The following is a 44,346-nucleotide window of genomic DNA, read 5'->3' as shown; positions in this document are numbered from 1 at the left end:
GGCCCCGGGCAAGGTCACGGCGATCGACACCCACTGGATCTGGCAGGACGGGGAGGCCCTGACCCGGGAGCCGCTGGCGATCCGCGGCGGCCTCGTGCAGGTGCCGGAACGGCCGGGCCTCGGGATCGAGCTCGACTGGTCGGGTGTCGAGCGGGCGCACGCCCTCTACCGCGATCACGGCCTCGGCGCCCGGGACGACGCGGCGGCGATGCAGTTTCTGGTTCCCGGCTGGACCTTCGATCCGAAGAGGCCCTGCCTCGTCCGCTGATCGCGCCCCGATGCTGTCTCGCGCGAGGCACCGACCGCCGTCGCGCCGAAAGACCTGCGGACGCCGTGCGCTTCCGCAATAGCCTCTGAGCATGCGGGAGAAGACCGGAATGGAGGTCAAATCCCTCGGTCTCGGCATCATGGGCGCACCGATGGCCCGGTTCTTGATCGCGGGCAGGCGTTGCCTGTACGTCAAGCCCCGTCGCCCCGTGCCGGAGCGACCGCTGCATCGCCGACGCGAGCGTCAAAGAGATGGCGAAGCGCTCGGACGTGGTCGATCTGAGCCCGATTTCTCCGATCGCCACCCGCGACGACGTCCACCGCATCGAGGCGCTCGGCACGCCGGTCTCGGACGGCGTGGTCCTGCGAGACGGGCGCGTTCTTGATCCTGATCGGCAGCACGGACGACGCCTCGAACACCGGTCGTGGGCCACAAAACTAAAACTTCGACGATGCTTGGTTCTGCTCAAATCCTCGCTTCACGCCGTCTTACATCAGATAGGCAGAAGGTATCGATGTCTATACGGAGTGGATGACGATAGGCTCTTGTGAAGCGTAATGCAGCCATCGTATGTGATGATATGAAAATCACATTACGACTCATATACACTGGATTTTATGACGATTGTGCAGAATTTAATCTATATAAATCAGTAAAAATCTAATAACAAAATTAATTTCGAATGATCTAAGGCGACGCATATTGCGTCGCAAAACCGACATGCTTGACATGCTTTGATTGGAACGTTCTAATAGGCGTTGGGATACCATCACTGACTTGCCATGCTCGGACGCGATGGGCCGACGTTGGTTTCTTGAGCCTCAGAATTGACAAGCCATGGATCTCCAATGACAAAAATTAGAACGTTCCATATTCAGATTCTATTGAGTAGTGTTGCTCTGGCGGCTCTCCAAATTCCAGCGCTCGCACAGCAGATGAACGACCTCGGCACGGTTTCCGTGGAGGCGGCGGCGAATCAGGCCGGGGGAGCCGACCGTGGCACGCCGCTGCTGGCGGAGCAGAATGGGACATCGGCAGCCACGACCCTGCGGCAGGAGGACATCGCCCGCCAACCGGGCACCCAGAACGTCGCGCAGCAGATCGGCAAGGTCGTCGGCGTCAATTCCTACTCGCGCGACGCCTCAGGCTTGTTCGGCGGCGGCTACTCGATTCGCGGCTTCGACAGCACGCAGATCGGCCTCTCGCTCAACGGCGTGCCGCTCAACGATCCCGGCACCTTCGCGGTCACGCCACAGGTCTACACGGATTCCGAGAACCTGTGCTCGATCGACGTCAATCAGGGGACCAGCGCTGGTGCCGTCGCGCAGCACGGCGCTGTCGGCGGTCAGGTCTCGATGTCGCAATGCGTCCCGACCGACACGCCGAAGACCATGGTCTCGCAGTCGTTCGGATCGTACAACAACTTCAAGAGCTTTATTCGCGCGAATACCGGCCTCATGTACGACGATGCGCTGAAAGGCTATATCTCGTACTCGCACGCGCAATCCGACTATTTCGTCGGTCCTGGCGCCGCCGATCGGCACCATGTCGACGGACGGCTCGACCTGAAACTCGAAGGCGGGAGCAGCCTCACCGTCACATCTTTTTACAATCTTTCCGAGAACACTTATATCCGAAACATCACAAAATCGCAGTACGCCGCTTACGGCTACCGTAATGGCTGGCTGACGACACCACCGACGATCCTGAGCGGTTCGAAGGCCGCGTTCAGCGCGAACAACCCGGCGTTCCCCTACACGCCGGCCAATATTGGCTATGGCGACTATCAATGGGAGCCGAGCCGAGACGGCTTCGTGTCTATCGACGGCAAGTTCCCCCTGACCGATACGATCGATCTTCAAGTGACGCCCTATTTCCTCCACCACTTATCCGGCAGTTCGACCGAAGTCCTTCTCAAGGAGAACGGATACACCAACAAATTCCTTTCGAGCCCAGTCGGCGCGTTCACGGCCTACGGTACCGCCAACACCAACGCCCTGCTGGTTCAGATGAGCCAGAACGAATTCGACCGGGTCGGCAACACCGCGACCCTGACGGGGCGATTCGGCGAGCACACGATCAGCGGCGGCCTCTGGGCAGAATACACCCACCAGCATCAGTTGAACCCGTTCCAGCAGATTGATCCTCTGACCAACACGATCGCCGACATCTTTTTCCAGTCGCATCTGATCAGGGACAATAAGGGCCACATCCTTACGAGTCGGGACTGGGTTACGGATTACTATAATACCACTCTCTCGTTGTCCGACAGCATCGCCCTGTTCGATGACAGGCTGCATATCGACCTGTCTGGCCGGGAGCGGATCTACGACCGGACGTTCCACAATCTACCGTCCGGGAACAGCAATTTGACGGATGCTTATCTAGACTACAAAGTAAAAAGAAACTATTCGTTTTTCCTTCCATCATTCGGCGTCCGCTACGATCTCGACGAGGAGAATCAGGTTTTCTTCAACGCGTCGATGAGTGCGCGCGTCCCGCCGAACTTCGCCGACGGCCGCCTCGTGGACAACACCAAGAATACGGTCTCCATACGCGACCTGAAAGCTGAAAACTCGCTCAGCTTCGACACCGGTTATCGCTACAAGGGCGACCTATTGAACGTCAACGCAACCGCGTTCCTGATCAAATACAGCGACCGGATCGCGGTGACGATCAAGAACGATGCGACGCTGAGCAGCAAGTACACGAATATCGGCAGCACCACGGCGGTCGGAGGCGAGATCGAGCTCGGCACCAAGCCCTACGAGGGCTGGAGCGTGCTGGTCTCGCAGGCGATCAACGACGACACGCTGGACAGCGATATTAAGGTCGAGGATGGCAGCAAGGCTCTCCCGACCAAGGGCAAACAGTACTTCAACGCACCGAAATACATCACCAACGCGACCCTCATGTACGAAGACGGGCCGCTCTACGGGTTCGCCCGGGCGAAATGGACCAGCTCGGTCTTTGCTACGCTGACCAACGACATCCGCCTGCCGGGCTACACCACGGTCGATCTCGGCCTCGGCTACAAGCTCAAGGGCACGGCCTTCCTCGACGCGATCCCGGGGGCGCAGGATGGCGAGTTCAAGCTCAACCTGACCAATATCCTCAACAGTAAGTACCTGTACATCAACCCCGGCAACAGCACCGGCGTTCAGATCAGCTCGGCCGGGACTCCGTTTTTCTATCTCGGCGCGCCGTTCTCGGTCGTCGCCAGCCTCAGCCTGGATTTCTAGCCATGAGCCAACGCGATCTCTCTCAAACCGGTCGGAGCCTGACCATGACGCGCCGGCATGTCCTTCACCTCTCGGGTGCGGCGGCGGTCGGCAGCTTTGCCGGGCTTCGAAGCCTGGCAGCGTCGGCCGCAGACGGGTCGAAGCCGTTCCCCTGGATCGGCACCAAGTTCACCCCCGACGGTCAGGTTCTGCGCTGCCCCGGCAACACCATCATCTGCCATATCGAGCCGTCGAACCCGGCGACCGCCCCCCTGGCGGCGTTCCGCGCCGCCCTGGAGGCGGAGCCCTACGCGCACAAGTTCACCTTCACGCCGCCGTCGAGCTACCACATGACGGTGTTCGAAGGCGTGATCGACTTCAACCGGAAGCCGAGTCTCTGGCCGGCCGATCTCCCCCTCGATGCGTCCGTGGAGGCGTGCAACCAGCTCTTCATCGAGAAACTCGAAGCCTTCGACCTCGGCTGCGAACCGCGATTCCGGATGAAGGTGCTGGAGGGCGACGGCAACGTCGACGTGCGTCCGGGGGCCGGAATCTACCTGGTGCCGGCCGACGAGGCCGAGGCCACGAAGCTTCGCGGCGTGCGGGATCGGCTTTCCGACCTGCTGAAGCTGCACCAGCCCGGACACGACACTTACAAGTTTCACACCACCCAGACTTATGCAATCAAACCGCTCAGCGAAATCGAGACGAGTCGCTATCGGGCCGTGCGCCGCGACTCGATCAATGCCCTTGCCGCGGCAATGCCTGTCCTCGAGCTGGGCGCACCGGAACTATGCCTATTCGATGATATGTTCGCCTTCAATCCGCGTCTTTATCTTCGTCCGCGCCAGCTTTAGACTGGTCCACCGACAAGGCGGCGTTTCGCGGCCTCGAACGCAGCACGGCCTGGGTCTTGCTGCGCGCGTACCGCCTTGCCGGACGGGCCGGGGCTGAGGTGATAATGGGTCAAATGACGATCAAGGACGTCGCGCGGCGTGCCGGCGTGAGCTTCCAGACGGTATCCCTGGTCCTGAACCATCCCGAGAAGGTTGCCCGGACGACGCGGGAGACCATCGAGGCCGCGATGCGGGAGCTGGACTTCGTCCCCAGCCTCGCGGCCCGCTCGCTCCGGAAGAAGCCGAGCCGCAGCATCGCCTGCGTGTTCTCCGTGGGCGCCCAGCCCTACGACGACCTCTCGGGGATGATGCAGGAGACCTATCAGGGCATCGTTCTGCAGACCTTCGCGCATGTGGCGGATCAGTTCGGATACACGCTGATCCATCGCCGCTGGCGCAGCGACGACCCGGAGGGCCTGGGCAAGATCAGCAGCCTGGTGAGCGAAGCTCGCGTCGACGGGATCGTCGTCTTCGCCGACCGCCGGGACGATCCGCTCATCGCGATGCTGCAGGCCAAGCGTTTCCCGTTCTTCGTGTTCGGCCTCGACGTCGCCGACACCCACTACGCGATGCGGGCCGAGCGCGACGCGATGTACCAGATGGTCCGCTACCTCGCGCAGACCGGGAGCACGTCGATCTGCTTCTTCAAGGGTGAGCGCGACGGACGGCGGCTGCGCGCCGTCACCGAGCGGCTCAGAGGCTACCAGGAGGCCCTCGCCGAGGCGGGGCTGCCGCTGCGCGACGACCTCGTGATCCCATGCGATTGGAGTTCAGAGAGCGGACGCCGCGTGACGCTCGGCCTCCTGGAGCGCCAGTCCCGGCCGGACGCGATCGTGGCCGCCAACGACCGTGTGGCGTTCGGCGTCTTGAAGGCGCTGCACGATCACGGGGTCCGGGTGCCCGAGGACATCCGCGTCGTCGGCTTCGACAACTTCGTCCAGTGCGCCTACACGATCCCAAGCCTGACCTCGATCGAGGTTCCGACGCTGGAGATGGTCCGATTCGCCTTCTCGACGCTGGTGGAGATCGTCGAGGGCACACGTCCCGCGGACGACCTGGCGCAGAAGCTGTTTCCCACGCGCCTGGTGTTCCGCGACTCCACGGGCCCGGACCCGGAGACACAGCTGCAAGGCTAACGCTGGCGAGCGCGCACGAAGAAAACCCGACTCGCCAAGCAAACCCGTCGGCGGCTTTGCGTCCCACCGGAGCATGGGGGCTAGACGCAACACCACAGGGCCCAGCCCTTTCAAGGTGTTTGGATCAGGCTGTCCGCGGAGCGTTCCGCCAATTCCATCAATCGCTTCGATCTAGACGTATAGGGCCGCCAGATTGAGTCCTCCGCTCGCCGCGAGACAGCGGTTTGATGCAAGGAGGGGGGACAGAGGCATGGGGAAAGCCTGTCCTCCCATGAGTTTGAGACGAGCTCTGTCGTTTCAGCACCAATCCCGTCATTCCGGGTGCCGCAGGCGAGCCCGGAATCCAGAACCGCCGACAATGCAACACCTTGCTCCACCTGCGTTTCTGGATTCCGGGCTCCGCTTCGCGGCCCCGGAATGACAGGGAGGTTGATAGGTCTGCGGCTGCAAGGACCCAGCGTCTGCGGCAAGCAGGACGGTCTAGGTCAAACACCTTGAGAGGGCTGCCGCTGAGCCTTTTCATGGCTTGCTTGGGATTGAAGCCCGATCTGTGGCCGTTCTCAGAACCTGTTTGACCGGTCTTTTCCCTTTCTCGACCTTATCCTGAGGGAGAAATCGGGATCTCCATCAGTCAGAACCGTCACGCGACCGCAATTACGCATTCAGACAGGCTCTAAAAAGATCGGGCGCCCAGCCGGGGATTCGGCGGGGCGCCCTTGCAGATCTCGGTTCGTCACCGTTTCAGCGAAAAATCGACCGCGATGCGTCCGCCGAAATGGCCGCCCGGGGGCGGTGGCAGGCTGGAGCCCCGCACGGCCTGCAGGGCCGCCTGATCCAGCTCGGAATCCCCGGACGAGCGGGCGATCGACGCGGAGCCGACGTGTCCGGACGGACCCACCAGGAAGGTCACCAGGACGATTCCGGAGGCGTGCCGGTTGCGGGCGGCGGCCGGATAGGCCTTGTGCCGGTTGATCTCGGCTTTCAGCCGCGCTCCGTAATCGGCGAGCGCCTTGCTCGCATCGGCCTGCGCGCCGCGCTCGGCACCGGCATGGCCCCTGTGCTGCGCTGCGCTGGCGGCGCTCGGCGGCTCGGTCTTCGGGGGGGCCTTGGGCTGGGGCTTCGGCTTGGGCACCGGACGGGGCTCCGGCGGTTTGCGGGGCTCCGGCGGCTTCACCACCTTGGGCGGTTCCGGCTTGCTGACCGGGATCGCGATGGCCGTGGGATCCTCCTTGACCGGCGCCTCCTCGACCGCCGGGGGCGGCTCCGGCTCGGGCTGCTGCGGGACCGGTTCGGGCTCCGGTGGCGGCGCCATCTCGGCCGCGCTCTGCGTTTCCGAGGCGTTGTCGGTGGTCGCGTCGCCCTGGGCGACGACGCTGACCTCGAGCGTCTCGACTGCGGGCGGCGCGATGGGCTGCGGTTCGGGTCCCGACGAGACGAACAGCAACGCGTGGACTCCGAGCGCCACGACAAGGGCTGTGCCGCGGACCAAGCCCTTGGCATTGTCCTGTCTGGGCAGGGACAGGACGAGCGGATCGGCTCCGGCCAGCGCCATCGTGTTCATGGTTCACCGCTCCCCGCCGCGGCGGACGCGGACGCGCGGCTGGCATTGGCGGTGCCCTGGGCGCCGTTCTTGCTGGTGATGATCGCGATGTGGGTCATGCCGTTCTTGGCCAGGAGGTCCATCACCTTGATAACGTCGCCGTAGGCGGCGTCCTTGTCGCCCCGAAGATGGATGACGCGGGTCAAATCGTTCTCGATCGCGGCGACCACCGCCGGCACGAGGCGCTCCGCCTCGATCTCGTCCTTGCCGATGAACAGCTTGCCGTCCTTGGTGACGGCGACCACCGCCGGCTCCTTCGGGTCGACCGGCTTGGCAACCTGCGCCTGCGGCAGGTTCACCTTCATGCCCGTCGTGAGCAGCGGCGCCGTGACCATGAACACGATCAGCAGGACCAGCATCACGTCGATCAGCGGCGTGACGTTGATGTCGGCGGAAGGGCGGTAGGGGCCGCCGGAATTGGAGGCGAAGGCCATGGTCAGATCTCCTTGTATGCGAGGCGGTTCTTGGCGATCAGGTCGACCGAGAGCGCCTCGACCAGATGGGACAGGTTCTGGGACAGCTTGCCGAGGATCGAACCGAGGCGGCTGTAGGCGATCGCGGCCGGGATCGCGGCGATCAGCCCGATCGCCGTGGTCGCCAGCGCCTCGGCGATGCCGGGCGCCACGACCGCGAGGCTGGTGTCGTTCGAGGCGGCGATGCTGATGAAGCTGGTCATGATGCCCCAGACCGTCCCGAGGAGGCCGACGAACGGCGAGACGGAGGCGATCACGGCGAGGTTCGAGTAACCGCCCTCCGTGGCGATCATCGTGTGCGTGGCGGCGCGGTTCATCGCCTCCACGGTGCGCTGGCGGGCCTCGCCCGCCCCCTCGTTGGGGAGGGAGACGGAGGCGGCCTGTGTTCCGGCATCGACGACCGGCCGCAGGAACTTGGGAACGCCCCCGCGCTCCAGCGCCTTGAGCGACCGCCCGAGTCGCATGGTCGTGTAGATGCCCTCGGCGATCAGGGCCCAGCACCACACGGAGGCGATCGAGAGGGTGATGATCACCCCCTTACCGACCAGCCCGGCCTGAAAGAACATCGCCGACGGCGAGAGACTAGCTGGGTCCATCTTACAACCCCCGGTATGCAATTTCGAATGGCTTGGGTAATGCGATCTCCGTCGCCCATCTGTTAGAACGTTCTATTAAGGCCGCGAAGTGTCTTGATGATGGCAAAAATGTGGCGCACTCGATTTGCTGCGGTGCGGCAGCACATTGCCGCCATGCGTCAGACGTGCCTTGCCCGAGCAGGTCACAATCGACGTCGCAGGCAGTGCCGAATCGATGGCTGTACGGTGGAGTTCTGACCCCGGCAGGGCCCGCGCTTCCACAATGGCGACGGACGGACGGCCGAGGACGTCGCCGCCCGCTTTGGTCCCAAGTGGGGTTCGGTGCCGCCCGGCCAGCCACCGGCGCGACGCGCTGGGCACCCATTCCTGCGCCGTGGGAAGCTTCTCAGTCGACTCGACCGCCTTGCAGCAGGATTCGCGAGCCGTCTCGCTCGGCACTGGCAAGGCGCTGGCGAAAGCCGCCGAGGCCGGTTTCGTAGATCCGGGGCGCCTCGCTCTCGGCCGCGGGATCGAGAAGCGAGCGGCCGGTCATGGTCGCCGCAGGGGGCAGGCCGAGTGTTGCCAGGACCGTCGGAGCGATATCGATGATGCCGCTCGGGCGGCGATCGATAACCCCGGCCGGGAGACCGGCTCCGCGCAGGATCAGGGTGGTGTTCAGCTCGTACCGGTTGAGGCCGCCATGCATGCCGCCGCCGACCGGTACGTCGCCCTCGGTCATCAACCCGAGGCCCGGGTGGCCGAACGGATCGGGTCCGTCGTCGGAGCGCAGCACGAAGACGAGGTCCGGCGCCCGCGCGTGGTCGAGATCGACGAGCGACAGCGAGAACGTGCCGGGGACCTCGCCCGCGATGCCGTCGCCGCCGCGCGTGAACACCATGCCGGTGAAGCTCTGCGCCATCAGCCATCGCGCGATGGCGTCGCGCCGCGCCGCGCCGCCCTCCAGGATCCGGATCTCGCCCATATTGCCGCCGGTCATCACGAAGCGCGCACCGTCGAGCGTCCGCTCGACGCCGCGTCGCCCGACATGTCCGGCGCCCCTCAGAAGGTCGCAGAGCGGCAGCGCGTCGCGCATGGTGATCTGGCCGTGATCGGAGGCGGCGATCACGGTGTAGCGGTCGGCATCCGGCTGGGCATCGACCCAGCCGAGGATGCGGCCGAAGGCGTCGTCGACGGTGCGCACGACATCCAGGGTCTCGGGCGATCCGAGCGAGCGGTAATGGAAGGCGGTGTCCGGCTCGTTGAACCAGATCAGCGCGACATCGGGCTTCAGTGTTTCGAGCACGTGCTCGCGGAAGACGCGCTCGGCATAGTCGGTCTCCTCGAAGCGCGGCAGCCGGCGCGGCGGCAGCGGGCCGAAGCGGGCGATCACCGCATCCGCGGCCTCCGGCGTGCCGCCGTGCTCGCGGCCGAGGATCGGCAGGGTCCAGTGGCCGTTGTCGCGCGCATGGGGGTTGATCAGATAGGCGGCGCCGGCCGACCCGGTATGGACGACGGCCATGCGCCGGCCGGCCCGCGCCAGCACGTCGCCCATCGGTTCGGCGGTCACGAACCGGCCGCCGGTCGCCTGCACCGCGAGGGAGATGTCGTCCCATCGGCCGAGGTCGAGCACGTGGCTGCGCGTCGCCTGCGGGAAGTAGAAGGCGTTGCCGACGATGCCGTGGACGCGCGGATGCGCGCCGGTGGCGATGGCGGTGGTGGCGACCCGCGTCATCGACGGGAAGACGCTGCGCGCCTCCCGGAACCAAGTGCCCTGCCCGGCGAAGCGGGCGAGGTTCGGCATCCGCTCCGGCGTGACGAAATCCGGCCGCAGCCCGTCGAAGACGCAGAGGACGACGCGGTCGGCCGGGGGGCGCGGGCCGGTCATGCCGCGCTCGGGACCGCCCGCGTGTGAGCCCGGGCCGCGAGCGCCTTCGTGGCGGCGATGCACGCCTCGACCGCGTACCAGTAGCGCGGCCTGAGTTCGATGTTGAAGACGGTGCCTGCGGGGAAGGTGCAGGCGTCGATCAGCGCGTCCCAGGGAATCGCGCCCCAGCCGACCGGCAGATGCAGGTCGCCGTGGCCGAAGGCGAGCCGCTCGCTCTCGTGATACATCCAGATCGCGTCGGCGCGGCCGAAAGAATCGTGAACGTGGAGATGGTTCGCGAACGGGGCGAGCGCCGCGATGTCGGCGATGAAGTCGCCGCCGTGGAAGCCGTTCCGCAGGAAGGAATGGCTGACGTCGAGCGTCGCGCGCACATACGGATGGTCGATGGCGGCCAGTTCCGCCGCCAGGCGGGCCGGTGACGCGCAATGAACCTTGCCTTCGTGGCCGCCGAACATCGTCTCGACGCAGATCAGCGGGCCGAGACCGCGGGCGACCTCGCCGGCACGCCCCAGCCACTCCCGCTGGCGGGCATAGGCGCTTTCGAGGATGGCGACCTCCGCGACCGGCGCGAGACCGGAATGCAGGACGTAGTGGACCGCGCCGATCTCGGCCGCGATCTCGAGGGAGGCTTCCAGCACCTCGAAATGCCGCCCCAGCCGGGCGGGATCGTCGAAGAAGTTGATCGCGAGCGGGCCGTGCACCGTGAAGCGGACGCGGCGCCCGGCGCAGGCCTGCTTCAGCCTCTCCAGATGCGGGCGGCGGATCCGGCCGCCGACCACCAGATCCATCGCGAAGGTCGGCAGTTCGATCGTCTCGACGCCCAGCGCCTCGACGCGGTCGAGGATGGCGGGCAGATCCGAGAGATCGCCCGCGGGATAGGGGGCGGAAATGCCGGTGCCGAGGACGCCGTTGGGCAGCATGATGTCTCTCCCGTTTGATCAGCGCAGGGTGGGGTCGAGCCTGTCGCGCAGCCAGTCGCCGACCAGGCTGACCGCCAGGGTGGTCGTGACGATGCAGGCGGCCGGAGCGAGCAGGATCCAGGGCGCGCGCGTCAGGTATCCGCGGCCGTAGCTGACCATGTTGCCCAGCGAGGTCATCGGCGGCTGCAAGCCGAGGCCGAGGAAGGACAGGCCGCTTTCCAGCAGGATCACCTCGGGGAAGGTCAGCGTCATGGAGACGATCAGCGTCGAGGCGATGTTGGGCAGGATGTGGCGCAGGTAGACCCGGGCCGGCGAGGCCCCGATCTGGCGCACGGCCCCGGCATAACCCTGCGCGCCGGCCGAGATGGCGAGCCCGCGGGCGATGCGGGCGTAGCGCTCCCAGCCGTAGAGCCCCAACAGTGCGATGAAGAGCGGCAGCGCGTTGCCCAGGAAGGCGAGCACGGCCAGGGCCAGGATCAGGAACGGCATCGCCGCCTGGAAGTCCGCCAGCATCAGCACGAGCTGTTCGACGAGGCCGCGGGCATGCGCCGCCAGGAACCCCAAGGCGGTGCCGAGCAGCGCCGAGATCAGCGTCGCCCCGAAGGCGACCAGGATCGAGATGCGGATCGAGACGATCAGGCGCGAGAGCACGTCGCGGCCGAGTTCGTCCGTGCCGAGCCAATGCGTCGGATGGAACGGAACCGCCAGGCGGTTGCGCAGATCGAAGGTCGTGAAGCGGTACGGCGTGATCCAGTCGGCGGCCAGCGCGGCCACGAGCATCAGCGCGAGCCAGGCGAGCCCGATCCAGACGGGGGCCGGCATGCGGCGCCCGCGCCCGGGCGCGGCGACCCCGCGGACGAGGCTGGAGGCGCTCGTTCCCGCCATCTCAGTGCCCTCCGGCCGCGCCGCCGGCCCGCAGCCGCGGGTCCATGAGGCCGTAGAGCAGGTCGACCACGAGGTTCGACGACACCATGGTGATCGCCACCAGCAGCAGGATGCACTGCACGACGGCGAGGTCGCGGTTGGCGACGGCGACCACGAGCAGCCGCCCGACCCCCGGCCAGGAGAACACGCTCTCCACCACCACCGCGCCCGCGATCAGGCTGCCGACCATGAAACCCACGATGGTGACGGTGGGGATCGCGGCATTGGGCAGGGCGTGGCCGCGCACGACCGCCGCCCAGGGCACGCCCTTGGCGCTGGCGGTGCGGATGTAGGGCTGGCCCAGCACCTCCAGCATGGCCGAGCGGGTGAAGCGGGCGAGGGTCGCCGCCCCGCCGATGCCGAGGGTCAGCACCGGCAGGATGGCGTGGCGCCAGCTCTCCTGCCCGCCCGAGGGCAGCCAGCCGAGCTGCACCGCGAAGAGCAGCACCAGGACGAGGCCGAGGACGAAGCTCGGCACGGTGAAGCCCGCCACCGCCGCGACCATGACGAGGCGATCGATCGGGCTGTCGCGGTGGAGCGCGGCCTGGATGCCGGCCGGGATGCCGATGCCGAGCTTCAGCGCCAGAGCCGGCAGGGTCAGCGCCAGGGTCGCGGGGATGCGCTCCACGACGAGGTCGAGGGCCGGCCGGCCGCTGCGCATCGACAGGCCGAGCTCGCCCTGACCGATGGCGGCGAAGTAGTGCAGGTATTGCAGCCAGATCGGGTCGTCGAGGCCCCAGGCCTTGCGGAAGGCGGCGATCGCCTCCGGCGGGGCGTCGACGCTCATGATGATCAGCGCCGGGTCGCCCGAGAGCCGCAGCACCACGAACGCGAAGGTGACCACGAGCGCGATGGTGAGCAGCGCGCGGCCGAGGCGGATGAGGAGGAAGCGCAGCATCAGCTCGCGGCCCTGAGGAACGGCGCCCGGGCCTGCGCGACGTGGCAGGCGGCGAGCCGCCCGTCGCGCATCGGCAGAAGCGCCGGCCGCTCGACCCGGCACCGCGCCTGCACGGCGTGGCAGCGGGGATGGAAGGCGCAGCCGGGCGGCCGCGCGGCGGGATTGGGCGGGTCGCCCTGCAGCACGATGCGCGGCCGCGCGCCCCGGCCCGGCACCGGGGCTGCCGAGACCAGCGCCTCGGTATAGGGATGGGCCGGATCGTGCAGGAGCAGATCCGCCTCGCCCTCCTCGACGATGCGGCCGAGATACATCACCGCGACGCGGTGGCTGACCTGACGGACCACCCTGAGGTCGTGGCTGATGAACAGCATCCCCAGGCCCAGCTCCTGCTGGAGATCGACCAGCAGGTTGACGACCTGCGCCTGGATCGAGACATCGAGGGCGGAGACCGGCTCGTCGCAGACCAACAGGCTGGGGCCGGCGGCCAGCGCCCGGGCGATCACGGCGCGCTGGCGCTGGCCGCCGGACAGTTCGTGCGGGTAGCGGCGCCCCTGCTCGGGCCGCAGCCCCACGGAACGGAGCAAAGCGAGCGCCTTCTCGTCGCGCGCCTTCGGCTCGCCGATCCCGTGCACGTCGAGGGGCTCGCGGACCTGCTCCAGGATCGGCAGGCGCCGATCGAGCGCGCCGAGGGGATCCTGATAGATCATCTGCATGCGCGCCCGCAGGCGCCGCCAGTCCGACGTGGCCGCCCGCGGCAGCGGCACGCCTTCGAACAGCACCGTTCCGGAATCGGGCGGCTCCAGCCCGAGGGCGAGCCGGCCGGTGGTCGACTTGCCGGAACCGGATTCGCCCACGAGCCCGAGGGTGCGGCCCCGCGCCACCGTCAGCGAGACGCCGTCGACGGCGTGCACCTCGGTTCGGCGCCCGAGGAGGCCCCGGCGCGTGACGTAGCGGCGGCCGACACCGTGCAGCGCGAGCAGGGCCTCGCTCATGCGCGGGCGCGCTCCGGGACAGCCGGCTGCTCCTCCGGGCGGACCGCGATGCAGGCGGCGCGACGCTGCGGTCGCGCCTCGACGAGGTGCGGCACCGTCCGGTCGCAGGCCGCGACGGCGCCGGGGCAGCGCGGCGCGAAGGCGCAGCCCGGCGGCATGTCCCAGGGATCGGGGACGGTGCCTTCGATCGGGGACAGGCGGCGCCGGACACCGTCGAGGGGCGGCAGAGCCGCCAGGAGCCCCTGTGCGTAGGGATGCAGCGGATGCGCGAACAGGAGGTCGGCCGGCGCGGTCTCGATGATGCGCCCGGCATACATCACGCAGACGCGCTCGCAGGTCTGCGCGATCACCCCGAGATCGTGGCTGATCAGCACCAGCGCCATGCCGGTCTCGCGCCGGATACGGGTGAGCAGGTCGAGGATCTGAGCCTGGATGGTGGCGTCGAGCGCGGTGGTGGGCTCGTCGGCGACGAGCAGGTCCGGATCGCCGGCCAGTGCCATCGCGATCATCACGCGCTGGTTCTGGCCGCCGGAGAGCTCGTGCGGGTAGGCATCGAGGCGCCGTGCCGCATCGGGGATGCCCACGAGGTCGAAGAGGCGCTTCGCCTCGGCCCGGATCGCCGCCCCGGACAGGCCGCGATGCAGCGCCAGCGCCTCGCCGACCTGGCGGCCCAATCGGAGGACCGGATTGAGCGCGCTCGCCGGATCCTGGAAGATCATGGCGATGCGTCCACCCCGCACCCGGTCCAAGACCGCCGGCGGCGCGCCGACGAGTTCCTGCCCCTCCAGCTGCACGCTGCCGCCGACCTTCGCCCGCCCGGGGAGCAGGCCCAGCGCGGCAAGCCACGTGACCGACTTGCCGCAGCCGGACTCGCCGACGAGACCGAGGGCCTCGCCCCGCGCGACGCTCAGGTCGATGCCGTGGAGCGCGCGGACTCCGTCGAAGGTGACGGTCAGGCCGCGGATCGTGACAAGGTCGTCGGAATGCGGAGCAGCCATCGCGCCTAGACCCTATTGCCGGCGCGGAAATCCATGACTTCGACCGGATAGGCCTGCCAGGAGACGGCCTTAGCCTTGCCGTAGAACATGGTGAGGTCGTGCAGGGCCGTGCCCGGCGGGTCGATCACATCGTAGATCTCCAGCATCTGCCGGAAGACGCGCCGGCGCTCCTGCGGGTCGAGCGAACCCTGCAGCACCGGGCAGAGCGCGTTGAACGCGTCGTTCTTCCAGGTCTTCGCCACGGTCTGGACGTTGCCACATCGGGTGTTCGAGCGAGCCAAGGTCGGTCGTCCAGTCCTCACGAGCGTGTCAGCCCTCATCACACCGACCGGCAGCTGTAAAAGGCGTCGCGCCGGACGCTCGCGCTGGAGGTCGAACTCTCACGCCAGTCTCAGCTCCGTCCGCCCCAGTTCTCGGCGCGGAAATCCATCGCGAAGGCGGGCGAAGCCTTCCAGGCGAGCGCCCTGGGCTTGGCCGTGAACGTCGAATTCTGGTGGAGCACGGTGTAGGCGGGGTCCTCCCGCTCCGCGATTTCGAGCAGACGGCGGAAGACCTGCTTGCGGCGGGCACGGTCCGTCGACGTCTCGAGTTCGACCGACAGCGTGTTGAACTCCGGGTGGCTCCACTCGCCGACCTGCTGTTGCTGGCCGTTGGGGCCGTGCTGGTTCACGAGCGAGGAGACGGGATCGCTGAACAGCGCGGAGTTGGACCAGTCCCGCACGGCGCGGGTCGGCGTGCGCTCGAAGACCTGCTGCCAGTTCTCCTTGACCTCGATCTCGACGTTGAGCCCGGCCTCCCGCCACATCTCGACCAACACTTGTGCGGTCTGAACCTGGTTGGTGTAGTAGTTGTTGAGAAGCCGATAGGGGATCGGATCGCCCCTGTAGCCCGCCTGCTTGACGAGAGCCCGCGCCAGGCCGGGATCGTAGGCCGGGACCGACCAGTCCTCGATGAACATGTCGGCGTAAAAGGGCCATTGCAGGCCCTTCGGGATGACGGTGCGGCCGGCCCAGAGCGACTCGACGATCGCCTGCCGATCGATCGCATGGGTCATCGCCCGGCGGACAAGCGGGTCGGCGAGTTGGGCGTGGTTCCTGTCGAACACCGTCAGCCGATGATTCGGGATCGGGCCGCCCTGAACCTCGAAGGCCGGGTTCGTCTCGATCTGCGCGATCTGGTCCGGCGGGATGTCGCAGGCGAACTGGTACTCGCCGGAGAGCAGTCCCGCGATGCGCGCGGCCGTCTCGGGCACCTCGACGAAGCGGATCGATTTCAGCGGCGGGCGCCCGCCCCAGTAAGCGTCATGGGCCTCGAGCAGCAGCGAGACATCGGGACGGTATTCGGCGACGCGATAGGGCCCCGTGGTGACCGGCTTGTTCGCCCAGTCGGCGTAAGTCTTTGCCTCCTCGAAGGCGCGCCGGTTCATGATCTCGCTGCCATAGCGCGAGAGGCGGCCTTCCAGCGTCACGTCCGGCGTGGCGTTCACGAAGCGGACGGTGTCCCTGTCCACGATCTCGACGCCGAGCAAGGCCGGCCAGTTGCGCCGGGCCACCGCCGGCACCTCGAGGGGAAGCTCCTTCGAACCCCGGCCGCCACCGATCGAGAAATCGGCCGCGATGGTCTTGCCCGCGCTCGGCTGGGTGTCGCCGAACATCCGTTCTGGGCCGAACGAGAAGGCGACGTCCTCCGCTGTCATTGCGTCGCCGTTGTGGAACTTGACGCCCCGCCGCAGCGTGAGTTCGACGACGCGCTCATCGATCCGCCGCCATCCGGTGGCGAGACCGGGCACGGTCTCGAGCTGGCCGCGCCAGTTCCGCCCGATCAGGCCTTCCCAGAGGGAGGAGAAGAAGACGCGCTCGCCGACATTGGACTGTTCGCGCAGTACATCCAGAGTGTTGGTATTGGACACCTTCTGCACGGCCACCGTGATCGACGGTCGCGCGTCGGCCTGGGCGAGCGCGGCGTGCCGGATGACGAACGGGGCGGCGACGCCCGCCGCGAACGCCTGTCGACGCGTGATCGAGGAACCCGCCATCTGCCCCTCCGTCGCCCCTGACGGCAGCCTCCGTTACGGCCTGGCGATGAAGCTTGCATGACTGTTGTTGTGGGTTGGCGTGGCGCCCTTGACCCGAGGCTAGCCGTTCGACGCGACGGCGCTCCCTTTTTGTGTTCATCGAACCCGCAAGACGCGTCTCTCGCGGGATCCCGAGGCCAATGCACGGCTCGGCGGACGCGGTAAAACCATGCGGTCCGCCTCCAGCGGGGCCTGCTATCGCCCGGCAGTCGCCGACCGGTCGCGATCGTGTCGATCTCGCCCGGCGCGTCCCAGCCCGACGTTCCGCAACCGGACCGTCAGGTCGGCCCCCGATAGGTCCCCCAGGCTAGGCGTCGTTCGCGGCACGGATCGAGGTCTTCGCGATCGGTGCGATCGAAGATGCGGGTCGGACGCCGATCCGCGTCGTATCGGCTCCAGCCGGGCGCGAGACCGCGGGTGAAATCGAGAAAGACGTCCTGAAATCGCCGGCTCATGGCCTCCGATCGGCGCCGACAGAACAGGTCGAAGCGGCCCAACGGGCCTTCGCCGGGCGTGCCGAACAGCATCGGCAGGTCGAGTCCGTGCGAGGCCTCGCTCAGCAGAAGGCGGGTCAGCGGCGTCGCGTAGTCGAACCGGTAGACCCAGCAATCGGCCATGCGGCTATGCCCCTCGGCGATCTGCAGAGTGGGCAGCCAGAAGTTGAGATCGCCGGCAACGTCGATGGCCGTCTTCTTCGACGGATAGCCGGGATAGGCCGCCACGATGCGCTGCCGGAGAGCGGGATCTTCGCCGGCAAACAGGGGTTCGAGCCGGCTGACCCGGCTGCAGATGACCGGCAACAGCTTATCCAGGGTCGCCCCTTCCCGCGCCATCGTGCCGATGACCAGGGGAATGCGCTGGGCCAGGCCGCTCCGGAAGGCGTCGATCGGGTGCCGCGGCAGAAAATCGCCATCGATCACGGGCGCGGACGGCAGGAAGCCGGGGTATTTGTCCGGCGCGACATCGTAGAAGAAGGTCGAAGCGACCGCGGTGGCTTTCTCGGCGGACACCGTCTTCAGCGCGCGTGCAACGGTGTTCCTGTCGCCGGGATCGATCCCCAGCCTGTCCAAGAGGTCCGCCGAGAAGACCGCGTGTCTCTCCGGCGTATAGGCACACGCCGCCGACGCGCTCATGGCGTAGGCGCGGTGGAACAGGCCGGCGGCCGCGGGAACGCACATCAGCGCGACCACGGACGCCGCTCCGGCGGACTGACCGACGAGGGTGACGTTGTCCGGATCGCCGGAAAACTTGGCGATGTTCCGCCTCACCCAGTCCAGGGCAGCAACCTGGTCCCGGAGGCCCAGATTGCTGTCGATCGGATGCTCCGGTGTCGACCAGGCGCTGAAATCGGAAAAGCCGAAGAGGCCGACGCGGTAATTGAAGCTCACGAACACGGCGTCGCCCCGTTCGACGAGGTGATCACCGCGATAAAGTGGCGTCCGTGTGCCGCCGAGGGAGAAGCCGCCGCCATAGATCCAGACGATCACCGGCCTCAGGCCGGGGCTGTCCGCGAGCGGCGCCGAGACGTTGATCGTCAGGCAGTCTTCGGACATGGGCGTGCGCGCGCCCGCGCCGCCGATCGCCTCAAACCCCCGCTTCTGCATGGGCAGGGGACCGAAGGCATCGGCCTGTCGCGTGCCCTGCCACGGTTCCGGCGGAAGCGGCCTCCTGAAACGCAGCGCGCCGACCGGCGGTGCGGCGAAGGGAATGCCCCGCCAGGTCCGCACACCGTGGGCCGTCGTGCCAAGAACTTCGCCGGATTCGGTCCGCACCAGCAGGTTGCTGCGACGATCCTGGTTGGCCGGCATGCGTGATTCCCTTCGCGTTCCGGGAGCGGCGCAGACGAGCGGGCGTCAGTTCAGGGTGCGGTCGGCGACGACCAGGACCTTGCGCCAGACCCCGAGGACGTTGATCCGCGGAATCTGACCGTCCGCGGCGACCGAGACCGTCGCGGTGCGACCGGAGACCAGCCGGGTCTGGTCGGGAACGCCGTCGAGCTTGATCCGCACCGGGATGCGCTGCGCCAGCCGCACCCAGGCGAAGGTCGGATTGACGTTGGCGAGCAGGTTCGCGCCGGCGGTGCGCTCCCGATCCTCGATGCCGCCCGCGAAGCTCTCGACATGGCCGGTGATGACCCCGTCATCGCCCATCAGGCGGATGCTGGCCCGGTCGCCGACATGGATGCGCGGCAGCTTGGTCTCCTCGAAATAGCCCTCGACCCGGAGCGTGTCGCTGTCGACCAGCGCCATCACGCCCCTGCCGGTGTTGACGTAAGTGCCCGGCCGCAGCTCCATGTTGGTGATGCGGCCGTTGACCGAGGCCTTCACCGCGGAGCGGTCGAGGTTGAGCTTGGCGACGTCCCGGTCGGCCACAGCCTGGTCGTAGGCGGCCTTCGCCGACAGGTCCGTCGCGCGGGCGAGCTCGACCTTCTGCTGCGAGACGGCGGCGTCGCTGAGCCGCGAATAGCGGACGTAGTCGGCGGCCGCCTGCTCGGCGCTGGCCCGCTTGCCCTCGACCATGGCCTCGGCCTGGCGCAGGGCCAGGGTGAAGCGCTCGGGGTCGATCCGGAACAGCACGTCGCCGCGCTTCACCACCTGGTTGTCCTCGACCAGGACCTCGGTGACCAGGCCCGAAACGTCGGGCGCCACGGCCACCACGTCGGCGCGCACCCGCCCGTCGCGGGTCCAGGGGGCTTCCATGTAGTAGTCCCACAGGGCCAGCCCGACGACGATCGCGGCGGCGACCATGGCGAGGGTGACGATCAGGCGGAACGAGAGGGTGAGCAGCCGGGTCATGGGAGAAGCCGAACGGTCGGGGACGAGAGCGGAGCGAAGACGGGCGGTTGCCGCGCGGTCATGAGGTCAGCGGCAGCGCCACCGAGACGACGCACCCGAGCAGGACGACGTAGAGTGCGAGGTCGAACAGCGGGCGGTGCCAGACCAGGCGGTAGAACCCGGTTTTTTCCAGGATGCCGCGCGCCACCAGGCTGATCAGGAAGGCGAGCAGCATCCAAGCCGCGAGGCACGGGACGAAGACCCCGTAGATGTCGAGTTCTCCGGTCATGCCGCGAGCCCTGTCTGCGGGGTGATCGACACGTTCGGCCGCCAAGGCGACGCGTCGGGAAAGAGGCCGCGGCGGATGCCCACTAGGCCGAGCAGCGCCGCCCGGTGAGAGGCCTGCTGCGGATGCGTCGCGGTGGCGTCCATCGCGGCATCGATCGTCTCCAGAAGCGCGACGGGCGGATGCGCGGCGCGCGTGCGGAAATACTCCGCCAGGGCGGCGAGGAGGCGTTCGACGCCCGTCCGCGCCTCGGGCGAGAGCCGCCGACGATCCCGGCGCAACTCGACGACGTTGATCCCGACCCGGACCTCCGCGACGAGGTCGGCGGTCCAGGCGGCGTCTTCGGGCGGGAGCGCCGCCAGCCGCGGCGCGATCAGGCCGACCCGATCGAGCATGATCGCCGCGAGTTCGAGGCCGTTCTCGGCGCCGCGACGCTCGGCGGCGTCCGCCAGGCTCCGGCGGTTCACGACCCGCAGGCGTCGCGCCGTCCAGTCGGCCCCGACCGACCGGACCAGCCGTGTCACCACCGCCGCGATCCACATCCCGGTGATCACGGCGAGCGAGGCGTTGGTGAAGGCCGCGAAGTCGCCGGTGTAGCTGCCCTGGAGCGCGATCATGGCCGAGCCGTTGACGGCGGCGCCCATCGCGATCGGCGCCGTCCTCGGCTGGGTCATGCAGAGGCCGCAGAGGATCAGGGCCGGCGCCAGCGCCAGCGCCAGCATCTCGAAGCTGGTCGCCCTCGGAAGCACGGCGAACAGGTAGAGGCCGGCCACGACACCGCCGACGATGGCCGAGTTGGCGAAGCTGACGATGGACGGGGCCGGGTCGTCCTGGACGGCGAAGAAGCAGCAGGCGACGGCCGCCATCATCGGCGCGCCGGACCCGTCCGGCCAACCGGTGGCGATCCAGATCGCGCAGCAGAGCAGGATCGATATGAACACGCCGATCGCCGACAGCATGGCCATGCCGTGATCGCGATGCCGGATCGTGCGGGCCTTGGCCGTGTACTGGAAGGCGAGGTCCTCGGTGACGGGCGTGCCGTCGACAACGTGCCGCTGCAACAGCCGCGCATCCTGGCGCAGGTCGATGAAGTCGCGCAGGCGCGCGACGAGGCTCGCGAGGACCAGATCGGACCAGTTCGAGCCCCGACCCAGGCGCGGGTCGACGGCGTCCGCGGCCGCGCGCATCCGCGCTGCGACGTCCGGATCCGTCGTCCCGGACGCGATCCAGGCGGCCATGTCGTCGAGAAGGCCGCGGACGCGTGCGGGAAGCGCTCCGGCCTGGTCCAGCGTCGCGATGCGGTCCGCGACGGCGGAGACGATGGGCAGGAACATCAGCATGTGCTGGCGCAGCGTCGCCATGGCGGCGGCCGAGCGCTCGCCGCCGGTCATGTCGTAGCGCAGCGGTGTCGCCAGGGCATCGAACGCCAAGGCGTCGGAGGCGAGCCGCAGACGCCGGGCCTGCGTGTCCCGGGCCCTGCCGGTCCGGCCGAGCACGTCGGCGACCCAGCCCCGGGCATCGCGCAGCCAGAGGTCGAGCCGCCCCGCGATCAGGGGGGCCACGGAGCGGGGCAGGACGAGGGTGGAGACGAGGCTGGCGCACAGGATGCCCAGCATGATCTCCTCGGCGCGGGCGACCGCCGTATCGAACATCGCCCCCGGCTCGCCCACGGCGGGGAAGCCGATCAGCGCCGCAGTGTAGCCGCCGAGCATCATCAGGTAGCTGCTCGGGGTCCGGTCGAGCAGCGAGACATACAGGCAGAGGGCGACCCAGAACGCGATGGCGAGGGTCAGGAGCTCCGGCGCGTTCGCGAGGTTGGGGACCAGGATCACGGTCACCGTGGCGCCCAGCAAGGTGCCGAGCACCCGGTAGAGCGCCTTCGAGCGCGTCGCGCCGGCCAGGACCTGGCTGGTGATGTAGACCGTGCCCAGGGCCCAGTACGGCCGCGGCAGGTCGATCCACATGGCGAGGTACAGGGCCAGCATCGCCGCCGCGTAGGTCTTGATCGCGAAGGACCAGTCTTGCCAGCCGGGAAGGTTCATTCCGCGGCCTCCTCGGGCACCGCGCCCGCCGGCAGGTTGCGGCTGTAGCGCTGGATGGCCTGGAACACCCGCAGGCTGGCCTCGATATCGGCGCTGTCGACCTCTGCGAACACCGCGTCCCGCAACTTGGTGAGCTCGGCCTCCATCTGGGCGACCACTGTCTTCCCGGCCGGCGTGAGGCTGAGGACCTTCGCGCGGCGGTCGGTCGGATCCTCCATGCGCACGATCAGGCCCGCCGCGCCGAGCTGGTCGAGGAGCCGCACCAGCGACGGCCCCTCGATGCCCACGGCCTCGGCCAGGGCGTTCTGGCGGGGATGCCCGTCGAGGCGCTCGATCAGGATCAGGGGCAGCGCGGTCGCGTCCGACAGGCCATGCGCTTCGGCGACGGCGTTGGCCGCCCGCCGCCACTGGCGCCCGGCCAACAGCAGGGTGTGGGTGTAGGTCTGGCGCTGACGGTCGAATGTCTCGGACACCGGCGATGACCTCTCGCGGCTTTAAGCAAGCCCCGTCGGGGACCGTGCAGACCTAATAGATAGTGTTCTACCTATTAGGCCGCGCGGACGGCCGTTGCCAAGCCCGTCCGACATGTCCCCGTCGCATACGTGCTAACCGATTGCGTGCTGATAGATAGCATTCTATCTTTACGCATGCAAAGCGTGGTGGGTCCTTGCCTGCGATGGAGCCACAGGACGGGACAGACACAGGACGTTGGAGGCCGATCGGCCCGCTGCGCGGCGCGACCGGCGGCTCACCTGAGGGGGTGGGTTCAAGACGAGGTCGATGACCATGATCGAGAGACTGACCGTACCGATTCTCCTGGCGACCCTGGCCGCCGGCGCGGGCCCCGCGAAGGCCGACCCGGCGCTCCTAATCCACGGCAATTATTGCGGCCCGGGCAGCAACGCGCCGCTGCCGCCCATCGACGCCCTCGACGCGGCCTGCGCACGCCACGACGCCTGCTGGCCCGCGACCGGCCTGCCGCCGCAGGCCTGCAACCTCCGCCTGCAGCGCGATGCCGCGCGGATCGCCCGCGACCCGCACGAGCCCGACGACCTGCGTGCCGCCGCCAATGTCATCGCGCTGGCCGCCTCGGTCATGCCCTATGCCCCGCCCGTCGTGACGGCGACGGGCGAGACACCCCGTCCGCATGCCACCGCCGTCCCGCTCCGGAGCGTCCACCGGACCGCGCACCTGATTCTCGCGCCCGAAGACTGACGGCCTGCGCGCCCTCGTCAGCGGTGGCGCCACCGGACCCTCAAAACCGACCGAGCCCGCGATCCGCACGCCGCGAACCCGTGCAGCCGCGGATCAAGCCGACAAGACGGAGAGAACCATGGCAAATCACGTCCCCGCATCCGGCGATGTCACGCGCCCGGCCCCCGCCGCGCCGGAAGCCCCGAGGCCTTATGCGGGCTTCGACGGCCAGTATATCGGCGGCGCCTGGCGCCATGGCCGGCACGGCGGCAAGCTTCCCGACGACAATCCCTATTCCGGCGAGCGGCTCGCCGTGATCGTGATGGCCGACAGAAGCGACCTCGACGCGGCGTACGAGGCGGCGGCGAAGGCGCAGCGGGCCTGGGCCGATCGTCTTCCGGCGGAACGGGCCGCCGTGATGGTCCGGGCCCTCGCCATCCTGGAAGCGCGCCACGGCGAGATCGTCGACTGGCTGGTGCGCGAGGCCGGCAGCACCCGCGCCAAGGCCGAACTGGAATGGCAGTTCGTCCAGGCGGTCACCCGGGACTGCATCGGGTTCCCGTACCGGGTCGAAGGCCGCATCCTGCCGCTCGACGAGCCGAACAAGGAAAGCCGGGTCTATCGGCAGCCGCTCGGGGTGATCGGCGTGATCAGCCCCTGGAACTTCCCGATGTACCTGTCGGTGCGCTCGGTGGCCCCCGCCCTCGCGCTCGGCAACGCGGTCGTCCTCAAGCCGGCGGAGGACACCCCGGTGACCGGCGGCCTGCTCATCGCCAAGGTGTTCGAGGAGGCCGGCCTGCCGCCGGGGCTGCTCAACGTGGTGATCGGCCCGATCGAGGAGATCGGCGACGCCTTCACCCTGCACCCGGTGCCGCGGTTCATCTCCTTCACCGGCTCGACCCGGGTGGGCCGCCACATCGGCCAGCTCGCGATGACCGGCCCCAGCATGAAGCGCGTCGGGCTCGAACTCGGCGGCAATGCGCCCCTCGTGGTGCTGGACGATGCCGACCTGGAGCACGCGGTCCGCGCCGCGGTGGTCGGCCGGTTCCTGCACCAGGGCCAGATCTGCATGAGCACCAACCGCATCATCGTCGATGCCAAGATCTATGACGTCTTCGTGGATCGGTTCACGGCCCATGTCCGCACGCTCAAGTACGGCGATCCGAACGACCCGTCCGTCGCCATCGGCCCGGTGATCAACGCCCGGCAATTGAAGGCCCATCTGGCGCATATCGCGGGCGCCCGGTCGTCCCGTGCCCGTCAGGTGCTGGGCGGCGAGCCGGAGGGCCTCGTGCTGCCGCCGCACGTGTTCGCCGACGTGACCAACGACATGCCGCTCGCGCAGGACGAGATGTTCGGCCCCATCGCACCGATCATCAAGGCGCATGGCGAGGCGCACGCCCTGGCCCTCGCCAACGACACCCCGTTCGGCCTGTCGAGCGCGGTCTTCACGCGCGACCCGGAGCGCGGCGTCCGCTTCGCCCTCGGCGTCGAGGCCGGGATGACCCACGTCAACGACCACACCGTCGACGACAGCCCGACCGGTCCCTTCGGCGGCGAGAAGAACAGCGGGATCGGCCGGTTCGGCGGCCAATCGATCCTCCACGAATTCACGCGCGAGCACTGGGTGACCGTCCGCAGCCGCCCGGCCGCCTACCCGTTCTGAGCCGACATTTCGCCCAGGCCGGAACCCGGCCGGGTACGCCTCGCCAAGGAGTTCCCCATGTCCAGTCACCGCCCCTCATCATCGGTTCCGACGACGAACCATGACGTCATCGTCGTCGGCGGCGGCTCCGCCGGCAGCCTGATCGCCGGCCGCCTCGCCGCCGAGACCGACGCCGAGGTCCTCCTGCTCGAAGCCGGCGGCCGCGACACCGATCCGCTCATCCACATCCCGGCCGGCTTCGCGAAGCTGCTCCAGCACGGCTGGTTCCTGTGGCCCTACGAGACTGTCCCGCAGGCCCAGCTGGACGGGCGGCCCCGGCCGGTCCAGCAGGGCAAGGGCCTCGGCGGCGGCAGCTCGATCAACGCCATGGCCTATGTGCGCGGGCAGCCGGAGGATTACGAGCACTGGGCCGAGGCGGCCGGCGGGACCGGTGCCTGGTCGTGGCAGGACCTGCTGCCGCATTTCGTGGCGATGGAAGGCAACGACCTCCTCGCCGGCCCCTGGCACGGGACCGACGGGCCGTTGAAGGTGTCGCAGCCGCACCTGAACCCGCTGAACCAGGCCATCGTGAAGGGCTTCCAGCAGGTCGGTCTGCCGTACAATCCCGACTATAACGGCGCGGTGCAGCGCGGCGTCGGCCCCTGCCAGCTCACCATCGGCGACAATCGCCGGTGCAGTTCGGCCGTGGCCTTCCTCCACCCGGCGAAGGGCCGCCCGAACCTGACGGTCCGAACCCGCGCCCTGGCCACGCGCATCATCCTGGAGGGGGACCGCGCCACCGGCGTCGAGTACCTGCGCAACGGCCGCCCGCATCGCGCGCTGGCGGGCGAGGTGATCCTGAGCGCCGGCGCCCTGAACTCCCCGCGGCTCCTCATGCTCTCCGGCATCGGCCCCAAAGACGAACTCGCCCGGCACGACATCAAGCTCCTGGTCCAGGCCCCCGATGTCGGGCGGCATCTGCAGGACCACCCGCAGGTGCCCGTGACGGCGCGCTGCAAGGGCGACTGGGGCTACGCGCGCGCCGCGTCGGGCCTCGGGATGCTGCGGGCGGGCCTGCAGTACATTTTGACCGGCACCGGTCCGGCGGCCACCAACGGCATCGAATCCGTCTGCTACTTCAACCCCGACGATCCCGACGGCGCCCCGACCATCCAGAGCTTCCACGCCGCGGCCATCGCGAACGCCGCGCTCGGCAAGCCGGAGCCCTATCCCGGCCTGACCCTGGAGAACGTCGTGCTCCAGCCCCGCAGCCGCGGCTACGTCAAGCTGCGCGATGCCGATCCGCGCTCGGCGCCGGTCTTCGACCCGAACTACCTCGGCGACCCCGAGGACATGCGCAAAATGGTCGCCGGCCTGCGCTACGTGCGCGAGGTTCTCAAGGCGCCGGCGCTCCGGCACCTGCTCGAGGACGATCCGGAACTCCTGCCGGGCCGGACCGTGCAGAGCGATGCCGACCTCGCCGAGCACGCCCGCCGCACGCTGACCTGCATGTGGCATCCGACCGGCACCTGCCGGATGGGCGCCGACGCCGACGCAGTGGTCGACCCGTCGCTGCGGGTGCGCGGCGTGCGCGGTCTTCGGGTCATCGACGCCTCGATCATGCCCACCATCGTGAGCGGCAACACCAATGCGCCGACCCTGGCGCTCGCGAGCAAGGGATTGGCGATGATCAAGGACGAACTCGCCGGAAACCCGCCGCTCCCGGTCCGGCAGCCCGAACTGGCGGCGTGAGGCCCCTCCCCTCGACGGGCGCGTCGATCCCGCACCGGCGCGCCCTGATCGCCCCGGCGAAAGCGGAGGCCAGGGGGCATCAAGCTCGCCATCGACCTCACCCAGGGCTGCACGCATCGAACTCGTCGTGCCCGACCTCATTCGCTGCACGCTGGTCGGGATGTGCCCATCCAAACCGGCAGCGGACACGCACTTGGCGTATGGCGGTACTGGTCGCGCGTCGTCGGAAGCAAATCGTGTGGGCACGCCCGAAACCCGAACGCAGACGTTGCATCCCGGCGCCAGAACCATCACACACGCACCAGATTTTCGGACCGTTCGGTGCACAGCCCTTGAGCGAGGTGCGCCGAAGAGTCGGCCGTTCGACGCCGTCCGTGATCGTCCAGACACTAGGAACACGTGATGAAGACGCGCGCCGCGGTCGCGTGGGAGGCCAAGAAACCTCTCACGATCGAGACCATCGACATCGAGGGGCCCAAGGCCGGCGAAGTTCTCGTCGAGCTGATGGCCACCGGCATCTGCCACACCGATGCCTACACCCTCTCCGGCTTGGATTCCGAGGGCAAGTTCCCGGCGATCCTCGGCCATGAGGGCGCGGGCATCGTCCGCGAGGTCGGCGCCGGCGTCACCACGCTGAAGCCCGGCGACCACGTCATCCCGCTCTACACGCCGGAATGCCGCAACTGTAAGTCCTGCCTCTCGCAGCGCACCAACCTGTGCACCGCGATCCGGGCGACCCAGGGCCAGGGCGTGATGCCGGACGGCACGAGCCGCTTCTCCTGCGTCTCCACCGGCGGCAGCCCCGGCGGTTCAAGCACCGTGTTCCACTACATGGGCTGCTCGACCTTCTCGAACTTCACGGTCCTGCCCGCCATCGCGCTCGCCAAGATCCGGGAGGACGCCCCCTTCGACAAGATCTGCTACATCGGCTGCGGCGTGACCACGGGCATCGGCGCAGTGATCTACACCGCCAAGGTCTGGCCGGGCGCCAACGTGGTGGTGTTCGGTCTCGGCGGCATCGGCCTCAACGTGCTCCAGGCCGCCCGGATGGTGGGTGCCGACAAGATCATCGGCGTCGACATCAATCCGGAGAAGCAGGCCATGGCCCGCAAGTTCGGCATGACCGACTTCATCAACCCGAGCGAGATCGGCACCGACAAGGTGGTCCAGGCCATCGTCGACCTCACGGGCGGCGGCGCCGACTTCTCCTTCGACTGCACCGGCAACGTCCACGTGATGCGCCAGGCCCTCGAGTGCTGCCATCGGGGCTGGGGCGAGTCGATCGTCATCGGCGTGGCCGAGGCCGGCCGCGAGATCTCGACCCGTCCGTTCCAGCTGGTCACCGGCCGCGTCTGGAAGGGCTCGGCCTTCGGCGGCGCGCGCGGCCGCACGGACGTGCCCAAGATCGTCGACTGGTACATGGAGGGTAAGATCAACATCGACGATCTGATCACCCACACCATGCCGCTGGAGGAGATCAACCACGGCTTCGACCTCATGCACGAGGGCAAGTCGATCCGCTCCGTCGTCGTCTACTGACACGCGCGCCGATGAAGGCGCTTCCCCTCCCCCTTGCGGGGAGGGGCCAGGGGTGGGGGTGGTCGGGTGACCCTCGGCCGGCTGAGGCTGGCGGGAGCCACCCCCACCTCCAACTCCTCCCCGCAAGGGGGCGGAGAGCCGCGAATTCCTGAAGACGATCGTCTCAGCCCCCTCGCAGGAGATCACAGGTGATGGAAACCGTCTCGAAGGCCCGCGCCCATGGCGGCACGCAGGGCGTCTACAAGCACGATGCCCAGACCACGGGCTGCCCGATGACCTTCGCGGTGTTCGTGCCGCCCCAGGCCGAGAACGGCCCGGTCCCGGTGCTGTGGTACCTGTCCGGGCTCACCTGCACGCACGCCAACGTCATGGACAAGGGCGAGTACCGGGCAGCGGCGGCCGAGCACGGCGTGATCATCGTGGCTCCGGATACCAGCCCGCGCGGCCCCGGCATCCCGGACGAGGAGGGCAACTGGCAGTTCGGCTCCGGCGCCGGCTTCTATCTGGACGCCACGCAGGCGCCCTACGACAAGAACTACCGGATGTGGAGCTACGTCACGGAGGAGTTGCCGGCGCTCATCGCGCAGGAATTCCCCGCCGACATGACCCGCCAGGGCATCTTCGGCCATTCCATGGGCGGCCACGGGGCGCTGACCATCGCGCTGACCTACCCCGAGCGCTTCAAGTCCTGCTCCGCCTTCGCACCGATCGCCCAGCCCTCGACGGCCGGGTGGTCGAAGCCCGCCTTCGAGAAGTACCTCGGGTCCGACACCGCCGCCTGGCGCGCCCACGACGCCACCGCGCTGATCGAGGACGGCAAGCGCTTCCCCGAGTTCCTGGTGGATCAGGGCACCGCCGACAGCTTCCTTCAGGACGGCCTGCGCCCCTGGCTGCTGGAAGAGGCCTGCCAGAAGGCCGGCATCGCGCTGACCCTCAACATGCGCGAGGGCTACGACCACTCGTACTTCTTCATCTCGACCTTCATGGCCGACCACATCGCCTGGGCCGCCGCGCGCCTGAAGTGACGGGGCCATAGCGACAGGGGCAGCGAGGCTCGATCCGACTTGGCTCGACAGGTGCCGGCGAACCCCATCGGTGTGCCTTCCGTTGATCGCTGATCCATCCGCCGAACTCGTGATCGGCCCTGTGAGGTAGTCCGAGGCTAAAGTTAGTGCACGGTGGGCTTGGAGTTGCCCCCGTTTGTGGTCCACGGCCTATGCAAGTTCCTGGGCTGTGACAGATTGGTTGGCGAAGGCTCGGGGCGTCAAGCCGCCCAGGGCCATGTGGGGTCGATCTTCATTGTAGTGGCACCTCCATTCCTTGATGCGCTCGCGAGCATCGGCCAGCGACAGGAACCACGAGGCGTTCAGGCACTCCGCCCGTACGGCCGTTGAACGACTCGATGTCGGCGTCGTCGGTCGGCTTGCCCGGCCGGGAGAAGTCGATTTCGACCCCGTTCAGGTAGGCCCACGGGTCGAGCATGCAACCGGCAAACTCCGGGCCGTTGTCGACCCGCAGGCTCTGAGGCCGCCCCCTTAGCCGAACCAAAGCGTCCAGCGCCTCGGTCACCTGGAAGGCGCGGACGTTGGTTCTCGGTGTGAGTGAGCGTGACTCTCGCGTATGGCAATCGACGAGGGTCAGGATCCGGAACGGACGCCCGTCAAACAGGCGGTCGGACATGAAGTCCATCGCCCAGACCTCGTTGGGTCCGCCGATCGCCGGTCGCCCCTGGCGATAGCGCCAGGCGCGCTTGCGCTTGGGCAGCTTGGACCGGATCGACAGCCCCTCGTCCCAGTAGATCCGGTCGGTGCGCTTGTGGTTCACCTCCCAGCCCTCCCGTCGCAGCAGGATGTGCAGCCGCCGATAGCCGTAACGGACCCGCGCGGCGGCCAGCGCCTTCAGTCGCATGCGCATTGCGACCTGCGGGTCGGATCGCTTCCTGTGGCGGCTGCGACGAACGACTGACGCCGGCGGCCTGGCAGGCCCGACGCTCGCTGACGTCATAGGACCTACAGGTGACCGGCGACCTCACGACGAGCGGCGGGCCTCACCACCTTCGCTTGAGCACGTCTCGGTACGCATCGAACGGTCCAGCGCAGGTCGGCGACCGGCCGCTTGAGCTTGCTGTTCTCGTCTTCCAGCTGTTTGAGCCGCCGGATCTCCGGCACCCCCCATGCCAACGAACTCCTTCTTCCCGCGGTAGAAGGTTGGCTCAGAGACGCCCATCTTCCGGCAGACCTTGTCCGCCGTCGCACCGTTCTCCGCCTGCCGCAGGGCGAAGGCGATCTGTTCGTTCGTGAAGCGTTTGCAGGGCATGGCATCCACCCTCCTGCAGGGTTCAGGAGGCCCGAAAACTTGCGCTCAGCGCGGACCCGTTGGCTGGGTCAGGGTCAATCATCGCACCCATGTGGATTGGCCCATGGAGCCGAACGGACGGATCAGGCGTCGCCCGTCTCGGATTGGACAGCCCGCAAGGCCTCCGGCACGCCGTAGCCCCAATCCGCGTATTTGCGGGCGATGATGCCCTTGAGGCTTGCGATTTCCGGCGAGATGTCGCCGATCCGGTAGCTCATGATGATCGGTGACGAGACCGGCTCGGCCAGTTCGACGTAGCGGACATCCTCCGTGCGGGCCTGGCGGACCGATTCCGGCACGATGGCGATGCCCTCTTCCGCGGCGACCAGCCCGATCGCGATCTGCAGCTCGCGCACCTCGTGGATCAGGCCGAGTTCGACGCCGGCATCGTGGAACACCGATAACACCTGGTCCGCATAGCTCGGCCGCGGCGAGCTCGGATAGAGGATCAGTCTCTCCTGCGCGAGGGTCGCCAGGGATACCCGGTCGCCGCCGCGACCGAGAGGGCTGCCGATCGGCACCGCGGCCGCGAGCATCTCGCGCCGAAGCACGGTCCGGCGCACCGCCGGGTCCTCGAACCGGATGCGGCCGAAGCCGACATCGATCCGCCCTTCCTTGAGGGCCGCGATCTGGTCGAGCGTCCCACTCTCCACCAGGGACAGCTCGACATTCGGCATCTCCGCACGGAACTCGCGGATGAGAGCGGGGAGGCGCGCGTAGATCGTCGATGCGACGAAGCCGATCGTGAACCGTCTCCGTTCGGCCGCGACGGCGGCGTTCATCATCGTGCGCATGTCGTCGACCCGACGCAGGATCTGGATCGCCTGATCGTGGAAGAGCTGTCCGATCGGGGTGAGGGTCAGGGGCCGGCTGACCCGATCGATCAGCGTGACGCGCAGCTCCGCTTCCAGCTGCTGGATGGACCGGCTGAGGGGCGGCTGGGCGATGCGGAGCCGTTCGGCGGCCCGGTTGAAGTTCCGCTCGGATGCGACCGTGACGAAGTATCGAAGCTGTCGCAGGTCCAACCCCATACCCTCCCGGTATGCGCTCAAGACTGCAATGATCTTTGATGCACAGGCGATGCAGGCATACTCTCACTAGACTAAAAACGAAAGGGAGGCCGCGCCGAAGGCCATGATCGCACTATCAGATCGATACCTTTATCGTTCGATGTCTCGACGAACGCGCGCCTCGAGCCGCCGACAGATCGCGGCTCCGGTGCGCGATGCCGTGAGGTCCCGCAGCGAAGCTCTTCGACGCGCCGGGTCTGACCGCGCCTGAAACCGCTTCGCTCGCCATCGACCCTCAGCGCTGTCGATGGGATCGAGCGGGCGCCCTCCGGCAGCGACGCCGGCGCGAGATCCTTCAAGAGCCGGCCTGACGGCACCCCGGTCGGCCCCTGATCCGATCCTGACGACGACCGCCGGTAAAACCGCGGCGTCGGAAAACCATCCCCTAGGAGAGGCGACATGACGACATTGACGAAGTCCGCCGAGATCGAAGCGTTCCTCGATAAGATCGCCGGCATCGACAATGATGCGGGGGTGGGAAGCCGCCGCACCAAAGAGATCGTCCGCAAGATCGTCGGCGATCTGTTCGATACGATCGACCGGTTCGACGTCAGCGAAAACGAGTTCTGGCACGCCCTCAATTTCGTCGCGGGCGGCGCCCCGGAATTCGGGCTCTGGGCCGCCGGCCTCGGCTTCGAGCGGTTCCTCGACATCCGGGCCGACATCAAGGACCGGGCCGCCGGAATCCCGGAAGGGACGCCCCGGACGATCGAGGGCCCCCTCTACGTCGCCGGCGCGCCCCTGGTCGAGAGCGGGGCGCGGATCGACGACGGAAGCGACCCCTCCGAAACGCTCATCATGCACGGTTACGTGCGCGACGTGGCCGGCCATCCGATCCCCGGCGCGATCGTGGACGTCTGGCACGCCAACACCAAGGGCAACTACTCGTTCTTCGACCCGTCGCAGTCGGACTTCAACATGCGGCGGCGGGTCAAGGCGACCCAGGACGGTCGCTACGAGTTCCGCAGCATCGTCCCCTCTGGATACAGCGTGCCGCCAGGCGGCAGCACCGACCTGCTGCTCCGCGCCGTCGGCCGTCACGGTATTCGGCCCGCGCACATCCACTTCTTTATCTCCGCTCCGGGTTATCGTCATCTGACGACGCAGATCAACATCGAGGGGGATCCCTACATCTTCGATGATTTCGCCTACGCGACGAACGAAAACCTCATTCCGCACGTCGTGCACCAGGACGATCCGGCGAAGATCCACGCGGCCGGCTTGAACAGTCCTTACGCCGACATCGCGTTCGACTTCACGCTGCCGCCCGCGGCCAAGGCCGACGACGAAAGCCTCTCGACGCGCCAGCGCGCGCTTGCCGGCTGACTTATGATCTGAGGAGGTTCGCCATGACGACAATCCAGGACAAGCTCGGACGGGCGGTGGTCGACGATGCCGAGAGCGGCCTCTTCCGGTGCCGCCGCGACATCTTCACGGACCCGGAGATCTTCGAGCTGGAGATGAAACACATCTTCGAAGGCAACTGGGTCTATCTGGCCCACGAGAGCCAGATCCCCGAGCCGAACGACTACTTCACGACCAGCATCGGCCGTCAGCCGATCATGATCACCCGCGACAAGGAGGGCACGCTGCACGCGTTGATCAACGCCTGTGCCCACCGCGGCGCGATGATCTGCCGGCGCAAGCACGGCAACAAGGGCAGCTTCACGTGCCAGTTCCACGGATGGACCTTCGGCAACACCGGCAAGCTCCTGAAGGTCAAGGACGGCAAGACCGGCGACTACCCGGATTCGTTCAACAAAGCGGGCTCGCACGACCTCGCGAAGGTCGCCCGGTTCGAGAGCTACCGAGGGTTCCTGTTCGGCAGTCTCAATCCGGACGTGCCGTCCCTCGAGGATCATCTCGGCGCGACGCGGACGATCATCGATCAGATCGTCGACCAGAGCCCCGACGGCCTCGAAGTTCTGCGCGGCAACTCCTCGTACATCTACGACGGCAACTGGAAGCTCCAGATGGAGAACGGCGCCGACGGCTATCACGTCAGCGCCGTGCACTGGAACTACTCGGCCACGATGGGCCGACGGCGGGACGAGGGCACGAAGACCGTCGATGCCAACGGGTGGTCGAAGAGCATCGGCGGCGTCTACGGCTTCGAGAACGGCCATATCCTGCTGTGGACCAACGTGCTCAATCCCGAGGTCCGGCCGATCTACAAACATGCCGCCGAGATCGAGCGGCGCGTCGGCAAAGACCGCGCGGCGTTCATCTTGGGACAGACCCGGAATCTGGGACTTTATCCCAATCTGTACCTGATGGATCAGTTCTCGACCCAGATCCGGGTCGTGCGGCCGATCAGCGTCAACCGGACCGAGGTCACGATCTACTGCTTCGCACCCAAGAACGAAGCGGCCGACGACCGGACGCTCCGGATCCGCCAGTACGAGGATTTCTTCAACGTCAGCGGCATGGGAACGCCGGACGATCTCGAGGAATTCCGCGCCTGCCAAGTCGCCTACGAGGGTGCAGGCGCGCTCTGGAACGATCTCAGCCGCGGGGCCACCCACTGGATCGACGGTCCGGACGACAACGCGCGCACGATGGGCCTCGAACCGAAATTGAGCGGGACGCGTAGCGAGGACGAGGGGCTCTTCGTGCGGCAGCACGCGTACTGGGCCGAGACGCTGCTCAAGGCGCTCGAAGGCCCCAGTGGTGACGGCAATACCGCCGTCGCATCCCTCCCGGGACGGAGGGCCGCGGCATGAGCCTGAGCTACCAACAGATCGCGGAGTTCCTGTACCGGGAATCCCGATTGCTCGACGACCGTCGCTGGGACGAATGGCGGGACTGCTACGCCCCCGACGCGAGCTACTGGATGCCGGCCTGGGACGACGACGACACGCTCGTCGAGGATCCCCGGAAGCACATCTCGCTGATCTACTATTCCGACCGCGGCGGCCTGGAGGATCGGGTCTTCCGTATCAAGACCGAGCGTTCGGGCGCGACGATGCCCGAACCGAGAACCAGCCACAACATCACGAACATCGAGGTTCTGGGCGAGGCGGATGGCGCGATCGACGTGCGCTTCAACTGGCACACGCTCTGTTTCCGCTACAAGAACACCGACAGTTTCTTCGGAACCTCGTTCTATCGGATCGATCCGAACGGCGAACGGCCAGTTATCAAAAGCAAAAAGGTCGTCCTGAAAGGCGATTACATCCACCAAGTCATCGACGTGTACCACGTCTGACTGGCCGCCTCCGGGAGGAACGCGAATGGCCTATCGAATAGCGCTCACGTTCGAAGACGGCGCGACACGATTCATCGATTGCAAGCCGGACGAGAAGGTCTTGGACGCCGCCTATCGTCACAAGATCAATCTGCCGATGGATTGTTCGGACGGTGTCTGCGGCACGTGCAAATGCCGCTGCGAGGAAGGCAGCTACGATCTCGGCGACGATTACATCGACGATGCCTTGACCGCCGACGAGGCGGCCCAGCGGATGGTGCTGACCTGCCAGATGCGCGTCAGCACCGATTGCGTCATCGCGGTGCCGGTGGACTCGGCCACGTGCAAGGTGAAGCCGACCGAGCAGGGCGGCGAGATCGTGAGCATCGACCTCGTCTCGGACAGCACCATCGTGCTGCGGCTGCGTCCGGACGATCCGGGTGCCATCACCTTCCTCCCGGGGCAATACGTCAACCTCACGGTTCCCGGAACGACCCGGCACCGCGCCTATTCCTTCAGCTCCAAGCCCGGTGCGGACGAGGTGAGCTTCCTGATCCGCAACGTCCCCGGCGGCCTGATGAGCGACTGGCTGTCGAAGACGGGCGCGCCGGGCATCCGGATGTCCTTCGTCGGACCGAATGGCAGCTTCTATCTCCGGGCGGTCGAGCGTCCGGTGATCCTGCTGGCCGGCGGAACCGGTCTGGCGCCGATCCTGTCGATGCTGGAAGTCCTCGCGGACCAGGGCGTCGCTGAGAGGATTCACCTCGTCTACGGCGTGACCCGGGACGGGGATCTGGTCGAGATCGATCGGATCGAGGCCCTGGCCGCGCGTCTGCCGAGATTCACGTGGGTGTCGTGCGTCGCCGATCCCGAGAGCGGACATCCGCGCAAGGGCTACGTCACGCAGCACCTCTCCGACGAGCACCTCAATGCCGGCGATTGCGACATCTACCTGTGCGGGCCGCCGCCGATGGTCGAGGCCGTACGCGGGTTCCTGACGGAGAAGGGCGTCGCGCCGCGCCGCTTCCAATACGAGAAATTCGCACCCAGCGAGGCCGCATGATCTGTCCCGACCGCTTCCGCGACACGACGTTCGTCGTCACCGGCGCCGCCCAGGGCATCGGCAGAGGCGTCGCCCTGCGGGCCGCCGCCGAGGGCGCCCGGGTTCTCCTGGTCGACCGCGCCGATTTCGTCGCCGAGGTCGCGGCCGAGGCCGGCGAGGCCGGGCACGCCTTCGTGTGCGACCTCGAGACCCACGCCGGCGCCGCCGCGGCCATGCGGGAGGCCCAGCGTCTGTTCGGTCGCATCGATGTCCTGATCAACAATGTCGGCGGCGCGATCCGGATGCGACCCTTCGCCGAGTTCGAGCCGGTGCAGATCGAGGCGGAGATCCGCCGATCGCTGATGCCGACCCTGTGGAGCTGCCACGCGGTCCTTCCGATGATGCTTGCCCAGCGCGGCGGCACGATCGTCAACGTGTCCTCGAACGCGACGCGGGGGATCCGCCGGGTGCCGTACTCGGCCGCGAAGGGCGGCATCAATGCCCTCACCCAAAGCCTCGCCATGGAATACGGCGCGGCGGGCATCCGCGTGGTCGCGACCGCACCCGGCGGTACGGAGGCCCCGGCCCGGCGCGTTCCCCGCAACCCCGAAGGGGACGACGCCCGGGAACAGGCCTGGATGGCCGAAGCCGTCAGCCAGGTCACGGAATCGACCTTCTTCAAGCGGTACGCCTCGCTGGACGAACAGATCGCACCGATCCTCTTTCTGGCCTCCGAGGAGGCCGGCTACATCACGGGAACCGTCCTGCCGGTCGCCGGGGGCGATCTCGGCTGACCAGGGGGCAGGACCATTCAAATAGATCTATGATTTGTTTTTGCCTTGAATTTTACTGAATAAATGTCGATTATTACATACAGAAACAAATGAAACAGGGTTTCCAAAGGGCTAGAGCCCTTTGGCAGGCTTCGGGGGCGGAGCTCCCGAGATTCGCAGGGCTCCACCCTGCACCCGCAAAAGGTCGTCGACCTTTTGAAACCCTTTTGTTTGGGTATCGCCCGCGATCCGTTGACGGCGGATCTGCAGGCGATGGTGGGTGCCTGTAGGATGTCTGCTTGCTTGTACCTGGACAAGACCCACTCCCCGCTGACGCTCCCTGCTCAAGGACTTCGGCGCGTGGGAGACGGCGCGGACCTGGCACGACCGCTTCCGGGCTGACAGGATCTGGTCGCGCCGAGGCGATGTTTCGCGCCGAACGTCAGCTACGTTGACAGCCTCGGCGTACCGTGAGAAATCGTTTTTTCAGATTTGGGAAAACCTTTTCTCAATCGAGACTGATCCAGGTTGGATGAGTCTGCCTGCACCGTGCAGGAGGAAACGCTGGCTGAGACTGACGGCCGAGTTGCAAGCATGTCGGACACCGTATCGCGTGTGACCATCCATCAGGTCGCTGCGGCAGCTGGGGTCTCGGTCGCGACAGCGTCGAAGGCGCTCAACGAGCGCGGGCGGATGACGCCGGAAACGCGTCAGCGCGTGCAGGAGGTAGCGCGGAACCTCAGCTTCCGGCCGAACGCCATGGCGCGGGCGCTCGTCCACCAGCGCTCCTTCACCCTCGGCCTGCTGACGAACGACACCTATGGCCGCTTCACCCTGCCGGTGGCCGCTGGATTGTCGGCGGCGATGGCCGACCGCGGCGTGTCCGTGTTCCTGTGCGCGATCGAGGACGATCCGCAGCGGGCCTGGCTCAATCTCGAGGCCATGGAGGACAAGCGCGTCGATGGATTGGTGATCGCCGGCAAGCGGGTCGATCGTGGGCTTCCGATCACGCTGCCGGCACTCAGCATGCCGGTCGTCCACGTGAATGCCGAATGCCCCGAGGGCGGCGTCGGATTCGTACCCGACGACGAGGGCGGCGCCTACCTCGCGACTGCCCATCTCGCGCGGCTCGGCTGCCGGCGCATCGCTCACATCACGGGTCCGGAGAGTTTCGCGGCCGTGCATCTGCGCGTGGCCGGCTGGCGGCGGGCGCTCGAGGAGGCCGGGCTTCCGGCCCCCGGCGGCGCCCTGTTCGGCGAATGGTCGGAACGGTTCGGCTACGAGACCGGCCAGCGCCTGTTCTCGGCCGGAGCCGAGCGTCCGGACGCGGTGTTCTGCGGCAACGACCAGATCGCCCGCGGCCTGATCGACGCGCTGACGCTTCTGAACCTTCGGGTCCCGGAGGATGTCGCCGTGGTCGGCTTCGACAATTGGGAATTGTTCGCGCAGGCCGCGCGCCCTCCACTCACCACGGTCGACATGGAGCTGAAGGGTCTCGGCCGCGAGGCCGGGCTGACGCTGCTCGATATGATCGACGGCAAGCCGGTGGAGCGCGGGGTGAGGCGCCAGCCCTGCCGGCTGGTGACGCGCCGCTCCTGCGGCGGCCCATAGGGCATCCGGTCTCCGATTCGCCCGAACGGAGGGCGGCTTCGGCAACGACAAGAAAAGACGCCGCACAAGCGGCGACGATACGGGGAGGAGTGGATATGAAGACGTGGTTCTTCGGGCTCGGCGCCCTCGCAATCGGCGCTCTTGCTTTCCCAGGCGCGGCCGATGCGGAAACCTTCAGCCTCTGGGTGCGCTCGGACGGCTCGACCTTCATGCCGAAGGTCGTCGAGGCCTTCAACGCGAGCCAGAGCGCGCACAAGGCCGAACTCCAGATCGTGCCGGTGAACTGTCCGTCGTCAGATGATTTGGGACATTCAGCGGTGTTCAGGAGCGGAGGCTCTGGTCCATCTGGGGTAAGAGGTTAGGCGGCCTGCGCGTGATGACGCAAGCGGCGATCCATCAGGGTCTGGCGCTTGATGCGTTCGCGCTCGGCCAGGATCCCTTCGCCGCGTCCGAAGTAGACGTCAGCGGGCGTGAGGTTGCTCAGGCTCTCATGGGCTCGGGCATGGTTGTAGTGTTCGACGAAGTCGGCAACCTGCGTCTCCAGCGCGCCGGGCAAGTAGGCGTGTTCGAGCAGGATGCGGTTCTTGAGCGTCTGATGCCAACGCTCGATCTTGCCCTGCGTTTGAGGATGGCATGGCGCACCGCGGATGTGGGTCATGCCCCGAATGCCGAGCCAGTCAGCCAGGTCGCTGGCGACGTAGCTCGGTCCGTTGTCGGAGAGCAGGCGTGGCCGCTGCATCACCCGCGCCTGATCGAGCCCAGCCGCACCCAGCGCCAGATCGAGCGTGGCGGTGACGTCGCTGGCCTGCATCGTCGTGCACAGCTTCCAGGCGACGATGTAGCGCGAGAAGTCGTCCAGGACCGTCGACAGGTAGTACCAGCCCCAGCCAACGACCTTCAGGTAGGTGAAGTCTGTCTGCCAGAGCCGGTTGGGAGCCGTGGTCTTGTCGCGAAACTCGTCGGCGGCCTTGATGACGATATAGGCCGGGCTGGTGATCAGGTCCTAAGATTTGAGCAGCCGATAAACGGTCGCTTCCGAGACGAAGTAGCCTCGCTCATCGGTGAAGCGCACCGCCAGTTCACGCGGGCTGAGTTCAGGCTGCTCCAGAGCCAGGGCAACGATCTGCTCGCGGATCTCCGCAGGTAGGCGGTTCCAGACCCGGCTGGGCTGCGAAGGATGGTCATTCAACGCCTCGGTGCCGCCGCGCTGGTAGGCGTCGTACCAGCGGTAAAACGTCGAGCGCGTGATGCCGAGCTTGTCCAGGGTGGCACGCACCGGCAGGTGGGATTGCTCGACCAGCCGGATAATCTTCAGCTTCTCGGGGGCCGGGTACCTCATGCCTCGTCGCCCCCAGCCCCGCTCATGCTTTTTTTTAAGCAGACGGTTCTCCGGGACGAGATCAGCCACGACCTCCTTCAGCGCCCCCGCTTCGCGACGGAGATCCCGCACCTCATCCGTGGTGGCTGCACGAGACGTGTCGCCGGACAGGCGCTTCTTGCCAGCCTCCAGGAACTCCTTGGACCAGCCGTAGTACATCGAGGCGGCGATACCCTCACGTCGGCACAACGCGGCGATGCTGTCCTCGCCACGCAAGCCTTCCAGTACGACGCGGATCTTCTCCTCGGACGAGAACTGCCGACGTGTGGCCCGACGGATGTCCTTGATCACCGCTTCTGCCGGCTTCTTGGCCGGTCCGGATGTCTGCTTCACCTTCGCTCCTCAGGGGCTACGATGAACCAGCCATCCTCCGTTCGTGAAGACCCTCAATCTGTCCCACAGGTGCTGACGTCGGACAGTCAACCAGGTCGCCTACATGGTGATCGGGCAGGACCTGACCGTGACGCTGTGCGCCGAGGGTGGCCAGCTCCAGCTAAACGCCTTCGAGCCGACGATAGGATACTGTGTGCTCTCGTCGCTGCGCATGTTGACGGCGGCCGTGGACACCCTGACCAAGCGCTGCGTAGAGGGCATTGAGGCCGACCGCGAGCGTTGCCGCGCCCTCGTCCAGGGCTCGATCGGCCTTGTCACCGCGCTGGCGCCGACGCTGGGCTACGAGGCGAGCTCGCGGGTGGCGCAACGCGCTTTGAAGGAAAACCGATCGGTCGCCGACCTCGTCCTCGAAGAAGGTCTGCTCACCGAGGCGGAACTCAACAAACTGCTCGAACTGGAAGCGATGATCCAGCCGACGCGGCGTCAGAAGGTAGCTACCGGGATGTAGGCCGTTGGTACACCTGGCATGGGTCAGATGCGGCACGTCCGCTTTTAGGGGAAGGGTCAGGGTCCGCTTGCCCCCCGAGCCGAAGTTGCCGGACGGCCGACGAATGGCCGCTTGCGGGAAGCGCTGATGGCGGTCCCTACGACTGTGTTGGGTCGTTTTCTGCCCGTCTGCTCTTGGGCCGTCGAAGTGGCGAAGCAGGCGTGCGCTGGGGAGACACGACATCGTAAGCCATGCGCGCAAGCATGCCTGATCCTCAGAAGCGCAGCTGCATCCGGGCGGTCCCGGCATGCGACAGGAAGTGGCCTCCGACCTGGGCCTGATACTCGCCGGTCACCTCGATGCCGCCGCCGAGGCTGACCTGGAAGCCTAGCCCCGCTTCGCCGAGACGGTCGGGGATCGCCGATTCCGTGGCGAACAGCCCGAGCGCGCCGGTGCCCTGGAAGCTCGCCTTGCCGGTGAAGTGGTCGTCCGAGAGGAGCGTGACGCCGAATGTGCCGAAGGGCCGGATCCAGCGCCCGTCGTCGAAGTCGATCCGGCCGCCGATCTCCAGCATCGGGCTGAACGCCACCAGCGTCTTGGCGACCGGGCGCATGTCGAGGTTGAAGCCGGGGGCGCCGGTCTCGGAATAGGCCGGGCTGTAGCTGTAGAGCAGGTCGAGATCCGCGTAGGGCTTGAGGTACCAGTCCCCGAACAGGATCTGGTAGCTCGCCCGCAGACGGCCGCCCGCGGTGAGGATGCCGGACTTGCTGCGCGCCGTCGCGGTCATGCCGCCGAAGTCGATCAGGCGCTTGTTGTCGGCCCAGGCGTAACCGAGATTGGCCGAGGCCGCGAGGAGCCAGGGCCCGACCTGGTGCTTGAGCGCCGCCGAGACGTCGCCGGCATCGCTGGTCGTCCCGGTGATCCGGTCGGGGTCGCTCTGGAGGGCGCGGGTATAGGCGCCGGTGAGGCCGAAGAACCAGTCCGGAGCGAACTCGGTCTGGAGACCGGTCTGGTAGCTGAGGGCGGTCTGGTGGTAGCCGACGTCGTCGGCCGTCGCGGACTGGGTCGTGTGGGCGCTGGTGATCCGGCCCCAGACGCACTCGCCCTCGCGCAGGAGCGTGCCGGTGCCGGTGAAGGCCGGGCAGCTCATGGCCCGCTGGAGGCCCTTGCGGGTGTCGAGCGTCCGGTCGGTCAGGTTGTCCTGGTTCGATTCCGGCTTCAGCTCGTCGAGGGCGGCCGCGAAGGCCTTCTGGCTGTCGACCGAGAGGAAGCGCCCGTAGAGGGTTCCCAGTTTGGTGGTGTTGCCGTCCCAGGCGTCCTGCAGGCCCTGCGCGACGCTGCGCTGGTCCGTGGTGAGCGTCACGCCCAGAGGCGCCGTGAAATGGGCCTGCGGGGTCAGGGCGATGCTGTCGCCGGTTGACACGAGCGCCCAGGAGATCGGCACCGCGCCCGAATGGATGCTGCCGCCGGTGGCGGTGGCGCTGGCATCCTGAACCTGGCCGGCCCTGAGGAAGGTGTATCGGCCGGGCAGCAGCCCGTCGATCAGGTGCGGCTCGACCACGCCCTTCAGGGAGGCGGTGCCGGTCACGGTCAGAAGATCGTTGCGTAAGCTCCCCTCCGGCGCCAGGGGCGCGATATCGACCAGCAGGCGTCCGTACGCGCTCTGCTCGAAATTGCCGGTCACCGTCGCCCGGGCGACCGTACCGACGCCGCCGATGTCGAGGATGGCGCTGTTGTGAAGGCGGCCGTTCGGACCCAGCGCGATGACGCCTTCGGGTCCGGTGCGCAGGATCGCCGACGTTGCCCCCGTGTTGTGGAAACCACCGTTGATGAAGGTGACGCCGCCCGTCGGGCCGCCGGCCAAGTCAACGTCGCCGATCACGGTGCCGCGGTTGTTGATCTCGCCGGCGCTGAACGCGCCGACGATCGCCCGGCCCGAGGCCGCGCTGACCACGGCGCGCTGATCGATGTCGATCGTGGTGTAGCGACCGCCATCGACGCGGATCGCCGCCCCGGTGCCGCTGCCGCCGGTGACGAGGCCGTCCACCCGGACGGCGATCCTGCCGCCCCGGGCCGGGTCGGGCTCGAGGCTGCCGTCGGTGCGCTGGACCCCGGATTGCGCGAAGATCGCGTAGGCATCCAGGCCCGACGCGATGATCGACCCGGACGACCTGATGTCGATGTCGCCGCCCTGTCCGCTGGACCCGGGCCTTCTCTGGCCCGACGCCGCCGAAGCCGAAGTGGCCGGGCCGGACAGGTCGAGGACCAGGCCGCCACCGCCGCCCAGGCTCTGCGCAAGGATGCCGTGGGACTGGGCGCCGGTCGTGCGGATTAAGGCGCCGTCGTCCAGCGTCACGCGGATGGCCCCGCCATCGCCGCTGGACCCGTCCCGAAGCGCATAAGGGACCGCGTAGCCCATTACCTGATGCGCGCCGCCATAGCCGCCGCCTCCGCCGATCGATTGCAGCAGCAGGGCCGGCGCCGCGTCGCCGGTGGTGGAGACCTGCGCACCCGCGGTCAGGCTCACCGTGACCGGACCGCCATTCCCCGAGGCGCCGCCCGCGCCGCCGATCCCGAACGTGTATCTGTGGCCGCCCGGGCCGGCCGCGACCGAGGCGAGGCCACCACCACCGCCGATGCTCTGGGCCAGGATGCCGACGGCCCCGAATCCGCTCGTGGCGATCGTACCGGATTGTACGACCGTCACGCCGCCGCCGCTGCTCGCTAAGCCCCCGGAGCCGCCGAGCGTCAGGCTGCCGGATTTCTCCGACACGCCCGCCGGATCCTCCGGAGGGGCGATCCGCTCGATATCGAGTGCCGAGAGCAGGGCGTTCGTCAGCGCCTGGGCGTCGCTCTTGGTATCGGTCTTGGCCTCGCTCTTGGCCTCGCCCTTGGTTTGTCCCGTCGCGGCGGCCGTGCCAGTCTCGCCGTCCGGTGTGTCGGCCGTGTCGGCGGACGGCGCCGAGAAGCTGCCCCCGCCGCCGCCGATGCTTTGCGCGACCACGGCATGCGCCTCGGTCCCGGTGGTGGTCACCGAGCCGCGGTTCTCGACCTGAACCCAACCCCCATGCGCCCCGGTCCCGCCGGACCCGCCGACGGTCAGGTTGAGGGTCAGGCCCTTGTTCGCGCTGCTGTTGGCGACGCTGCCGGCGACGCCATTGCCGCCGCCAATGCTCTGCGCGTAGAGGCCGTAGGCGGCATCCTCCGCCGTGGCGACGAGACCGGTGTTGAGGATCTTGACCGTGCCGCCGGTGTTGCCGCTACCCCCCGCGCCGCCGAGCGTCACCGTGCCGTTGGCCTTGTTGGTGGCCTCCGCGAAGGAGAGCCCGCCCTGGCCGCCGCAGCCGCCGATGCTCTGCGCGACGATCCCGTGGGAACCGATGCCCCGCGTCGCGATCGTGCCGGCATTCTCGATGGAGACCGTGCCGCCGCTCCCGCCCTGCACGCCATCACCCCCGAGCGCCAGGGTCAACGAAAGATCGCGCAGCTTGGCGGCGCCCTTTTTCTGCGCGTCCAGGTAGCCGTTGATGCTGCCGCTGTAGGATTTGAGCGCCTTGCCGAAATCCGAATTCTTGAGTTTGTCGGCCAGGCTCTTGTACGTATCGCTGGTCTTGATGTCCTTGAGGAACTGGTCGAGCGCCTTCTTGTCTTCCTTGTTGCTCTTGTCCTTCGCCCATTTTTCGTAATCGGCGACACCGATCGCCTGCTTGATCTGCTGCCAGAGCGCGCCCACGGCGTCGGGATCCGAGTCCTCGCGCGCGGCGATGCTGCCGCCCGTGCCGCCGCCGCCGCCGCTCCGCTGGGCGAGGCTGCCGTGGGAACCGTCGCAGCAGGTGGTGATCACGCCTGCTGCGGTGGTGGTGACGGCCACGTCCCCGCCGCTGCCGCTGATGCCGCTCTTGCCGCCCAGCTGCAGGCCGACGGCCAGCCTCCCCGCGGACGACCCCGACGCGCCGCCGCCCGCGCCGCCGCCGCCGCCGCTGCTCTGCGCCTCGACGCCCGTCGCATGCGAACCGCT

At 67.6% G+C, this 44,346-nt stretch carries 33 protein-coding genes and 5 pseudogenes; 18 read left to right on the top strand and 20 right to left on the bottom strand.

Translation table 11 applies throughout. From position 1 onward, the window contains the following. The 4 genes and pseudogenes from gudD to MKL20_RS16400 all read left to right on the top strand — a co-directional run. A pseudogene (gene gudD / locus MKL20_RS16415) lies at positions 1-268 on the top strand (glucarate dehydratase); the annotation flags it as partial. Between the two features lie 935 nt (positions 269-1,203). Next, positions 1,204-3,510: a TonB-dependent receptor gene (locus MKL20_RS16410; RefSeq protein ID WP_244037560.1), complete on the top strand. Its 2,307-nt coding sequence runs from the start codon at positions 1,204-1,206 to the stop codon at positions 3,508-3,510. Between the two features lie 2 nt (positions 3,511-3,512). Further along, complete coding sequence (locus MKL20_RS16405; RefSeq protein WP_244037559.1) at positions 3,513-4,346, top strand: DUF1868 domain-containing protein; 834 nt, start codon at positions 3,513-3,515, stop codon at positions 4,344-4,346. Positions 4,347-4,459: 113 nt separating this feature from the next. Beyond that, the gene (locus MKL20_RS16400) at positions 4,460-5,521 is read left to right on the top strand and encodes a LacI family DNA-binding transcriptional regulator (RefSeq protein ID WP_244037558.1); all 1,062 of its coding nucleotides are present in this window, start codon (positions 4,460-4,462) and stop codon (positions 5,519-5,521) included. Positions 5,522-6,254: 733 nt separating this feature from the next. Here the strand turns inward: MKL20_RS16400 and MKL20_RS16395 are convergent. From MKL20_RS16395 to MKL20_RS16320, 16 genes are all read right to left on the bottom strand, one after another. Continuing rightward, complete coding sequence (locus MKL20_RS16395; RefSeq protein WP_244037557.1) at positions 6,255-7,082, bottom strand: energy transducer TonB; 828 nt, start codon at positions 7,080-7,082, stop codon at positions 6,255-6,257. Further along, positions 7,079-7,555: an ExbD/TolR family protein gene (locus tag MKL20_RS16390; RefSeq protein ID WP_244037556.1), complete on the bottom strand. Its 477-nt coding sequence runs from the start codon at positions 7,553-7,555 to the stop codon at positions 7,079-7,081. Before MKL20_RS16390 ends, MKL20_RS16395 begins: the two co-directional genes overlap by 4 nt. A 2-nt stretch (positions 7,556-7,557) precedes the next feature. Beyond that, complete coding sequence (locus MKL20_RS16385; RefSeq protein WP_244037555.1) at positions 7,558-8,190, bottom strand: MotA/TolQ/ExbB proton channel family protein; 633 nt, start codon at positions 8,188-8,190, stop codon at positions 7,558-7,560. A gap of 385 nt (positions 8,191-8,575) precedes the next feature. After that, the gene (locus MKL20_RS16380; RefSeq protein WP_244037554.1) at positions 8,576-10,054 is read right to left on the bottom strand and encodes an alkaline phosphatase family protein; all 1,479 of its coding nucleotides are present in this window, start codon (positions 10,052-10,054) and stop codon (positions 8,576-8,578) included. Beyond that, on the bottom strand, positions 10,051-10,974 hold the full coding sequence (locus MKL20_RS16375) for a sugar phosphate isomerase/epimerase family protein (RefSeq protein WP_244037553.1): 924 nt from the start codon (positions 10,972-10,974) through the stop codon (positions 10,051-10,053). Before MKL20_RS16375 ends, MKL20_RS16380 begins: the two co-directional genes overlap by 4 nt. An 18-nt stretch (positions 10,975-10,992) precedes the next feature. After that, positions 10,993-11,796 (bottom strand): ABC transporter permease, encoded by an 804-nt coding sequence (locus tag MKL20_RS16370; RefSeq protein WP_244037562.1) that lies wholly within the window; start codon positions 11,794-11,796, stop codon positions 10,993-10,995. A 64-nt stretch (positions 11,797-11,860) separates the two neighbouring features. Beyond that, positions 11,861-12,796, bottom strand: coding sequence for an ABC transporter permease (locus MKL20_RS16365; protein ID WP_244037552.1), 936 nt, complete (start codon positions 12,794-12,796; stop codon positions 11,861-11,863). After that, a complete protein-coding gene (locus MKL20_RS16360; RefSeq protein WP_244037551.1) occupies positions 12,796-13,788 on the bottom strand; it encodes an ABC transporter ATP-binding protein in 993 nt (330 codons plus the stop codon). Before MKL20_RS16360 ends, MKL20_RS16365 begins: the two co-directional genes overlap by 1 nt. Beyond that, complete coding sequence (locus tag MKL20_RS16355) at positions 13,785-14,786, bottom strand: ABC transporter ATP-binding protein (RefSeq protein ID WP_244037550.1); 1,002 nt, start codon at positions 14,784-14,786, stop codon at positions 13,785-13,787. The genes MKL20_RS16360 and MKL20_RS16355 overlap by 4 nt, the downstream gene beginning before the upstream one ends. Positions 14,787-14,791: 5 nt before the next feature. Further along, positions 14,792-15,067 (bottom strand): hypothetical protein, encoded by a 276-nt coding sequence (locus MKL20_RS16350; RefSeq protein ID WP_243967951.1) that lies wholly within the window; start codon positions 15,065-15,067, stop codon positions 14,792-14,794. 110 nt (positions 15,068-15,177) lie between these two features. Next, positions 15,178-16,821 (bottom strand): ABC transporter substrate-binding protein, encoded by a 1,644-nt coding sequence (locus tag MKL20_RS16345; RefSeq protein WP_244037549.1) that lies wholly within the window; start codon positions 16,819-16,821, stop codon positions 15,178-15,180. 317 nt (positions 16,822-17,138) lie between these two features. After that, entirely contained in the window at positions 17,139-18,668 is a 1,530-nt protein-coding gene (locus tag MKL20_RS16340; protein ID WP_244037548.1) for a carboxylesterase/lipase family protein, read from the bottom strand. A gap of 45 nt (positions 18,669-18,713) precedes the next feature. Further along, a complete protein-coding gene (locus MKL20_RS16335) occupies positions 18,714-19,655 on the bottom strand; it encodes an HlyD family secretion protein (RefSeq protein ID WP_244037547.1) in 942 nt (313 codons plus the stop codon). A gap of 58 nt (positions 19,656-19,713) precedes the next feature. Beyond that, a complete protein-coding gene (locus MKL20_RS16330) occupies positions 19,714-19,923 on the bottom strand; it encodes a DUF1656 domain-containing protein (protein ID WP_243967967.1) in 210 nt (69 codons plus the stop codon). Then, positions 19,920-21,962 carry an FUSC family protein gene (locus MKL20_RS16325; protein ID WP_244037546.1) on the bottom strand — a complete coding sequence of 681 codons (2,043 nt, stop codon included), beginning with the start codon at positions 21,960-21,962 and terminating at the stop codon, positions 19,920-19,922. The genes MKL20_RS16330 and MKL20_RS16325 overlap by 4 nt, the downstream gene beginning before the upstream one ends. Continuing rightward, positions 21,959-22,435: a MarR family winged helix-turn-helix transcriptional regulator gene (locus tag MKL20_RS16320; RefSeq protein WP_244037545.1), complete on the bottom strand. Its 477-nt coding sequence runs from the start codon at positions 22,433-22,435 to the stop codon at positions 21,959-21,961. Before MKL20_RS16320 ends, MKL20_RS16325 begins: the two co-directional genes overlap by 4 nt. 313 nt (positions 22,436-22,748) lie before the next feature. Here MKL20_RS16320 and MKL20_RS16315 point away from each other — a divergent pair, with 313 nt between their 5' ends. The 5 genes from MKL20_RS16315 (at position 22,749) to fghA (ending at position 29,117) form a co-directional block, all read left to right on the top strand. Next, positions 22,749-23,177: a hypothetical protein gene (locus MKL20_RS16315; protein WP_244037544.1), complete on the top strand. Its 429-nt coding sequence runs from the start codon at positions 22,749-22,751 to the stop codon at positions 23,175-23,177. Positions 23,178-23,295: 118 nt separating this feature from the next. After that, positions 23,296-24,822, top strand: a complete 1,527-nt coding sequence (locus MKL20_RS16310) for an aldehyde dehydrogenase family protein (RefSeq protein ID WP_244037543.1) — start codon at positions 23,296-23,298, stop codon at positions 24,820-24,822. 57 nt (positions 24,823-24,879) lie between these two features. Further along, complete coding sequence (locus tag MKL20_RS16305; protein ID WP_244037542.1) at positions 24,880-26,553, top strand: GMC family oxidoreductase; 1,674 nt, start codon at positions 24,880-24,882, stop codon at positions 26,551-26,553. Positions 26,554-26,955: 402 nt separating this feature from the next. Further along, positions 26,956-28,092: an S-(hydroxymethyl)glutathione dehydrogenase/class III alcohol dehydrogenase gene (locus tag MKL20_RS16300; protein WP_243961171.1), complete on the top strand. Its 1,137-nt coding sequence runs from the start codon at positions 26,956-26,958 to the stop codon at positions 28,090-28,092. Positions 28,093-28,283: 191 nt separating this feature from the next. Then, on the top strand, positions 28,284-29,117 hold the full coding sequence (fghA, locus tag MKL20_RS16295) for an S-formylglutathione hydrolase (RefSeq protein WP_244037561.1): 834 nt from the start codon (positions 28,284-28,286) through the stop codon (positions 29,115-29,117). Between the two features lie 189 nt (positions 29,118-29,306). On the opposite strand, the pseudogene MKL20_RS16290 reads toward fghA, so the two are convergent. Together MKL20_RS16290 and MKL20_RS16285 are read right to left on the bottom strand one after the other, a co-directional pair. Next, positions 29,307-30,408, bottom strand: a pseudogene (locus MKL20_RS16290) (IS3 family transposase). Between the two features lie 122 nt (positions 30,409-30,530). After that, the gene (locus MKL20_RS16285) at positions 30,531-31,472 is read right to left on the bottom strand and encodes a LysR family transcriptional regulator (RefSeq protein ID WP_243961169.1); all 942 of its coding nucleotides are present in this window, start codon (positions 31,470-31,472) and stop codon (positions 30,531-30,533) included. Positions 31,473-31,916: 444 nt separating this feature from the next. Between MKL20_RS16285 and catA the strand changes: the two genes are divergently transcribed. The 8 genes and pseudogenes from catA to MKL20_RS16245 all read left to right on the top strand — a co-directional run bounded on the left by catA (position 31,917) and on the right by MKL20_RS16245 (position 38,492). Beyond that, positions 31,917-32,843 (top strand): catechol 1,2-dioxygenase, encoded by a 927-nt coding sequence (catA, locus tag MKL20_RS16280; protein ID WP_244037541.1) that lies wholly within the window; start codon positions 31,917-31,919, stop codon positions 32,841-32,843. Between the two features lie 23 nt (positions 32,844-32,866). Beyond that, positions 32,867-34,240, top strand: coding sequence for a Rieske 2Fe-2S domain-containing protein (locus tag MKL20_RS16275; RefSeq protein WP_244037540.1), 1,374 nt, complete (start codon positions 32,867-32,869; stop codon positions 34,238-34,240). Further along, positions 34,237-34,725, top strand: coding sequence for a benzoate 1,2-dioxygenase small subunit (gene benB, locus MKL20_RS16270; protein WP_244037539.1), 489 nt, complete (start codon positions 34,237-34,239; stop codon positions 34,723-34,725). The genes MKL20_RS16275 and benB overlap by 4 nt, the downstream gene beginning before the upstream one ends. Before the next feature lie 25 nt (positions 34,726-34,750). Beyond that, entirely contained in the window at positions 34,751-35,767 is a 1,017-nt protein-coding gene (gene benC / locus MKL20_RS16265; RefSeq protein WP_244037538.1) for a benzoate 1,2-dioxygenase electron transfer component BenC, read from the top strand. Beyond that, positions 35,764-36,540: a benzoate diol dehydrogenase BenD gene (gene benD, locus MKL20_RS16260; protein ID WP_244037537.1), complete on the top strand. Its 777-nt coding sequence runs from the start codon at positions 35,764-35,766 to the stop codon at positions 36,538-36,540. Before benC ends, benD begins: the two co-directional genes overlap by 4 nt. A gap of 132 nt (positions 36,541-36,672) precedes the next feature. Then, positions 36,673-36,934, top strand: a pseudogene (locus MKL20_RS33260) (hypothetical protein); the annotation flags it as partial. Positions 36,935-37,113: 179 nt separating this feature from the next. Continuing rightward, positions 37,114-38,130 (top strand): LacI family DNA-binding transcriptional regulator, encoded by a 1,017-nt coding sequence (locus tag MKL20_RS16250; protein WP_244037536.1) that lies wholly within the window; start codon positions 37,114-37,116, stop codon positions 38,128-38,130. A gap of 95 nt (positions 38,131-38,225) precedes the next feature. Then, positions 38,226-38,492, top strand: a complete 267-nt coding sequence (locus MKL20_RS16245) for a hypothetical protein (protein WP_244037535.1) — start codon at positions 38,226-38,228, stop codon at positions 38,490-38,492. On the opposite strand, the pseudogene MKL20_RS16240 reads toward MKL20_RS16245, so the two are convergent. Further along, positions 38,489-39,841: pseudogene (locus MKL20_RS16240) on the bottom strand (IS3 family transposase). The gene MKL20_RS16245 and the pseudogene MKL20_RS16240 sit on opposite strands and share 4 nt — an antisense overlap. Positions 39,842-39,926: 85 nt before the next feature. On the opposite strand from MKL20_RS16240, the pseudogene MKL20_RS16235 reads away from it, so the two are divergent. Next, positions 39,927-40,349, top strand: a pseudogene (locus MKL20_RS16235) (aspartate ammonia-lyase); the annotation flags it as partial. Positions 40,350-40,602: 253 nt separating this feature from the next. On the opposite strand, the gene MKL20_RS16230 reads toward MKL20_RS16235, so the two are convergent. Further along, the coding region (locus MKL20_RS16230) for an autotransporter domain-containing protein (protein ID WP_244037534.1) at positions 40,603-44,346 on the bottom strand (3,744 nt) is incomplete at its 5' end.

The organism is Methylobacterium sp. E-066 (assembly GCF_022829635.1).
Classification (GTDB): Bacteria; Pseudomonadota; Alphaproteobacteria; order Rhizobiales; family Beijerinckiaceae; genus Methylobacterium.
This window is presented reverse-complemented; position numbering and strand designations above follow the sequence as displayed.

Excerpts from the sequence above, each read along its gene's own strand:
- MKL20_RS16390 (WP_244037556.1), bottom strand. The coding sequence starts at position 7,555 with ATGGCCTTCGCCTCCAATTCCGGCGGCCCCTACCGCCCTTCCGCCGAC.
- MKL20_RS16335 (WP_244037547.1), bottom strand. The coding sequence starts at position 19,655 with ATGACCCGGCTGCTCACCCTCTCGTTCCGCCTGATCGTCACCCTCGCC.
- MKL20_RS16300 (WP_243961171.1), top strand. The coding sequence starts at position 26,956 with ATGAAGACGCGCGCCGCGGTCGCGTGGGAGGCCAAGAAACCTCTCACG.
- MKL20_RS16385 (WP_244037555.1), bottom strand. The coding sequence starts at position 8,190 with ATGGACCCAGCTAGTCTCTCGCCGTCGGCGATGTTCTTTCAGGCCGGG.
- MKL20_RS16250 (WP_244037536.1), top strand. The coding sequence starts at position 37,114 with ATGTCGGACACCGTATCGCGTGTGACCATCCATCAGGTCGCTGCGGCA.
- MKL20_RS16315 (WP_244037544.1), top strand. The coding sequence starts at position 22,749 with ATGATCGAGAGACTGACCGTACCGATTCTCCTGGCGACCCTGGCCGCC.
- MKL20_RS16355 (WP_244037550.1), bottom strand. The coding sequence starts at position 14,786 with ATGGCTGCTCCGCATTCCGACGACCTTGTCACGATCCGCGGCCTGACC.
- MKL20_RS16410 (WP_244037560.1), top strand. The coding sequence starts at position 1,204 with ATGAACGACCTCGGCACGGTTTCCGTGGAGGCGGCGGCGAATCAGGCC.
- MKL20_RS16305 (WP_244037542.1), top strand. The coding sequence starts at position 24,880 with ATGTCCAGTCACCGCCCCTCATCATCGGTTCCGACGACGAACCATGAC.
- MKL20_RS16380 (WP_244037554.1), bottom strand. The coding sequence starts at position 10,054 with ATGACCGGCCCGCGCCCCCCGGCCGACCGCGTCGTCCTCTGCGTCTTC.
- MKL20_RS16340 (WP_244037548.1), bottom strand. The coding sequence starts at position 18,668 with ATGCCGGCCAACCAGGATCGTCGCAGCAACCTGCTGGTGCGGACCGAA.
- MKL20_RS16310 (WP_244037543.1), top strand. The coding sequence starts at position 23,296 with ATGGCAAATCACGTCCCCGCATCCGGCGATGTCACGCGCCCGGCCCCC.
- MKL20_RS16275 (WP_244037540.1), top strand. The coding sequence starts at position 32,867 with ATGACGACAATCCAGGACAAGCTCGGACGGGCGGTGGTCGACGATGCC.
- MKL20_RS16395 (WP_244037557.1), bottom strand. The coding sequence starts at position 7,082 with ATGAACACGATGGCGCTGGCCGGAGCCGATCCGCTCGTCCTGTCCCTG.
- fghA (WP_244037561.1), top strand. The coding sequence starts at position 28,284 with ATGGAAACCGTCTCGAAGGCCCGCGCCCATGGCGGCACGCAGGGCGTC.
- MKL20_RS16325 (WP_244037546.1), bottom strand. The coding sequence starts at position 21,962 with ATGAACCTTCCCGGCTGGCAAGACTGGTCCTTCGCGATCAAGACCTAC.
- catA (WP_244037541.1), top strand. The coding sequence starts at position 31,917 with ATGACGACATTGACGAAGTCCGCCGAGATCGAAGCGTTCCTCGATAAG.
- MKL20_RS16345 (WP_244037549.1), bottom strand. The coding sequence starts at position 16,821 with ATGGCGGGTTCCTCGATCACGCGTCGACAGGCGTTCGCGGCGGGCGTC.
- benC (WP_244037538.1), top strand. The coding sequence starts at position 34,751 with ATGGCCTATCGAATAGCGCTCACGTTCGAAGACGGCGCGACACGATTC.
- MKL20_RS16405 (WP_244037559.1), top strand. The coding sequence starts at position 3,513 with ATGAGCCAACGCGATCTCTCTCAAACCGGTCGGAGCCTGACCATGACG.
- MKL20_RS16400 (WP_244037558.1), top strand. The coding sequence starts at position 4,460 with ATGACGATCAAGGACGTCGCGCGGCGTGCCGGCGTGAGCTTCCAGACG.
- MKL20_RS16330 (WP_243967967.1), bottom strand. The coding sequence starts at position 19,923 with ATGACCGGAGAACTCGACATCTACGGGGTCTTCGTCCCGTGCCTCGCG.
- MKL20_RS16245 (WP_244037535.1), top strand. The coding sequence starts at position 38,226 with ATGAAGACGTGGTTCTTCGGGCTCGGCGCCCTCGCAATCGGCGCTCTT.
- MKL20_RS16365 (WP_244037552.1), bottom strand. The coding sequence starts at position 12,796 with ATGCTGCGCTTCCTCCTCATCCGCCTCGGCCGCGCGCTGCTCACCATC.
- MKL20_RS16375 (WP_244037553.1), bottom strand. The coding sequence starts at position 10,974 with ATGCTGCCCAACGGCGTCCTCGGCACCGGCATTTCCGCCCCCTATCCC.
- benD (WP_244037537.1), top strand. The coding sequence starts at position 35,764 with ATGATCTGTCCCGACCGCTTCCGCGACACGACGTTCGTCGTCACCGGC.
- MKL20_RS16360 (WP_244037551.1), bottom strand. The coding sequence starts at position 13,788 with ATGAGCGAGGCCCTGCTCGCGCTGCACGGTGTCGGCCGCCGCTACGTC.
- MKL20_RS16370 (WP_244037562.1), bottom strand. The coding sequence starts at position 11,796 with ATGCCGGCCCCCGTCTGGATCGGGCTCGCCTGGCTCGCGCTGATGCTC.
- benB (WP_244037539.1), top strand. The coding sequence starts at position 34,237 with ATGAGCCTGAGCTACCAACAGATCGCGGAGTTCCTGTACCGGGAATCC.